The organism is Nostoc sp. C057 (genome assembly GCF_013393925.1).
Lineage (GTDB): Bacteria > Cyanobacteriota > Cyanobacteriia > Cyanobacteriales > Nostocaceae > Nostoc > Nostoc muscorum_A.
In genome coordinates, this window is sequence record NZ_CP040281.1 from 2,900,764 (window position 1) to 2,958,434 (window position 57,671).

Annotated in this window: 50 protein-coding genes and 2 pseudogenes (2 of these 52 only partly in view); 26 read left to right on the top strand and 26 right to left on the bottom strand. The window is 41.2% G+C overall.

Annotated elements, in window-relative coordinates:
- From FD724_RS12675 to FD724_RS12695, 5 genes are all read left to right on the top strand, one after another.
- Positions 1–720, top strand: the 3' portion of a protein-coding gene (locus FD724_RS12675) for a hypothetical protein (RefSeq protein WP_179072874.1). The gene continues 459 nt to the left of window position 1, outside the view; the window shows 720 of its 1,179 coding nt (coding positions 460–1,179); its start codon lies off the left edge, out of view; the stop codon is at positions 718–720.
- Positions 721–1,349: 629 nt separating this feature from the next.
- On the top strand, positions 1,350–3,296 hold the full coding sequence (locus tag FD724_RS12680; protein WP_179072875.1) for a glycosyltransferase family 39 protein: 1,947 nt from the start codon (positions 1,350–1,352) through the stop codon (positions 3,294–3,296).
- A 48-nt stretch (positions 3,297–3,344) separates the two neighbouring features.
- Positions 3,345–4,487: a 7,8-didemethyl-8-hydroxy-5-deazariboflavin synthase subunit CofH gene (gene cofH, locus FD724_RS12685; protein ID WP_179072876.1), complete on the top strand. Its 1,143-nt coding sequence runs from the start codon at positions 3,345–3,347 to the stop codon at positions 4,485–4,487.
- 528 nt (positions 4,488–5,015) lie between these two features.
- Positions 5,016–5,690 (top strand): response regulator transcription factor, encoded by a 675-nt coding sequence (locus FD724_RS12690; protein ID WP_179072877.1) that lies wholly within the window; start codon positions 5,016–5,018, stop codon positions 5,688–5,690.
- Between the two features lie 63 nt (positions 5,691–5,753).
- Positions 5,754–6,986: a HAMP domain-containing histidine kinase gene (locus FD724_RS12695; protein WP_179072878.1), complete on the top strand. Its 1,233-nt coding sequence runs from the start codon at positions 5,754–5,756 to the stop codon at positions 6,984–6,986.
- Positions 6,987–7,003: 17 nt separating this feature from the next.
- On the opposite strand, the gene FD724_RS12700 is transcribed toward FD724_RS12695, so the two are convergent.
- The gene (locus tag FD724_RS12700) at positions 7,004–7,489 is read right to left on the bottom strand and encodes a PepSY domain-containing protein (RefSeq protein ID WP_179072879.1); all 486 of its coding nucleotides are present in this window, start codon (positions 7,487–7,489) and stop codon (positions 7,004–7,006) included.
- A gap of 303 nt (positions 7,490–7,792) precedes the next feature.
- Between FD724_RS12700 and FD724_RS12705 the strand changes: the two genes are divergently transcribed.
- The 4 genes from FD724_RS12705 to psb27 all read left to right on the top strand — a co-directional run bounded on the left by FD724_RS12705 (position 7,793) and on the right by psb27 (position 11,329).
- Entirely contained in the window at positions 7,793–8,560 is a 768-nt protein-coding gene (locus FD724_RS12705) for a hypothetical protein (protein ID WP_179072880.1), read from the top strand.
- 132 nt (positions 8,561–8,692) lie between these two features.
- Positions 8,693–9,436, top strand: coding sequence for a hypothetical protein (locus tag FD724_RS12710; RefSeq protein WP_179072881.1), 744 nt, complete (start codon positions 8,693–8,695; stop codon positions 9,434–9,436).
- Between the two features lie 31 nt (positions 9,437–9,467).
- On the top strand, positions 9,468–10,166 hold the full coding sequence (locus FD724_RS12715) for a phosphatase PAP2 family protein (RefSeq protein WP_179072882.1): 699 nt from the start codon (positions 9,468–9,470) through the stop codon (positions 10,164–10,166).
- A gap of 758 nt (positions 10,167–10,924) precedes the next feature.
- On the top strand, positions 10,925–11,329 hold the full coding sequence (psb27, locus tag FD724_RS12720; protein WP_175586534.1) for a photosystem II protein Psb27: 405 nt from the start codon (positions 10,925–10,927) through the stop codon (positions 11,327–11,329).
- A gap of 217 nt (positions 11,330–11,546) precedes the next feature.
- Here the strand turns inward: psb27 and polA are convergent, their stop codons facing one another.
- Positions 11,547–14,483, bottom strand: a complete 2,937-nt coding sequence (polA, locus tag FD724_RS12725) for a DNA polymerase I (RefSeq protein WP_179072883.1) — start codon at positions 14,481–14,483, stop codon at positions 11,547–11,549.
- A gap of 551 nt (positions 14,484–15,034) precedes the next feature.
- Here polA and FD724_RS12730 point away from each other — a divergent pair.
- Positions 15,035–15,733, top strand: a complete 699-nt coding sequence (locus FD724_RS12730; RefSeq protein ID WP_179072884.1) for a choice-of-anchor E domain-containing protein — start codon at positions 15,035–15,037, stop codon at positions 15,731–15,733.
- Between the two features lie 287 nt (positions 15,734–16,020).
- Entirely contained in the window at positions 16,021–16,890 is an 870-nt protein-coding gene (locus tag FD724_RS12735; protein WP_179072885.1) for a Cof-type HAD-IIB family hydrolase, read from the top strand.
- Between the two features lie 180 nt (positions 16,891–17,070).
- On the opposite strand, the gene FD724_RS12740 is transcribed toward FD724_RS12735, so the two are convergent.
- The gene (locus FD724_RS12740) at positions 17,071–17,820 is read right to left on the bottom strand and encodes a DALR anticodon-binding domain-containing protein (RefSeq protein WP_306297089.1); all 750 of its coding nucleotides are present in this window, start codon (positions 17,818–17,820) and stop codon (positions 17,071–17,073) included.
- Positions 17,821–18,344: 524 nt separating this feature from the next.
- Here FD724_RS12740 and FD724_RS12745 point away from each other — a divergent pair.
- Positions 18,345–19,064 (top strand): Crp/Fnr family transcriptional regulator, encoded by a 720-nt coding sequence (locus tag FD724_RS12745; protein ID WP_012412419.1) that lies wholly within the window; start codon positions 18,345–18,347, stop codon positions 19,062–19,064.
- Positions 19,065–19,117: 53 nt separating this feature from the next.
- Here FD724_RS12745 and FD724_RS12750 read toward each other — a convergent pair whose 3' ends face one another.
- The 5 genes from FD724_RS12750 to FD724_RS12770 all read right to left on the bottom strand — a co-directional run bounded on the left by FD724_RS12750 (position 19,118) and on the right by FD724_RS12770 (position 25,649).
- Positions 19,118–20,164, bottom strand: a complete 1,047-nt coding sequence (locus tag FD724_RS12750; protein ID WP_179072887.1) for a PstS family phosphate ABC transporter substrate-binding protein — start codon at positions 20,162–20,164, stop codon at positions 19,118–19,120.
- Between the two features lie 288 nt (positions 20,165–20,452).
- A complete protein-coding gene (locus FD724_RS12755) occupies positions 20,453–21,853 on the bottom strand; it encodes an ABC transporter substrate-binding protein (RefSeq protein WP_179072888.1) in 1,401 nt (466 codons plus the stop codon).
- Between the two features lie 57 nt (positions 21,854–21,910).
- Entirely contained in the window at positions 21,911–22,957 is a 1,047-nt protein-coding gene (locus FD724_RS12760; RefSeq protein WP_179072889.1) for a PstS family phosphate ABC transporter substrate-binding protein, read from the bottom strand.
- A 27-nt stretch (positions 22,958–22,984) separates the two neighbouring features.
- Complete coding sequence (locus FD724_RS12765) at positions 22,985–24,382, bottom strand: serine/threonine-protein kinase (RefSeq protein ID WP_179072890.1); 1,398 nt, start codon at positions 24,380–24,382, stop codon at positions 22,985–22,987.
- 253 nt (positions 24,383–24,635) lie between these two features.
- Positions 24,636–25,649, bottom strand: coding sequence for a LysR family transcriptional regulator (locus tag FD724_RS12770; protein ID WP_114084359.1), 1,014 nt, complete (start codon positions 25,647–25,649; stop codon positions 24,636–24,638).
- Between the two features lie 212 nt (positions 25,650–25,861).
- Here FD724_RS12770 and FD724_RS12775 point away from each other — a divergent pair, with 212 nt between their 5' ends.
- The 5 genes from FD724_RS12775 (at position 25,862) to FD724_RS12795 (ending at position 30,154) form a co-directional block, all read left to right on the top strand.
- The gene (locus FD724_RS12775) at positions 25,862–26,584 is read left to right on the top strand and encodes an NnrU family protein (protein ID WP_174708816.1); all 723 of its coding nucleotides are present in this window, start codon (positions 25,862–25,864) and stop codon (positions 26,582–26,584) included.
- A 414-nt stretch (positions 26,585–26,998) separates the two neighbouring features.
- Positions 26,999–27,385 (top strand): co-chaperone YbbN, encoded by a 387-nt coding sequence (locus tag FD724_RS12780; RefSeq protein ID WP_179072891.1) that lies wholly within the window; start codon positions 26,999–27,001, stop codon positions 27,383–27,385.
- Positions 27,386–27,605: 220 nt separating this feature from the next.
- On the top strand, positions 27,606–29,708 hold the full coding sequence (locus tag FD724_RS12785) for an NAD(P)H-quinone oxidoreductase subunit 5 (RefSeq protein WP_179072892.1): 2,103 nt from the start codon (positions 27,606–27,608) through the stop codon (positions 29,706–29,708).
- 117 nt (positions 29,709–29,825) lie between these two features.
- The gene (locus FD724_RS12790; protein ID WP_114084362.1) at positions 29,826–30,017 is read left to right on the top strand and encodes a type II toxin-antitoxin system HicB family antitoxin; all 192 of its coding nucleotides are present in this window, start codon (positions 29,826–29,828) and stop codon (positions 30,015–30,017) included.
- A gap of 32 nt (positions 30,018–30,049) precedes the next feature.
- Entirely contained in the window at positions 30,050–30,154 is a 105-nt protein-coding gene (locus FD724_RS12795; RefSeq protein ID WP_256874593.1) for a type II toxin-antitoxin system HicA family toxin, read from the top strand.
- A 177-nt stretch (positions 30,155–30,331) separates the two neighbouring features.
- Here FD724_RS12795 and FD724_RS12800 read toward each other — a convergent pair whose 3' ends face one another.
- The 3 genes from FD724_RS12800 to FD724_RS12810 all read right to left on the bottom strand — a co-directional run bounded on the left by FD724_RS12800 (position 30,332) and on the right by FD724_RS12810 (position 31,177).
- Positions 30,332–30,517, bottom strand: a complete 186-nt coding sequence (locus tag FD724_RS12800; RefSeq protein ID WP_179072894.1) for a hypothetical protein — start codon at positions 30,515–30,517, stop codon at positions 30,332–30,334.
- 71 nt (positions 30,518–30,588) lie between these two features.
- The gene (locus FD724_RS12805) at positions 30,589–30,915 is read right to left on the bottom strand and encodes a type II toxin-antitoxin system RelE/ParE family toxin (RefSeq protein ID WP_179072895.1); all 327 of its coding nucleotides are present in this window, start codon (positions 30,913–30,915) and stop codon (positions 30,589–30,591) included.
- A 4-nt stretch (positions 30,916–30,919) separates the two neighbouring features.
- Entirely contained in the window at positions 30,920–31,177 is a 258-nt protein-coding gene (locus FD724_RS12810; RefSeq protein ID WP_114084366.1) for a hypothetical protein, read from the bottom strand.
- Between the two features lie 349 nt (positions 31,178–31,526).
- Here FD724_RS12810 and FD724_RS12815 point away from each other — a divergent pair, with 349 nt between their 5' ends.
- Positions 31,527–33,104, top strand: a complete 1,578-nt coding sequence (locus tag FD724_RS12815) for an NAD(P)H-quinone oxidoreductase subunit 4 (RefSeq protein WP_179072896.1) — start codon at positions 31,527–31,529, stop codon at positions 33,102–33,104.
- A gap of 282 nt (positions 33,105–33,386) precedes the next feature.
- Here the strand turns inward: FD724_RS12815 and FD724_RS12820 are convergent, their stop codons facing one another.
- Positions 33,387–34,340 (bottom strand): DUF4351 domain-containing protein, encoded by a 954-nt coding sequence (locus FD724_RS12820; protein ID WP_179072897.1) that lies wholly within the window; start codon positions 34,338–34,340, stop codon positions 33,387–33,389.
- Positions 34,341–34,360: 20 nt separating this feature from the next.
- A complete protein-coding gene (locus FD724_RS12825; protein ID WP_179072898.1) occupies positions 34,361–36,961 on the bottom strand; it encodes an ATP-binding protein in 2,601 nt (866 codons plus the stop codon).
- A gap of 421 nt (positions 36,962–37,382) precedes the next feature.
- Here FD724_RS12825 and FD724_RS12830 point away from each other — a divergent pair, with 421 nt between their 5' ends.
- The 3 genes and pseudogenes from FD724_RS12830 to FD724_RS42050 form a co-directional block, all read left to right on the top strand.
- Positions 37,383–38,105 carry a Uma2 family endonuclease gene (locus FD724_RS12830; protein WP_179072899.1) on the top strand — a complete coding sequence of 241 codons (723 nt, stop codon included), beginning with the start codon at positions 37,383–37,385 and terminating at the stop codon, positions 38,103–38,105.
- A gap of 148 nt (positions 38,106–38,253) precedes the next feature.
- Positions 38,254–38,640 (top strand): annotated as a pseudogene (locus FD724_RS12835) (hypothetical protein); the annotation flags it as partial.
- 138 nt (positions 38,641–38,778) lie between these two features.
- Positions 38,779–39,102: pseudogene (locus FD724_RS42050) on the top strand (hypothetical protein); the annotation flags it as partial.
- Between the two features lie 37 nt (positions 39,103–39,139).
- Here FD724_RS42050 and FD724_RS12845 read toward each other — a convergent pair.
- The 3 genes from FD724_RS12845 to FD724_RS12855 all read right to left on the bottom strand — a co-directional run bounded on the left by FD724_RS12845 (position 39,140) and on the right by FD724_RS12855 (position 40,354).
- Positions 39,140–39,349, bottom strand: a complete 210-nt coding sequence (locus FD724_RS12845; RefSeq protein ID WP_114084372.1) for a type II toxin-antitoxin system HicA family toxin — start codon at positions 39,347–39,349, stop codon at positions 39,140–39,142.
- Complete coding sequence (locus FD724_RS12850) at positions 39,346–39,546, bottom strand: type II toxin-antitoxin system HicB family antitoxin (protein ID WP_114084373.1); 201 nt, start codon at positions 39,544–39,546, stop codon at positions 39,346–39,348. The genes FD724_RS12845 and FD724_RS12850 overlap by 4 nt, the downstream gene beginning before the upstream one ends.
- Before the next feature lie 169 nt (positions 39,547–39,715).
- Positions 39,716–40,354, bottom strand: a complete 639-nt coding sequence (locus tag FD724_RS12855; RefSeq protein WP_114084374.1) for a hypothetical protein — start codon at positions 40,352–40,354, stop codon at positions 39,716–39,718.
- 170 nt (positions 40,355–40,524) lie between these two features.
- Between FD724_RS12855 and FD724_RS12860 the strand changes: the two genes are divergently transcribed.
- Entirely contained in the window at positions 40,525–40,767 is a 243-nt protein-coding gene (locus FD724_RS12860; protein WP_179072900.1) for a CopG family ribbon-helix-helix protein, read from the top strand.
- Between the two features lie 46 nt (positions 40,768–40,813).
- Here FD724_RS12860 and FD724_RS12865 read toward each other — a convergent pair whose 3' ends face one another.
- The 5 genes from FD724_RS12865 to FD724_RS12885 form a co-directional block, all read right to left on the bottom strand.
- Positions 40,814–41,257, bottom strand: a complete 444-nt coding sequence (locus tag FD724_RS12865) for a DUF29 domain-containing protein (protein ID WP_179072901.1) — start codon at positions 41,255–41,257, stop codon at positions 40,814–40,816.
- A gap of 34 nt (positions 41,258–41,291) precedes the next feature.
- Positions 41,292–41,549: a BrnA antitoxin family protein gene (locus tag FD724_RS12870; RefSeq protein ID WP_100901828.1), complete on the bottom strand. Its 258-nt coding sequence runs from the start codon at positions 41,547–41,549 to the stop codon at positions 41,292–41,294.
- A 3-nt stretch (positions 41,550–41,552) separates the two neighbouring features.
- Complete coding sequence (locus tag FD724_RS12875; protein WP_179072902.1) at positions 41,553–41,819, bottom strand: BrnT family toxin; 267 nt, start codon at positions 41,817–41,819, stop codon at positions 41,553–41,555.
- Between the two features lie 83 nt (positions 41,820–41,902).
- Positions 41,903–42,178 carry a LapA family protein gene (locus tag FD724_RS12880; protein ID WP_114084375.1) on the bottom strand — a complete coding sequence of 92 codons (276 nt, stop codon included), beginning with the start codon at positions 42,176–42,178 and terminating at the stop codon, positions 41,903–41,905.
- Positions 42,179–42,264: 86 nt separating this feature from the next.
- Complete coding sequence (locus FD724_RS12885; RefSeq protein WP_179072903.1) at positions 42,265–43,680, bottom strand: phosphoglucomutase/phosphomannomutase family protein; 1,416 nt, start codon at positions 43,678–43,680, stop codon at positions 42,265–42,267.
- Positions 43,681–43,826: 146 nt separating this feature from the next.
- On the opposite strand from FD724_RS12885, the gene FD724_RS12890 reads away from it, so the two are divergent.
- Positions 43,827–44,687, top strand: coding sequence for a PD-(D/E)XK nuclease family protein (locus tag FD724_RS12890; protein ID WP_179072904.1), 861 nt, complete (start codon positions 43,827–43,829; stop codon positions 44,685–44,687).
- On the opposite strand, the gene FD724_RS12895 is transcribed toward FD724_RS12890, so the two are convergent.
- Positions 44,677–46,065, bottom strand: a complete 1,389-nt coding sequence (locus FD724_RS12895; RefSeq protein WP_114084378.1) for an ATP-binding protein — start codon at positions 46,063–46,065, stop codon at positions 44,677–44,679. The genes FD724_RS12890 and FD724_RS12895 overlap by 11 nt on opposite strands.
- 190 nt (positions 46,066–46,255) lie before the next feature.
- Positions 46,256–47,926, bottom strand: coding sequence for a transglutaminase family protein (locus FD724_RS12900; protein ID WP_179072905.1), 1,671 nt, complete (start codon positions 47,924–47,926; stop codon positions 46,256–46,258).
- Positions 47,927–48,563: 637 nt separating this feature from the next.
- Here FD724_RS12900 and FD724_RS12905 point away from each other — a divergent pair.
- Positions 48,564–51,422 (top strand): cation-translocating P-type ATPase, encoded by a 2,859-nt coding sequence (locus FD724_RS12905; protein ID WP_179072906.1) that lies wholly within the window; start codon positions 48,564–48,566, stop codon positions 51,420–51,422.
- Positions 51,423–51,568: 146 nt separating this feature from the next.
- Complete coding sequence (gene recF, locus FD724_RS12910) at positions 51,569–52,693, top strand: DNA replication/repair protein RecF (protein WP_179075496.1); 1,125 nt, start codon at positions 51,569–51,571, stop codon at positions 52,691–52,693.
- Between the two features lie 97 nt (positions 52,694–52,790).
- Here the strand turns inward: recF and FD724_RS12915 are convergent, their stop codons facing one another.
- On the bottom strand, positions 52,791–53,249 hold the full coding sequence (locus FD724_RS12915; RefSeq protein WP_179072907.1) for an MgtC/SapB family protein: 459 nt from the start codon (positions 53,247–53,249) through the stop codon (positions 52,791–52,793).
- Positions 53,250–54,167: 918 nt separating this feature from the next.
- Between FD724_RS12915 and FD724_RS12920 the strand changes: the two genes are divergently transcribed.
- On the top strand, positions 54,168–56,516 hold the full coding sequence (locus FD724_RS12920) for a putative PEP-binding protein (protein ID WP_179072908.1): 2,349 nt from the start codon (positions 54,168–54,170) through the stop codon (positions 56,514–56,516).
- Between the two features lie 33 nt (positions 56,517–56,549).
- Here the strand turns inward: FD724_RS12920 and FD724_RS12925 are convergent, their stop codons facing one another.
- Both FD724_RS12925 and FD724_RS12930 read right to left on the bottom strand, forming a co-directional pair.
- The gene (locus tag FD724_RS12925; RefSeq protein WP_256874547.1) at positions 56,550–56,861 is read right to left on the bottom strand and encodes a hypothetical protein; all 312 of its coding nucleotides are present in this window, start codon (positions 56,859–56,861) and stop codon (positions 56,550–56,552) included.
- Positions 56,862–56,919: 58 nt separating this feature from the next.
- Positions 56,920–57,671, bottom strand: partial view of a hypothetical protein gene (locus FD724_RS12930; protein WP_179072909.1) — the 3' portion only. Its footprint extends 421 nt past the window's final position; only the last 752 of its 1,173 coding nucleotides appear in the window; the start codon falls outside the window, past its right edge; it ends in the stop codon at positions 56,920–56,922.

Sequence of the window (57,671 nt, forward strand, 5' to 3'; positions counted from 1 at the left end):
GAAAATCCAATCAAATATAAATATTTTGTGGTTATCGCAGCTATTTTACTATCACTTGGATTGTTAGGTGGTTGGGTTATCGGCGGACAAGGAGAACTACAACAAGGAGAAATTGCGCCACAGTCAGTACGCCTTTTATTAAGTGCATTGACAGTGGTGGCTATAGTAACCCTATTAGTTATCAATATTAGTGCAGAAGTTGCAGAAGCTCATGGCAGCGAACACCATCCAAGTAGTACCGAAGTAATCGCACCATCATCTCAGAAATCTCAAGGATTGGAAATTAGCCTTGACGGAGATAAAAACGCAACTGTCGGAAAACTTGCGAATTTAGCACTACAACTGAAAGATACAGCAACCGGACAACCGATCACTGATGTAGCGTTGCAGGTAAAAGCGATCGCTACAGAACATAATTTAACAGTTTTTGACTACAAAGGTATTCCCGACGAGCAAGGTAAGTTAACATGGCAAGAACAGTTTTTTGATGGTTCACCCCACAAAATCGAGGTGGAAGCAACTCCTCTACCAGGATCTAACCGTCAATTTGCACCAGTGAAAGTAGCGCAAGAAGTTGAAGTTGAAGCGATCGCACCACCAATTTATATCCGGTTAATTGGTTTATTCTACTTTACAGCCTTCGTCGGCATTGGTATGGCGATTGGATTGCTAATACAGCACCGACGAACACCACGAGAAATTAGTAATACTAATGCTTAAGTCGTAGGGGCGCAAGACCTTGCGCCCCTACAAATCTATAAATAATTTGGGATAATTTATTTTTTGCAAGTCCCTAACAGGTTGTTTGAAAAGTGTTTGGCTGTGATTTTAGGTACTAACTGATCCCCCCTAGCCCCCCTTAAAAAGCAGGGCCGTTTCATTCCCTAAAAGGCTCTGATTTACAAGCGTTTCAGGAAAAAAAGTCAGGTGACTAAAAAATCTGATTGGGCAAGAAAATCGCGATCACACTGAAATTTAGTCGTTGAGGTGGTAGCTTTTCGATTAGCAAATCAAGCAAATTTCTGACTCCTACTCTTGACAAAATCTCTAAGAGATCGAATGAAACAGCCCTGCCTTAAAAAGGGGGGAACCGGAATCAAAGTCCCCCTTTTTAAGGGGGATTTAGGGGGATCTAGAACTTTTGTTAACGAGAAGAAAACTTTTCAAACATCCTCTAAGAGAACGATGTGTATTAAAAATTAAAATAGTTGTGGTAAAACCACACTATTTTTTTTGTTAATGGGTTATGCAAACCATAAAAAGATAGTGTACTAAGAAAACCTAAGCTATTACATATATTTCTCAAGCATTGATTAATTACGAATACTAATATTAGTCTAGTTTTTATTATGTTTATATTTTTACCTCTACTTTCTTGGATTGCTATTTTTTGGTTAATTAATAAAAATCGTACCGATTGGCGTGAATCGCTGATATTAACATCTACTTACTGGGGAATTTTGATCGCTGTAATCACAGAATTTTTGAGTATTTTTAAATTAATTACTTTTGGCTGGATATTAGCAACTTGGGTATTAATATGTATCATCTTAATTTATATATGCTTTCGGTTAAATTCCCAAAACCCTAAGATTTTAGAGACAAATAATTATTCCCAAGCAAATAAAAATATTCAAATCCCATCCTTCGTAAATTTATTGTTATGCGGTGTAGGTTTCGTTGTAGCAATAGTAGGATTAATTGCCATCATCGCACCACCAAATAACTGGGATTCTATGGATTATCACATGAGTCGTGTTGCTCATTGGATACAAAATCATAGCATTGCTCATTATCCAACAAATTATACTCCACAGCTATATCAAAATCCTTGGTCAGAGTTCGTAATTTTGCACTTTCAAATTCTGAGTGATGGTGACTACTTCGCTAACTTAGTTCAATGGTTTAGCATGATTGGCTGTATTATTGCAGTCTCATTAATTGCTAAAAAACTTGAAGCAGATTTACGAGGTCAGGTTTTTTCTGCTGTTATAACTGCAACAATTCCTATGGGAATTTTGCAAGCTTCAAGCACTCAAAATGATTATGTACTTGCATTTTGGGTAGTTTGTCTTGCCTACTACTTACTATCAGCTATCGAAGCAGGAAGAAGAGATATTTGGACGAACTCATTTAATATTGGTAGTAGCATAGGACTAGCTATTTTGAGTAAAGGAACTGCTTATTTTTATGTATTTCCCTTCTTGATTTGGTTTGGATTTTACCAGATTAAAAGTTTACGCTGGAAAACATGGAAGCCGGCGTTAATAGTAGGAAGTATATCTTTATTACTGAATATTAGTCACTATTTACGTAATTATAATTTATTTGGTTCGCCATTAGGAGAACCAGGTGGCTATCGTAATGAGATACTCGGTATTAATATACTAATTTCTAATATTTTGAGGAATATTGCTTTGCATATAGGTACACCGATAGGTTTATGGAATGGAATAACAAATAGATTAATTCAACTTATCCATATATTTCTCGGTGTCGATGTTAACGATCCTCGGATAACTTTCTCAAAATCATTTTTTGTCCCAGGAGGTTGGTCAACAATTGGGATATCTGGTAACGAGAATAGTGCCGGAAACTTAGTACATCTTGCATTGATAATAATAGGTATTACAATTTTCATAACTAGAAAATATATTCGAAAAGAAAGTAATGTTTTAGTTTATTTAATTACTACCGTGGCTACATTTTTTCTATTTTGCTACTTTGTAAAATGGCAAGCCTGGAATAGTCGTCTTCATTTGCCTTTTTTTATCTTAATGTCTCCATTCTTAGGTGTTATTTTATCTAAGCTTAAAAAGCAAAAAATAGCAATTATTATAGTAACGTTTTTACTAATATCATCATTACCTTGGATATTTTGTAATAGGTATAAACCTATTTTTGATAGCAACAATATATTCCAAACTCAGAGAATTGAGCAGTATTTCAGTAATCGACCTTACCTAAAAAATACTTATATAGGAGCAGTGGAGTTTTTAAATTCAAAGAAATGCTCTACTATTGGGCTATCAATGGGAAATGACCCTTGGGAATATCCTTTTTGGGTACTTTGGCAGCAAAAGAATCAAGAAATGGTTAAAATTCAACATATTAATGTAACCAATATTTCGGCAGTTTTAGAAAAAGAAGATTCTTATCAAGATTTTGAACCTTGTGGGATTATTTCGATGGAAACTAAAAAAAGTAAAAACAATAAATATCAAGAGATTAATTTTAAAGGTAAAACTTATCTTCGAGCATGGGACTCTCCAGACCTTGGTATATTTATTAAGTAGAATTTTATTTATTACTGGATCTTAAATTTAAGATTTACTGAGAAAATAATGCTAACGAAAATTTCTGTGGAAAAAATTCTTGAGCGTGCTTTGATGGGGTACGACTTATCTCCCCAGGAGGGAGTGATATTGTTACAACAAACAGAACCAGAAGCGATCGCAGCAATTCGTGCTACATCCGACACACTCCGCCACATCCAAGCAGGCGATACGGTTACATACATAATTAACCGTAATATCAACTTTACTAATATTTGTGAGCAGCACTGTAGTTTTTGTGCATTCCGTCGAGATGATGGTGATGTCGGCGCATACTGGTTAGATTCGGCGCAAATTTTGGAAAAGGCAACAGATGCAGTGCGACGGGGTGCTACAGAAATCTGTATGCAGGGTGGGTTAAATCCACAAGCGCTGATAAATGGTAAATCTTTGCCCTACTACCTCAAGGTAGTGGAAACCATCAAACATGAATTTCCACAGATTCATCTCCACGCTTTTTCCCCGCAAGAAGTGGAATTTATCGCCAGACTTGATGGACTGGAATATGCCGATGTAATTATTGCTTTGCGCGATGCTGGTGTTGGCTCAATGCCGGGAACAGCAGCAGAAGTATTAGACGATGAAGTAAGGCGGATATTGTGTCCAGAGAAGATTAATACAGCCACTTGGCTAGAAATTGTCAGCACCGCTCATAAATTAGGCTTATATACCACTAGCACCATGTTATCTGGGCATATTGAAACCCACGAGCAGCAAATTGGGCATTTAGAAAAATTGCGATCGCTCCAACAAACCGCCATCAATCAGGGATATCCCGCAAAGATCACAGAGTTTATTTTATTACCATTTGTTGGTCAAGAAGCGCCCAAACCGTTACGTCGCCGTGTTGGACGCGATCAACCAGTTTTAAGCGATGCGCTGCTGCTAGGCGCTGTGGCGCGGATTTACTTGGGTAATTGGATTCCCAATCATCAGCAGAGTTGGGTAAAACTTGGGCTTGCAGGTGCAACCGAAGCCTTACTTTGGGGTTGCAACGATATCGGTGGAACCTTGATGGAGGAGCATATCACCACAATGGCAGGTGCTTTGGGTGGTACGTGTATGGAAGTAGAAAACTTGCAAACTGCGATCGCTTCTTTAGGACGACCTTACCAACAACGTGAGACTCTTTATCAAAAAGTTAGGATTTAAGAGTTAGGAGTAGCCCTTTCAAGATTGATAAAAAATTCCTCTTCCATCTTTTTACTCTGAGTTTTCTGCGCCTCTGTGGTTCAATAAATTACTTTTTAACCGCAGAGGTACAGGAAAAAATCGGATCATCGGCTTCCAGTGAGATAAGCTGTTAAGCATTTAATTTGCACATTGAGATCGCAGGAGGGCAGGGGGCAGGGAGCAAGGGAGAGGGTTTGCAGCTTTTATTACCATAAAAATGATGCAATTTAAATGACGATTAGCTTATTAACACAGCCTTAGAAATGCAGGAGCGTCAAATTTCATATTACAGCACTTCCGGCGGCTATGAGGTACAGCCTCAAAGCTGAAAGCTATGATAGGAGAGAGGTAAGAAGAAAATTGTATTGCATAATAGCCGGAAGCGCTGTAATCAAATCAGATTAAGTTCAAATTAATAATATATGATTCAAAATTTAAGATTAACCTTGTAGGTAAGAGAACCTTTACTAGTGTTAACAAGCTCTAATAATTTAGAGGTTGAGTATTATGAGGATTTTGATAGTTGAAGATGACGAGCGCATTACCAAGCCATTAGCCGAGTTTTTAAGACGGCAACACCATATTGTAGATATAACAACCGATGGGTTGGCAGCTTGGCAATGCTCACAATCAGCATTATATGAGCTAATTTTATTAGATTTAATGCTTCCTAAATTAGATGGAATCACTCTATGTAAGCGTTTACGCGCTGCTTCATCTAATGTTCTTATTTTAATGCTGACGGCACGAGATACAACAGGCGATAAAATTATAGGACTCGATGCTGGTGCTGATGATTACTTGGTTAAGCCATTTGAATTAAAAGAGTTAGCAGCACGCATCAGAGCTTTAGCTCGAAGAACTCCAGAAATTCGTCCCCAGATTTTAATCCACGGTGATTTGCAACTAGACCCAGCAACTCAACAGGTTACTTATGCAGGAAACATCATATTATTAACTCCTAAAGAATATATGATATTAGAATACTTTTTGAGAAACCCAAATCAAGTTATCACTCGTTCTGCAATTCTTGACAAACTATGGGATTTTGATAAATCTTCTGGAGAAGGAAGTATTAAAACTCATATTACAAATTTGCGGAATAAACTGAGAGCATCTGGAAGTTCGGAAGACTTGATTGAAAATATCTATGGCATTGGTTATCGTCTAGGAAGCAAGTAAAATGATTTAAGATAAAATCGTCATTTATTAAATAAAAATTAACAATTTTATAGCAAAAATAATGTGTTTCAAAGAATTAGATATCGTTTGTTGTTGTCTTACTTAGTTGTGTTCGCATCACTGCTGGGAATATTTGCGATCGCAGTCCGATTTGCTTTCACACGTAGTCTGACTGAACAAATCACAGATAAACTCACAGCCATAGGGAAAGGTGCATCTGCAAATGTAGAGTTTGAAAAAGGTCGCTTAACTATTGAAAGTGACTTTCGTCCAGAAGACTTAATTGCTTCTCATCAAGCATTACAGTGGTTTGATAGTCAAGGAAACTTGATTACGCAACAAGGAAAAACTGTTTTAACTTTACCTTTTTTACCAAACAAAATAGTACAAGTTCAGACTGGTAAAATTCCTATTCAAGCAGTAAATGTACCAATTATTGCTAGCGATAATGGTGAGCTTGTTGGGTATGTGAGAGTTAGTCAATCTTTAGATGAATTTGATGAAACCCTGCAAAAGCTGGACTGGGGATTAGGTGGTGGGATTATTATAACTTTGGTTCTGAGTGGTATTGGCGGAATTTTACTAACTCGTCAAGCAATGCAACCCATTGAAGAGAGTTTTGCAAGGCTTAAACAATTTACTGCTGATGCTTCCCATGAACTGCGTAGTCCGTTAATGGCTATCAAAATTAATGCTGAGTTACCGCTAGAATATCCAGAAGAAATAGGCCCAAAAGATGCAGAAAAGTTTCGGGTGATCGCCAACGCTACTAACCAGATGACTCGCCTTACAGAAGACTTATTGATGTTAGCACGCACTGATAGAGTTTCCAATCAGGATAGAGATACTCTCGATTTAACTTCAATATTAGAGAACCTAATCCAACTGTATAAACCTCAAGCTGAAGCCAAACAACTTAATTTGAAAATTCAATTAATTGCTAATCTTCAGCTAATAGGTGATTCCGTTCAATTAATGCGACTGTTTACTAATTTAATTGAAAATGCACTCTACTACACACCATCAGGAGGCGTAGTTGAAATTAAAACTAGTCGTGTTGGTTCCCAGCTTTATGTCAACCTACAAGATACAGGTGTCGGAATTGCACCAGAGTATATGGACAAGGTTTTTGAGCGTTTTTGGCGAGCAGATCAATCTCGTTCTTATTGGTCAGGTGGTTCTGGTTTAGGGCTAGCGATCGCTCAAACTATTGCTCAAAATCACGGTGGATTAATTAGTGTTAAGAGTCAATTAGGAATTGGTAGTTGTTTTACTGTCCGTTTACCAACTTCTTGACAGTGTGACTTTCCTGCTTATTTGCCATCATCATTGGTTTCGCGATCGCCATCACTAGTTTCTTTAACTTGAATACTACTCTTGGGACGAGTGACTTCATTCTTCTCATCTTGTTGATTGGCATTCTCAGCGTAGAGAACTTTGCCATTACCAGCATCTACTGTAACTTCTTGCTGACCAATTTCTACAGAATAAATTAAGTTGCCATCTTCATTTTCGAGTTTGACACTTTTCGCTTTACCTCCCACAGATGCTTCAGCTGCTTGCTGTGCTTGTTGTGCTGTAATTTTAGCTAGTGGTTGCAGTTTTGCCGCTTCTTGTGCATCGTCGTTGGTTTCACCGTCACCATCACTAGCTTCAGCAACTTGGATAGCACTATGATGCTGATGCACAATTGCTACAAAAGATTGTGGTTGTTTTGCAGACACAACTCTCGACAATCCAGCAAGTCCTAAAGTACCAACAAAAGCTACTGCCAAAATGATTTTTGTGGAAGTCTTCATACTTGTAAAATTCCTTTAATTCTGGGTTTGTATTTTCACAGTAGGTAATAAAAGTCAAGAAGTAGTCAAGATTGGTTTGAGTTCAATAAATTCAATATTAAATGGTGAAAATAATTTTTAATGAGATATTTCAGCTATTTATAGTGCCTATATTAGGATAAAATCCCGTTTTCAATCAAATCTTGACTATTTCTTGACTTTTGCTGTGTAAAGTACAATCACTCAGTAATTTATGACAACACAGCTAACTTTAAGATGTGATGTAATCTCACTTCTACAGAAAAATCAAGAAAGAGAAATATTATGAATAAGATTTTAAATAGGGTTCCAGAGGTGACAATTTACTTCTGGATTATTAAGGTTATGGCAACCACAGTAGGTGAAACCGCAGCAGATTTTCTGTCAGCAACCCTGAACCTTAGTTTAAGCATTACATCTTATATTATGAGCGGTGTGTTATTAATTGTGCTGTTGAATCAATTTAAGCTTAAACGTTATGTTCCAGCAAGCTTTTGGTTTGTAGTCGTTTTGATAAGTATCGTTGGCACACTGATCACTGATAGATTAGTAGACGAGCTTGGAGTTAGCTTGATGACAACTACTGTAATTTTTAGTGTTTCCTTGGTAGTAGTGTTTGCACTCTGGTATTCAAACGAGAAGACATTAGCTATGCACTCCATCAATACAGCTAAAAGAGAGCTTTTTTATTGGGTAGCTGTTTTGTTTACGTTTGCCTTGGGTACTGCAACAGGAGACCTTTTAGCAGAGTCTTTGGGACTAGGTTATGCACAATCAGCACTGATATTTGGTGCTTCAATTGCAATCATAGCGATCACTTATTATTACTTGTGGATGAATGCAGTTTTGGCATTCTGGTTAGCTTATATCTTAACTCGCCCACTTGGAGCATCTATAGGTGATTTACTATCCCAATCTGCTACAAATGGTGGCTTTGGTTTTGGTACTGTCGGAACCAGTATGCTTTTTCTTTCTATAATCATAAGCCTGGTTATTTACTTAAGCCTTAAGCAGAAGAAACCAGTTTTACTGCCGATTGACCGACAAGATTGAGAAGGCAATTGATCGGCTTCTGAACTTGGGTGTCTTTCTGTTTGTGACCTAGCAATTTGGTAGTAATTTGCGATCGCAGCAACAGTCAGTATTTCTCCAAGATGACTTACTATTTTTTATTGTGAAAAAGAAATGAACAAAGTTGCAAAAGTCACAATTTTCTTTTGGATCATGAAGATCATCGCCACGACCCTCGGCGAAACGGCAGGTGACTTTATATCAATGTCTCTTGGACTGGGCTATTACGTAGCCTTTGCCATAACGTTCGCCATTCTGGCTATTCTCCTGTTTTTTCAAATTCAATCCGATAGATATCGTCCAGTCTTTTATTGGACGGCCATCATCGCCACAACCACAGCCGGAACCGAAGTTTCAGACCTGATGGATCGATCTCTTGGGCTTGGCTATGCACTGGGATCGCTTATCCTGGTGGCCTGTCTTCTGAGCGTTCTTAGCATCTGGTATTACCGCGATCAGGATCTGAGTGTTTATCCGATCGTGAAGAAAGATGCAGAGACCACCTACTGGCTGGCTGTCGTATTCTCCAACAGTTTAGGAACAGCCTTTGGTGACTTTCTGACAAGCAACTTGGGACTAAGTTATATCCAGGGAGCATTTGTGACAGCCAGCGTCATTGGTGTTGTCATCGCCCTTCACTACGTAACAAAGTTGAGCGATATCCTCTTATTCTGGCTTGCGTTCATCTTCACACGTCCCTTCGGAGCTACCTTCGGTGATTTTCTGACAAAACCAGTAAAAAATGGCGGTCTATCACTGTCAAGGGGATATGCTTCGGCGATCGCCTTTATCCTGCTGGCAGTTGTGCTATTCTTTTCCGTGCGAAAGGAGAAAAAAGTGCGTCACCCAATTGAGTGATGCGTTTAAGCATAATGAATAAAATTAAAGTATGATCCGACAAATTTCTAATTTCTGGTTACGTCATATACACCCTCGTTTAGCTCCCTTAATTGCGACAATTGGTATTGTTGGACTTACTAGTTGTCTTCTCATCCTTTTTGTTTTAGCACAACTGGCTGAAGAGGTTTTAGAGCGAGATGCTTTTAGATTTGATACTACTTTTCTGTTATGGCTACATCAGTTTGCCAATCCAAATTTAGATAATTTAATGCTGTTGATTACAAATCTTGGTAATCCTACTACAGTAGTTATCGTTGTCGGCGTTAATCTATTATTACTTTGGTGGCGACGTTATCGAGAAGAAGCAAGATTTTTTCTACTTGCTTGCCTGGGAGGATTCATTTTAAATACAGGGCTAAAGTTATTTTTTTCTAAACCTCGCCCGGAACTCTGGCATCAATTAATTTCTGAAAAATCTTTTAGTTTTCCTAGCGGTCATGCACTTGGCTCTATGGTGCTTTATGGTTTTATTGCTCACGAATTGGCAACTCATTATCCTCGTTTTGCCAAGTTTATTTACAGTTTGATAGTTATTTTAATTGCTGCTATTGGTATTAGCCGTTTATATTTAGGAGTTCATTGGCCCACAGACATAATTGCAGGTTATGGAGTCGGCTTTTTGTGGCTAATGATATGTATTACGATGCTGAAATTGCAGAGATTGAGGCAAGGAAAGTCAGTTGATTAAATAAACCTCATCGATGTTGAAACCAAGAGTTTTTTAAAAGATATATTTATGTATGTATGTTGGGTGGAGTGAAACGCAACCCAACATTACCACCTTATTGATGTTGGTTACGCGATCGCTGCACCCAACCTTGTATCTTATAAAGAGTAGTAAACCGTCCCAACCTCTCATTCTATAAATCTAACTCACAAGCTACTATTTTCCATAGACTGAAAACTGTTGCTCTCACTCTAGGTAGTAAACCCATAACGAGAGCATTATCCCTTCTGAGGATTTTGTCGAATCGGCGATTGAAATCCCTACTCACCAACTGCCGCAGGAATTTTGTCAAGAGTATAAGGGACTTCCAAATAAAACAATATCCCAAAACTAACGCAAATAATTCTCTCTATCTCTTCTCCCTCTGTGTTCTCTGTGGTTCGTTTATTTGGATAATTGATTTCTTGGAAGTCCCTAAGCGAGAAATCTGCACCCAGTTGGTAATCGAAAAACTACCGCCTCAAAAAGTAAATTTAAGTGTATTACTGTACTCATACGGCGAAGCAAACTATGCGCGTAGCGTCTGGTAGAGAAACCATAACTATGACAATTGTCCAATCAGATTTTTTAATCATCTAATTTTTTGCCCCAGATGCTTGTAAATGAACGCCTTTTAGATAATGAAATAGCCCTTACCAACTTCCTACTCCCCATTCAATTGATCCCCAAGTTACCAATCCAAGATAGGATGGACGTTGATTTACGTATTCTTTTAATTAATGCATATGAAGCGCTATTGGTCGCGTTTGCTTGCGCTGGTTTTGGTTGTGTCTATCGGCTTAATGGGCTGTTCTGGCAGTCCAGATAGTTTGACTGGGGATTATCGCCAAGATACCTTAGCTGTCGTCAATGTGATGAGACAGGCTCTGAATCTATCACAAGATTCATCAGACAAAACAGCAGTTCAAGCAGAAGCGCGTCAGAAAATTAATGACTTTTCGGCTCGCTATCAGCGAGTTAACTCTGTTTCTGGTCTTGGTTCCTTTACAACCATGCGGACAGCCCTTAATTCCCTGGCTGGACACTACAGTTCTTACCCAAATCGTCCCGTACCCGAAAAACTCAAAAATCGTTTAGAGAAGGAATTACAGCAGGTTGAGGCAGCGTTAAAGCGTGGTGGTTAACTTTTAGACTAAGCGAAAAAACATCTAATTTGCATAACCAAATTAAATATAATTCTTGTGGGATAGGCCGACAAAGCCGCCCAACTTATGCAATTTAAATGTGAAACAGCTTATTATCTATTCAATCATCAAGAATCAAGAGTCAAAACTTTTGACTCTTGATTACCTTTTGAATTTTTCACTAAAAATTGTCTAAATCCGCAGTCCAAAATTCAACTTACTTTGTATCCATCCAATTTTCACCGACACGTGCTTCTACCAGCAACGGCACGCTCAACTGAACTGCGTTTTCCATCACCGACTTAATTTGCGGTTGTAATTCTTCCCACTCATCAGGGGGAATTTCAAACACTAATTCATCGTGTACTTGCAACAACAAACGCGCCTGATAGTTCTTCAAAACCTCATGCAGTCTTACCATTGCAATTTTGATAATATCAGCGTTAGAACCTTGAATTGGTGCATTAGCCGCCGAGCGCAATAAACCCGCATCATAAGGGCCCAAATTCTTCAATTTACTCAGATCAATATCTTCTGGATTGCTGCCTTTTAATTTGCGTAAACTGTTATTAGTAAAATCAAAGTAACGACGGCGACCAAGAATAGTTTCTACATAACCAAGAGCGATCGCTTCTTTTTTTACTTGCTCCAAATATGCAAAAACTTTAGGATATCGTTCATTAAACCGCTTAATGAACTCGTTGGCAATGTTCTTATCTATCCCTGTTGAGCGCGAAAATCTTAAAGAACCCATTCCATAAATCACACCAAAATTGATAGTTTTTGCTATTCCTCGTTCTTCTGAGGTTATATTTTCTTTTTCAAATACTAACCGCGCGGTAACAGTGTGAACATCTTCATTTTGCTGATATGCTTGCACTAATATTGGCTCTTGACTCAAATGAGCCAAAATCCGCAATTCAATTTGTGAGTAATCAGCAGCCACCATTAACCAACCAGCTTCAGGTAAAAAGGCCTTCCGAATTTGGCGACTAAAAGCTGTACGAATCGGGATATTTTGCAAATTCGGATTAGAAGAAGATAACCTACCAGTTGATGTTGCTGCTTGATTAAAATCAGTATGCACTCTCTGGGTATCTGGACGAACCAATGCAGGTAGGGCATCAACATAAGTAGACTTTAATTTAGATAGGGTGCGATACTCAATAATCGCCTCAACAAAACCACTTTTATCATCTTCTTGGAGTTTTTCTAGTGTGGCTGCATCTGTAGAGAAACCCGTTTGAATTTTACGAGAATGTTTGGTACTTAATCCCAACTTTTCAAACAATATTTGGCTCAACTGCTTAGGAGAACCCAAGTTAAAATTTTCCCCAGCTATTTCAGTTGCTTCTTCTTTTAACCTGGCTAACTCCGTTTCTAAATGCTGCGAAAGTTCTTTTAAATAAGCTGAATTAATACGGACACCCGTATATTCCATTTGGGCTAAAACTGCTTCTAGTGGCTGTTCAACTTCCACTAATAGCTTAGACAAAGTTGGAATTTGCTCCAGTTCCTCACGCAATTTCGGTACTAAGCCAAAGGTAGAATAAGCATCCATACCGCAGTAATCTGCAACGGCGGGAATATCTATATCAGCGATGGTTTTGCCTTTAGGAACTAAATCTAAGTAACTTTTTGCTATCAATCCCAAATATCGCTGCCCTAAATCCATCAAATTATGACTTGAGTCTGGATTTAGAATGTAACTTGCCAACATGGGATCAAACACTACTCCCGCCAAATTAATCCCTTGACACTTTAAAACTAGGCGATCAAATTTAGCATTCTGTAAAGCTTTCGGATAATCAGCGCTTTCAAGAATTGGGCGTAATGCTTCTAGCACCAAATCTTTATGCAAATTTTCTCCAGTTTTATGCCCCACAGGAATATAAGCTACCTCATCTGGTTGCATTCCCCAACAGCAACCAATTCCTACTAACTCAGCATCTCTTGGTTCTAAAGCGGTAGTTTCAGTATCCCAAGCAACGGGAATATCTGGGGTGGTAAATGTTTGTAAAAGTTTCACTAACTCAGTTAGTTTGGCTTCAGTGTTGATGATGCGTGGTGTAATAGGAGAAGTAGATTTTTGTGGAACTGCTGCTGTATCGCTAGCACTGAAAAACCACAAATCATTATCTTCATCATCTCTCAATTCTGAGTTAGCATCAGTTATGTCTGTTTTGGCTTCTTGCTTTTCTTCAAGTTTGCCACCAAAACGTTGTTGAAGGTCGTTGATTTTTCCTAAAAAAGACTTGAATTCTAACTTTTCTAAAATGGGGGATAAGACGCTTGTATCAAATCCTTTTAATTTGCAATCTTCTAAATTAATTTCTATAGGAACATCTAAAACTATGGTTGCCAAATAACGAGACTTATCGGCATCTTCTCTACCACTTGCCAGTTTTTTCTGAGTTGCGCCTTTAATTTCATCTAATGCAGCATAAATATTGTCAAGGGAACCATAGGTACTTAGCAGCTGTACTGCTGTCTTTTCTCCAATTCCTTTAACTCCAGGAATATTATCTGATTTATCTCCACAAAGAGCTTTGAAATCGATAATTTGTGAGGGTAAAACGCCCATCTTTTCTTTGACTTGTTCTGCTTCAAATTCCGTAATGCTATTTGTAGAGCGTTTTATGGCATCTGGACTAAAATTCAGAACAGTGATTTCTTTGTCAGAGTCGATCAGTTGAAATAAATCGCGATCGCCAGTTAGAATCTTCACCCTATACCCAGCAGCAGTTACTCGCTGTGCTAAGGTTCCCAAAACATCATCTGCCTCGAAACCAGGGGCAGTAAAAATTGGTAGATTGAAGCCATTCAGTAACTCATGCAGGTTTTCTAAGTCGGGAATGAAGTCTTCTGGCGTTTCTTTGCGATCGGCTTTATAAGTCTCGTCAGCTTCATGACGAAAAGTGGCCTCACCTAAATCAAAAGCGATCGCCATTGCTTGAGGCTGTTGTGTTGCCATTACCTCTAGCAGGCACTTCACAAAACCAAAACATATACTTGTAGGAATCCCTGCTTTAGTACGCAGTCCTCCATCTCGCCCTTTGGCGAAAGCAAAGTATGAACGATAGGCCAGCGAGTGTCCATCTACAAGGATGAACGTGGGGCGTGTTGCAGTTACAGAAGTGAAAGTTTCAGACATAGCCCTATTTTAGCCAGAAGCTTTGTCACATAGTTAGCAATTTAAGATGCTTGTTCAACTTGGTTTTGGCGACAATAGCGCACTTTGTGAGTGCGAAATAATTTATGTATTATTTTAGACATGTCAATGTCTACGCATTTGCAGTTTTAGTACCGAAGCCCAGTACAACCAACTTTTGTCAGGTATACTACCCTAATTAGGTACGTGGGTATCAACATACTAACCAGATAGTAACCAAATCCCCAACTTCTCAGCAGAAATCAGGGATCTATACTCCTGAGCGCTTTATGTTTAATTCGATAGACCTAGCTTACTTCTCAGGAACCAACAAACACTAGCTTAGTATTTCGCCTTCAGACTACCACTATACAAAGCCTCTCTTCCTTAAGAAAACTTTATATGTACCAATCAAGAAGTATATTTTCCACAGGGACTAGAATATAAAAGCTTTACATAAAGTTACGTGTATTTATCAAGCCTACAAGTAAAGTTTCAGAGTTAGAAATAAATTAGTAATCCCGTAATGATTCGTTTTAGAAAAATCTTTCATCATGAAAAAAAAATTATTGAACACTCTTGCCACTGCGACAACTTTGGCAGGAATTGTTGCAACATCTAGCGCAGCTAATGCAGCTTCTCTCTCGTACATTAGTTCCATATATTATGATTTGACAGATATCACTGATGCACCTCTGAGCGTCCAACAATTTGACTCATCTCTAGGCACACTCACAGGTGTGACAATAGGATTTACTGGCGATATCCTGGGAAATGCAGGTTTTGAAAATACGGGTAAAAGCTCGGCTAATATAACAGTAAATCTTGCCAGTCAACTCACCTTAAAACTAAATAATCAGTCTCTGTTTGCGCTCAATCCACAAAATAGCTTCAGTTACGAAGTTGGTCAATTTGACAACAGCATTGATTTTGGTGGTACATCTGGAAAGACTGTTTCTGGACTAACTGCCACACAATCTGGTACTCAGTCTTTCACTAATACCCAATTCTTGCAGTCTTTCATTGGTAATAGCAACATAGACTTTTTGTTCTCAGCTACAGCCAATTCAGTAGTTTCAGGTTCGGGCAACATAGCATCTTATGTTCAAACGCTTGCCAAAGCAAATATCAAAGTAACTTATGACTACGATGATGTTAAATCGATACCTGAACCTTCTGCCACACTTGGAGTTGGTTTAATTGCTGGGCTTTGTCTGTTGTCACAACGCAAAAAAAGCTGGATCAAAGGGTAAAATTCATAGATTTTCTTGAATAAGTGGTTTTTTCCATCTTATCTATCCGTCAGGCTCTTTAATTTAAATTAAAAACCCCAATTCTTGAAAAGTTGGGGTTTTTTGTTAGGATTATTATCCAGAGTTTTGAGAAATTTTTAGCAATATTTAAAAAATACTATAGCAATCTAAAATCGTGTGATTCAGCATCCTCATGTTATAAAAATTAGGTTGACTAGAGAACCCAATTTTTGCTAATGTTCCCCACTCCTGTTAACCTCTTACTGGAACTTAAAATCTAGGAAATTATGCAGAAAGCATCTGCCATCCATTTGGCATCTACCGATCATCAGGCTGCTGCAAAAGACATTAAACTACTAGTTTTGGATATAGATGGCACGATCGCAGGACACTCTAACACCATCAGCACAGGTGTAAAGCAAGCTATTGTTGCAGCGCAAGCAAAAGGAATTCAAGTAGCGATCGCTACAGGTAGAATGTATCGTTCAGCCTTGCGCTTTCATCAAGATATCGGCTCTACCTTACCATTAATGGCTTATCAGGGAGCCTGGATTCAAGACCCGAACACCCAACAAATTCATCGCCATTGGGCTGTTTCCAGGGAAATGGCCCACCAGCTACTCGACTATTTTGAACAGCCTGAGTTGCGATCGCTCCTATCTGTCCACTTTTACATCAACGATCAGCTATATGTCCGTGAAATAACCAGAGAAACCCAAATTTATGCAGAACGTTCTGGTATTACTCCGATTCCCGTTGGTGATTTGCGCCAAACTTTAACAAATGAACCGACAAAAATTCTCGCTTTGTCTGATGACATAGATTTAATCGATCGGTTATTGGGGAATTTGCGCCGCCAATATACACCGACTGAACTTTATCTCACAACATCTGTTGCTACCTTTTTTGAAGCAACTAACGCCTCTGTGAATAAGGGAACTGCTGTGCGTTACCTAGCCGAAGAATTACTTGGATTAGAGATAGCCAACGTTATGGCGATTGGTGATAACTTCAATGATGTAGAAATGCTAGAGTCTGTTGGACTTGGTGTAGCTATGGGCAATGCACCCGAAGGAGTTCAAGCGATCGCGCAGTGGGTAGCTCCTAGTGTAGAGGAAGACGGAGCAGCAGTAGCAATTGAAAAGTTTTTGCTGTAATGAGGACACTTTTTCAAGCCTAAACCCTATAAATCAGAAAGGACACCGACGACTGGCCGTGTTTCGTCTCGGTGCCCTAGCTGGTTCGCTCCTCACACACCTGCTAATGTAGCCGAGGTGATGCATTGAGTCAATAGCTATTATAAAAGTTTTTATTTGTGCCTAAGCGACATTACCGATTTATAACTCCAAGGGCGCAAAAACACCCAACTTTTCCTCTAGTACATATCTTAATACTGACTGAGTAGCCATAAGTAATCCGAGTCTGGCTTGTGCTAACTCTGGTAATGTAACTTTCACCTCACCCCAAATCCGGCAATTAGACCAGAAGTGTTCAAAAGCTTGACTCAAATTCAGCGCTAATTTTTCCCATTTCACAGAACCCTTAATATCAGGGGACTCTATGTTGTCTACTACTTGTATTAACTCGGCAATTAAACGACGCTCACGTGGATGATTTAGTCGTAATGTTTCATCACAGTTGAGCCAAGGTAGAGGGTTAGGAGAAATAACATCCCAAAAACCTTGACTAGTATTTGTAACAGGTTGTTTAAGTTTAATCAATCCCTCTCGGTGAGCCAGCAATACCAGCGAACAGCAACGTGCATGGGTGTGCTGAACAGCAAACAAATTGGGGATTGGGCATTGGGCATTGGGCACAAAAGGCAGAGAGGCAAGGGGCAGGGGGCAAGGGGGAGAATTAAAAATTACCTCTTTCCCCCCTGCTCCCTGCTCCCTGCTCCCCTGCCCTCTTCCCACTTCCATCTCCCCCTCTTCCCCCGAACTCCCGACTGCAAGACTTTGTAACCAAGTCGCTAAGGTCGAGTGAGTCAATTCAAAATGTATCCAGCCAGGGGGAACAATTTGGATGGTAAAAACGTCACCACAAGTCCTTGATAAATTAGATGCGATCGCACTAGCAAGCTCCATAGCTTTTCGATTCTGAGATTTTGACAGTTGCAGAGACACACTTGAGGTATATAAAACTCTATTTACATCTCTATCTTTATGTAGAGGAATTTTTTTATCTTTTATGCATCCATTTTCTACGTTATAAGTATCAATGCTTAGGGATTTTATTAAATAACTGTACAATAACCGCTTGATTGACTTATATTTGCTAACTGGTAATTTATAATGCACGTAATATTATTTAAACAGCCATGTAAGATATATTTGTTACTTTTCTGTCATCTATCTTGCGGTATAAATTTAATTTAGATGAAGAAAAATGAGAAGAGGATAAAATTTGATGAATAATCGATGAATAGTAAGTAAACTTTACTACCATCATTGTACAGTAGGAAGTATAACAAAAGAGTAGAGAGTAATTTGCTTTCTATTCTTTGGATTGGCTGGCGCTGTTAGGCGTTAAGCCTGCCTCGTCAACACAAAGACACTCCTTGCACCTTTTGATCACGTCTTTGTCTTCAGCCGAACGCTCTTTGTTACCTATGCAATCTCCATCCTCCTTTTCTGAGGCATCACGGCCTTTTTTAACTTGGCAACGAATTCTTGACTGGGCTCAAGAACACTATCGATGCCGTACCTTTAGCAAAGATGAGCGCATTCCAGCCCGGCCTGGATTGCTATATTTGGTGCAAAGGGGTGCGATCCGCATGGTAGGAACTGCCCAAGTTAGTGCAACAGCTAGTCAGCTAACGTCTCGACGAATCAACAGAACCCCAGAAGAAGCGTTCTTGGGTTTTGTGGGAGCGGGACAGCCATTTGAAATTGTTGCTCAGTCGCCATTTACACTCCAGGCTTACGCCCATGTTGACCAAACTGCGGTGCTGTGGATGTACTGGCATGACCTAGACAACTGGCCTCACTTCCGTCGTGAAGTTATGGATGCCTTTAGGTATCAGCACCAGCGTAAGCTGCTGTGGCTGAGTGCCTTGGGACAACGCCGTACAATTGATCGACTCTTAGGATTTCTCACATTGTTAATTGAGGAATATGGAGAGCCAGCAATGAGCGACACCGATCCTGATGTGATTCGCGGCTATTGTCTGCCTTTCCCCCTCACCCATGCCCAAATTGGTAGCGCGATTGGTTCGACCCGTGTCACCGTCACCCGCTTGATGGGTAAGCTGCGTCAACGCGGCTTAATCCTCACCCAAGGGGATAATTTAATTTGTTTGCCAGCAGAATCGATTAATAGAGCTGGTTAAGCAGAGTTCAGAGCGGCGATTTCCGCCACTCTGCCTGAGTGTAATCCCAGGTGTCAGCGAATTTTGACAAATCCAGCTTGGGTAATCAGTTCCTGTCCCTGCTCAGTCAGCAGTAAGTTGGCGTAAGCGACACCTGCTTGCTGCTCAGTCTGACCATTCTGTTTGACCACCACAAACAGATTGCGGGTAATCGGGTATTTTCCTGATTGGAAAGCCTCAATATTCAATTTGTTCCGTTTACCAGGACATTCAGACGGGAGGACAAATGTTTCTTGGTAAGGAGCAATATATTGCCCTTGTGTTCGCCCCAACGGTAAGGGTTTGATTGAACATTGAGGAATCACCTCTGGGGCAGAAGCGTAGTAGATACCACCAGAACTACCAGCCAATTTTTGCAAGGCTTGGGTGGTTGTGGAGATAAATTCCACATTGGGGCTAAAAGCTTGACCACCCAAGATGTCTTGGACAAAAAGTTCTACAGTACCGCCATCAGCAATGCGGCGAGAATAGGGCTTAATCGGAATATTGGGGCCACCCACCTGGCTCCAATTATTGATTTTGCCTGTGTAAATTGACTTTAATTGATCTACAGTCAGTCCTGAGATTTTGAGGTTGGGATTAACTGCGACTGCTAAACCATCGATAGCTACAGGAATTTGTTTCAAACTGAATCCACGCTGCTGGGCGCGGCTTAATTCCTGATCGAGAACTGGTCGGGAAGACTGGGCAAAGGCTAGTTGACCGTCTATCAGTGACTGGATGCCAGTACCAGTACCAGGAGATGCATTACTGGGTTCTACATAACGCAGCCGAAATTCTGGTCGCGCCGCTTGAATTGGTGAATCAACTACCAAGCGAATCGGTGCCCAAGATGTACTGCCTCCATAATTGAATAATCCTGTAGGAACATCTTGTATTGAGGCAAAAGTCTTGCCACTAGGTTGTTCTGATACAGCTTGTGGTGTTTTGGTGCTACCAGAATTAATTGCATTTAGGTCAACACCAGACTTTCTACTAAACCACCAAAAACCGCCAGCTATTAACCCGGCTGTGATTAGGATGGATAAAACAAGAATAGTTGTTTCATTTTTTTGAGACATAGTAAATTACCCGCACGTCCATTCAATATAAGTGCTTAACTTAATAGGTGCTTGCTACTTGAGATTGTATTTGGAGGACGGGTATTTTGTTAGTGAATTCTGACAAATCCTAACTTCCGAATTACTTACGATTTTAGATATAGTAAATTTCCTTTGAATTATTTGTTACTTTTGCACAAGGTATAAATTGTTAGTTAGCACTAATATTTTTCCCTATAAAGCTCAATTTCTCATCTTGAGAGCTTTTTTAGGTTAACTATTGGTTAATTTTTAATTTTTTATTGCTGATTAACGCACTGGCTCAAAGTCATAACCAGTGCGAGAGCGGGAACCAGGAACGATTTTTACAAGTTGGACTGGCGCATTGCGATCGCCTGATGCTAAAAACCGAATTGTACCAGAAGCGCCGGTGGCAGAGAAGTCAGAGGAAAAGAGTGCTTGTTGGACTCCAGAACGTGTGGGATTGCGTTTTAATGCCGTAATCAAAGCCACAGTAGCATCATAGCTGAGAGCGCTTCGCCAACTCACATCACCACCCCATAGCTGCCGAGATTTCTGGGGGAAATCTGACTTGCGATCGCCATCAATATGCCAGGGAACTGCTACTACCATCCCCACAGCTTGTTCTCTACCAATCTCTAAAGTTTTGGCGGTATAAACATCATCTCCTGCCAGCAGAGTTAACCGTTTCTGATTAATCTGAATTACTTGCAGCGCTTTATCGAGAGTTGCTGTATTAGCAGCTAACATCAGCACTTCTGCACCTTGTTTAGTTGCTTCTTCTATACTTTTAGCCGCACTAAAATCTGCCTTGGATAAGTCAAATTCGCTGGATACTTGTCCACCTTCTAAAGAAACAGATGAAACAAATTCAGACTTTAAAGACTGGCTATAGTTACTCTGAGAATTAAAGAAAACCACTGCATTTTTTTTCTGCAAAGTTCTCACCATATAGTTGGCTAAACTTCTCGCAGCCATAAAATCACTGGGAACTGTGCGAAAAACGTAGCGGCTAAAGTTAGAAATTTTGACAGATGTACTGGTAGGGGAAATAGCTACAAGTTGTCCAGAAGTATAAATAGTACCTGCGGCTAAAGTAGAATCGCTAGTGATGGGCCCAACTACACCTAATACTTCTGAATTGCTGACTAGGCTAGAAGCGATTTGCTTTGCTATTTCTGGATTGTCGTCGTCGTTAGCTATACCTACCCTCAACAGTACTCCTTTAGCTCCCCCAGAGGTATTAATTTCATTTTGGGCTTGAGCGATGCCACGTAAAATTTCTAAAGACGCATTGGGGTCAGTGCCTATTGCTACGGAAGCCACAATGGTGTAACTCTTGGAAGAGCCAATGCGGGCGTTATTAAGAAAGATCAGTGCTTCTGGATCGTTACGGTTGAGTTTTAGGGAATCTGTGAAATTAGCGATCGCTTTATCATAACTTTTAGCAGCGATCGCCTGGATTCCTTCTTTTTTTGCAGCAGAAACCGCACCTGGAGTCAAAGTTTTGTCTCCAAAACTAATCCGATCTTGTAGGGATGGATTTTTGCCTGCTTCTGAACCTGGAATGATGGTATTACTTATTTTGGCTCCAGAGCCATTAGTAAACCACCACACACCTCCGCCAACTATTCCAACTGTCAGCAACAGAGCCAAGGCTAAAACTGCGGTTTCATTCTTTTGTGACATGAACAAATTTTAATAAAATAAAAATGTTTATTATTTGGCTAAATCTAACTCATTTGATCATTTAATTCTGACAAATCCAGCCTTTTCGATCAGGTCTTGACTCTGAGGTGTCAACAGCCAGTTTGCATAAGCTTCGCCAGCTTGCTGATCTGCTTGGCCATTCTGTTTAATAATTACAAATAAATTGCGAGTAATTGCATAGTCTCCGCTACGAAATGCCTGACTATTCAATTGATTACGTTTACTGGGACATTGAGATGGAGGTACAAACGGTTGTTGGTAAGGAGGCACTAATTGACTGCTTGTGCGTCCCAGTGGTATGGATTTAATAATACACTGAGGTACAACCTCTGGGGCAGAAGCATAGTAAATTCCCCCAGGATTTGCAGCTACTTTTCGTACTGCCTCAGTGGTCGTGTCAACGTAATTAACATTGGCACCAAACTTTTCTTTATTTAGAACATTTTCGACAAAGAATTCTACTGTACCCCCAGTTTCTTCATTACGAGAGTAAACTTTAATGGGTAAATTTGGCCCACCTACCTGTTGCCAATTAGTAATTTTGCCCGTGTAGATGTCTTTGAGTTGAGCCACAGTTAAACCAGGGATGTTGAGATCGTGGTTGACAGCGATCGCAATTCCATCAATCGCCACTGGAATTTCTTTCAAACTAAATCCTTTTTGTTGAGCTTCGGCATTTTCTTCAGCCTTTACTGAACGAGAAGATTGAGAAAAAGCTAGTTGATTGTCTATCAACATCCGAATACCAGTTCCAGATCCTGCATTACCTGATGGAGGTTGAGTGTAACGTAAAATAAACCGAGGGCACTGGCTTTCTAGTACGGAGTCTACGTCTTTACGAATGGGTGCCCAAGTTGTGCTACCACCATAGTTGAATGTCCCTTCTAAGAGGTTGGGCACGTTACATTTACTACTGATAAACTGGTTTATCGGATTATCTGTGTTGTTAGTCCCCGAAGATTTAGCAGCAGTTCCATTTAGCTGTGCCCACCGTTCCATAAAAAACCATAAGCCACTAAAGATTAAGCCAATGGTGATAACAGCAGCTAAGAAAAGACTAAGTGTTTCGTTTTTCTGAGACATTATGTGACTATTAGCACCAAAAGCTTTTTAAAGGATGAGAGATAATAATTTGTAAATAAGCCGAAATATGGCTGTCAGTGAAATGGCTACCAATGCTGCTGCAACTGATAAAATGACCACTGCCTGAATGCCAATACCCCCTTGTAAAAAGGGAATAAAAAAAATAATCGCAAAAGTAATTGTCGGAATAATTAATAAATCGAACTTTTCAATCCAGCGTCTGGTTTGGGCAAATACCAGTATCCCCAAAATTACACATGCAACGCTTAAAGTAACTATTGGTGATTGTACTAGACTGAAGAGGGCGATCGCTATCAATGCCCCCTCAAATCCACTAAATGCCGCTCCACCCAACAATTCCACTGTAGAAAACGCTGGTTGAGTTGGTAAAGCCTGGGAGACGACGGGATTAGAACTTTTAGGTGATTGTGGTGGAAGTGTTACAGAAGGTGAATTAAGCTGTGTAGCGGCTAGAGGCTGCGAGTAAAGTGTATTTAGAACTTCCTGCGCCGATTGAAAGCGCTGATTAGCAGCAGGTAACAGCATCTTATCTAAAATGTCAGCAAGGCGAGGATTGACATTTACTTGCTCCCGCCATTTCCACTGGTTGCTATAGGCATCAAATAGTTGAATTGCTTCTTGATTTGTTAATAAGGTAATAATAGTTACAGCTAAAGCGTATAAGTCTGTACATGGGAATACTTGCCCCCCAGACATCTGTTCAGGTGGTGCAAATCCCATAGAATAAATTCCTGTGGAAGAAGCAGCTCCTAGTGCAACATTTGTTACTTGCTTAACTGCGCCAAAATCTAAGAGGAAAAGTTTCCCATCACAACGGCGCATGATGTTAGAAGGTTTAATATCTCTGTGGATAATGCCTCGCTCGTGGACAAACTTTAGCACCTTCAGAATTTCTTGCAGCACCTCTAAGACTTGGTGTTCAGAAAATTTGCCCTGTTGAACTAATTCTTCTTCTAAATTTTGCCCATCAATATATTCTTGTACTAAGTAAAAAAATTGATCTTCCTGTCCTGATTGCGAACTATTAACTATCACTGGGAAGAAGGCAAACAGGTCAGGAATTTGTTCGTGATCGTTACCAAGTTGTGCTAGAACGTCTGCCTCTCTCTCAAACATTATCTGTGCTTGTTGCAGTTGAGTTGAGGTTAAATTACCCACTGGTTGAAACTGCTTAACCACGCATTGACGCATTCCTGGGATGCGGCGATCGCGTGCCAAAAATGCTGCTCCAAATCCACCCCTTCCCAGCAACTTCGTGGGTACATATCGACCATCTAACAGCAGTGGCATACCACACGTAGTACAGTATTTTTGCTGCGTTGTTTTTAGGGTTGTAATATCATCTAAATCAGCAAAATAGTTTTGTGGGCGTGGACAACGTGGACGAGTACAGTAAACTTCCATTTTCGTGATTAGTCATTAGTCATTGGTCATTTACAAAAAACAAAGGACTAATAACCTTAACTAATTTTAGATTTTAGATTTTAGATTTTGGAGTTAAGGAAAAATTTCCCATCCAAAATCTAAAATATTGGCTTTATACCCTTGAATTAATTCGTGGAGATGAATCAAATAATTTCATGATCTCAAGCTCCACTTTTACTATGGGATCAATCCAAAATCTTAAATTTAAAATCCAAAATTGTGTTACCAGATTTTAGTCTTCGCCAGAGGAGGCGGGTATTGCTATATCCAATGTAGTTACCACGATGTTTTTTTGTGTAAATTTTAACACATCTTGACTCCATCCAGGGTTAGCAAACTGGGGCAAAATTTCTTGACTAAAGGCTTCTGCGGCCTTGGATCTATAGCGATTAGGATTAAAAATCAACCATAGCGTCCGTTTGACGACTACCCCTTCAATAGGGGTACGGTGCAGAACACCCATTTGTAACTCTTTAGCGATCGCACTTGTTGAAACAAAAGCAGCCCCTAAACCAGATTGCACGGCATTCTTAATTGCTTCAATGGAATTTAGTTCCATTTCAACCTTAAAACGTCTGGTATCAATTTCACAGCGTCCTAGCACTTGGTCAATCACTTTGCGGATGGTCGATTGAGAATCTAGGGCAATGAATTGTAATTTATATAGGTCTTCTTTTTGGATTGTTTCAAGTTTAGCAAAGGGGTGAAAGACAGGTAAAATCAGCGCTAGTTCATCTTCTGCGTAAGAAAGAACTTCCAAAGATTCTGATAGTTCACCAGGAATTTCACCGCCGATGATTGCCAGATCAACTTGTCCATTAGCGACACTCCAAGCAGTCCGCCGGGTAGAGTGGACGTGTAATTGCACTGCCACATCTGGATATTTTTGTCGGAACATTCCGATCATTCTAGGCAAAAGATAAGTGCCGGTGGTTTGAGAAGCACCGACAATTAACGTACCGCCTTGGAGATTTTGTAAATCCTCAATGGCGCGGCAGGTTTCTTGACACAGACTGAGGATTTTTTCACCGTAATTTAGGAGTAGATGTCCTGCTTCAGTTAATTGGGCACGTCGTCCTCCACGGTCGAATAAAGGGACATCTAGCTGCCGTTCAAGATTTTGGACTTGTAAGCTGACGGCAGGCTGGGAGACATAAAGACTATCGGCGGCACGCTTGAAGCTTCCTTCTTGTGCGATCGCTTTTAAAATCCGTAACTGATCTAAAGTGAAAGGAAGGTCAGACATAAGGCTCAACCCACAAACATTGAAAGGAGCGGATGCACACAACAAATAAACTTTGGCAGCAATCAGCCGCGTATGATTTGTTGCATATTAAACTTGAAGACTTGACTCGAAAAGGACAGTAGCACAACATCTTGACTAAAGTCTCCTTTGGAATACTTTGTGGTATTGGTTGTACTGAATTCAATTTTCTTTAAATTACTTCACCCGTCTATATGCTGCTGATTTCTTGGTTGACACCCAGTCATTTTGTCATACTGGGGTTACAAATAGTTTTTGCGATCGCTCACAGTGGAGGCGCTGCTTTGCGTCCTTGGGCAGAAAAGTATATTGGCCCAAGGCTTTATCGCATTTTGTTTGCATTAGTCAGCCTCCCGTTGGCTGTGATATTAATTATTTACTTTTTTGGGCACCGCTATGATGGTTTGCAACTTTGGCAGGTACAAGGAGTGCCAGGAGTACGAGAATTTGTTTGGCTGCTGTCAGCAATCTCGTTTTTGTTTTTATATCCTGCTACCTTCAATCTACTAGAAATTGCTGCCATTCAAAAGCCCCAAGTTCATCTCTACGAAACAGGAATTATTCGAATTACCCGTCATCCCCAGATGGTGGGACAAATAATCTGGTGTGTTGCCCATACTCTCTGGCTGGGTACTACCTTTACCCTGGTAACTTCCATTGGATTGGTGTTGCATCACTTGTTTGGGGTTTGGCACGGGGATCGCCGTTTGAGCGATCGCTATGGGGAAGCCTTTGAAATTGCCAAACAACGGACTTCAATTATTCCCTTTAAGGCAATTATTGACGGCCGTCAATCTATCTTATGGCAGGAATTTCTCCGCCCTTCCTATTTGGGAGTTGCTATTTTTATCGCTTTGCTTTGGTGGTCGCACCCTCTGTTGATGGAAGCAACTGGTAGAATAAAATGGGAAATTTAAGCGATCCCCAGTGTCAGCAGAAAATCCCAAATAGATTAGAATTTCCGCTTATCAATTACCCCGAATCAATGTAGGATAAATTCAAACATCTATCAGTGGGGGTGCGTTTAGTCAGCTTAAGATTTTATATTGGTAGTTGAAGACCCGTTGTCTTTCCTTGGGAGTCAGTAGCAGATTCAGTCAAATCCCAGGCGGACAAAGCAATCAGGAGTCTAACATCCGAAAAAGCCACAGTGAGAGTCGCAGTGGCTTTTTACGTCAGAGACACATCAACACACTGAATTTTTGCCCAATTATTCTGTGTCCTGAGATTTGGTTCCTGAAAGCATCTATCGGCAGTTACTGACTTACCAATCCTTCACTTCAGTATTGATAGGTAGTTTGATATAAAAACCTTATAATCCAAGAGGCGTCATGGTGTTGTCGGTTAGTGAACGGACATTTACTCAAGAAGTTTTAGAATCACCTATTCCTGTTTTAGTTAACTTTGAAGCACCTTGGTGTGGCTTGTGTCGGATTATACACCCACTGTTGTTGCAATTTCAAGCCCAATGTGGGGACGAAATTAAATTAGTTGGGGTTAACGCCGATCAAAATTTTAAATTGTCTACTACTTATAAGCTAAAGTCACTGCCAACTTTACTACTGATTCAAAATGGCACTGTTCGCCATCGCTTGGAAGGCTTTCGCGGCAGAGAAGATTTACGTCTAGCTTTAGAAGACATTAAAGCCAGCTACAGCAATTACGCGAAAATCTACAAGAGTCCAAAAACAGTGGACTTAGAGTGTCGGTCAGCTTGATGAATATTGGGAATAGGGCATGGGGCATAGGGCATGGGGCATTGGACAAATGACTAATGACCAATGACTAATGACTAATGACTAATGACCAAATCTAAAACCATGCTTAACACCCCACCCAATCAGTCTTGGGTGGGTTATTTTATCCTAAAGGGTGTGTGTCACAATTATTAACAGTTTCGACACGCTAAATCAAGAATTCTAAAAGTAGGCGTCAGTGATGGAAGTAATCTATCAGTATGCCTGGCTGATTCCGGTGTTCCCTCTTTTTGGGGCAATGCTGGTCGGTCTAGGGTTAATCTCGTTGAATCAGGTGACAAACCGCCTACGGCAGCTTAACGCTGTGGTGATTATCTCCATGATGGCAGCAGCTATGGGGCTGTCGTTTGCCTTGTTATGGAGTCAAATTCAAGGACATGCGCCTTATCTCCGCACCTTTGAGTGGGCGGCAGCAGGTAATTTTCACCTGAGCATGGGCTACACTATTGACCACCTGACAGCCCTAATGCTGGTGATTGTCACAACAGTAGCCTGTTTAGTCATGGTTTACACCGATGGCTACATGGCTCACGATCCCGGCTACGTGAGGTTTTACGCCTATCTCAGTTTGTTTGGCTCCTCAATGTTAGGTCTGGTGATCAGCCCCAACCTAGTACAGATTTATATATTCTGGGAACTTGTGGGGATGTGTTCCTACTTGCTGGTCGGCTTTTGGTACGATCGCAAGTCAGCAGCAGATGCCGCTCAAAAAGCGTTTGTTACCAACCGTGTCGGCGACTTCGGTCTCTTACTCGGCATTCTGGGGCTGTTCTGGGCAACAGGAAGCTTTGATTTTAATATCATGGGCGATCGCCTCGCTCAACTCGTAGAATCAGGTTCGATCAGCAACTTCCTCGCTGTCCTGTTGGCGATTTTAGTTTTCTTAGGACCAGTAGCGAAATCAGCCCAATTCCCCCTCCATGTCTGGTTGCCAGATGCAATGGAAGGTCCCACCCCCATTTCTGCCTTGATTCACGCGGCAACAATGGTGGCGGCTGGTGTTTTCCTCATTGCCCGGATGTACCCAGTATTTGAACACGTTCCAGCCGCAATGAACGTCATTGCCTATACTGGGGCGTTTACGGCGTTTTTGGGGGCAACCATTGCCATTACCCAAAACGACATCAAAAAGGGCTTGGCTTATTCCACCATTTCCCAACTTGGTTACATGGTGATGGCAATGGGAATAGGTTCCTACAGTGCTGGATTATTCCACCTAATGACCCACGCCTATTTCAAGGCGATGCTGTTCTTGGGTTCAGGTTCAGTAATTCACGGTATGGAAGGTGTTGTCGGTCACGACCCGGCCTTAGCGCAAGATATGCGGCTGATGGGTGGACTGCGGAAATATATGCCCATCACCTCAATTACCTTTTTGATTGGTTGCTTGGCAATTTCTGGTATTCCGCCTTTTGCTGGTTTCTGGTCAAAAGATGAAATTCTAGGGAAAGCTTTTGAGGCTAATCCATTCCTCTGGTTGATTGGCTGGCTAACTGCCGGAATTACTGCTTTCTATATGTTTAGAATGTATTTCATGACATTTGAAGGCAAATTCCGGGGTACTGACGAGAAAATCAAGGAAAAACTCAAGAAAGCTGCGGCCACAATTGTCCTGGAATTAGAGTCAGAAGAACTAGCCCCGAATTTTGGGCCTGGGGCGATGAAGAAAGGAGAATTGGCGGCAACCAGTCAGCAGCATGATTCCCATGACTCCCACGGGCATCACAGCAACTCCCCCCACGAATCGCCGTGGACGATGACCCTGCCGTTGGCACTGTTGGCTGTGCCTTCTATTTTGATTGGTTTGGTGGGAACTCCCTACGCCAATTATTTTGAAGAGTTTATCTTTCCTCCTAGCGAAACCCTCTCCGAAGTTATAGAAAAGGCTTCCGAGTTCAATCCGACGGAATTCTACATCATGGCAGGTGCCTCAGTCGGAATTTCTTTGATTGCGATTACCCTGGCTTCGCTGATGTATTTGCGCCGTAAAATTGACCCGGCTGCGATCGCTGCTCAAATCAAACCACTTTATGAGTTATCCCTCAACAAGTGGTACTTTGATGACATTTACCATCGGGTTTTTGTCCTCGGCTTGCGTCGCCTAGCTAGACAAGTTATGGAAGTTGACTTCCGCGTTGTCGATGGTGCTGTTAACCTCACAGGCTTTTTCACCCTTGTTAGCGGTGAAGGTCTGAAGTACCTAGAAAACGGTCGCGCTCAATTCTATGCCTTGATTGTATTTGGGGCAGTTTTGGGCTTAGTGATTGTCTTTGGTGTCACCTGATTTTCATAGGGGTGGGCGACTGTCCGCCCCTAAGTTTTTTAAGAGTCTAAATTAGACTCTTTTTTTGGCGGATAGTTCAGTAATTCGATAGTTTAGAAAAAGGCAGCGAATAGGCACATGACAAAGAAGAAATACATTTATTGGCAAGATGATGATATGTGGTTAGGTTATCTGGAAGAATATCCTGACTATTGGACTCAAGGTGAAACCGAAGAGAAGCTAAAAGAAAATCTACTCGATATTTACAGTGAATTAACAAATGGAAATATCCAAAATATTCGTAGAGTTGCAGAACTTGAAGTTTCATGAAACGAAGAGATTTAATCAGTAAGCTTGAAGAAATGGGTTGTATCTTCGTTCGTCATGGTGGCAAACATTATTGGTATCAAAATCCAATCACAAAAATTTCTCAAGCTGTTCCCAGACATAGAGAAATCAAAGAGTAACCTGCAAAACATATTATTAAGATGCTTAGTGATGAAGCTTGCTAACACTAAGTTAGAGCCGATCTTTGAAAGCGTCCGACGGGCGGTGCGTAACTCCTATGAATGGAAGAAACAAGTAAAATCCTCTTCCATCCTGACTTGAAAATCAAACTTTGGCTGATAATCAGCAATTAAATATTAAAGTTTTCTTTTGATATCATCTGGTGGTTCAAAAAAAAGATCAAAACCTCCGTTGGGAATAGTTTGACGCAAAAATCTTAAATGGTCGTCTGCATCTTGGCGGTTAGCAAAACGGGCGATGGTGTGAGATTGGGTAATAACTACAGTCAGTTGGTAAAGATTAGTGAAATTGGAGAAAGGCATGAAGTTATTGCTATGGGAGACAGACTACACAGTAGATAAATGATATGCGATCGCGCTTTATCTATGTATGGCTATGTCTTTTTAATTGCATCTTCAATCTCTTCTAAGCTCACATCCGCCTGATCAGATTTTGCATAGATGAGTAGAAGTAAGACGCATTCAGGTGAGATAACCTGATAAATCACCCTATATCCACCACTTTTGCCCGTCGGGATATCACTGTTTTTTGCTCTAACTTTAAAAACAGTCAAGTCTATCCCAGAGATTTGATCGCCGATAAAATTCCCAGCCTCTAGCTGATCGATAATGGGTTGAATGTCAATTTGAATTTGGCGATAACGTTTAGTCAGAGTTTTGAGACGGCGCTTAAAGGGAGGTGTAAAGCGAACTTCTGGCATAAATCTAGGCTTCGATATCGTCCCAAAGCTCTGAAACTGGCAAAGTTTGTCCTACTGCTGCTTGTCGCACAGACTCTTGCAAATCGGCTAATATTTGTGCTTTTGGCTCTTGTTCATCAATCCAAGCTAAACCACTGACGTTATCAGAATTTATGGAACTTATAAGCTGTTGCCAAAGTTCTACAGGGACGAGTACATCTGTTGTTTCTCCATTTACGTTGGTCACATAACGAATCTGACTTTCAATTTGTGCGATTATCATAGTGTTATTTCTCCTGTGATGCTTTTTTGTACCGAATCAACACTAAACAGCATCTTGTATTTTTAGAGATGTGGTAGGCTACGCGTAGACGCAAAGCGGCTTGTCGTAGACATCACACCGCTTAAATTCTAGTTTACCAACTTTTTTAGGGTAAATTTTTGACTTGACTGGGAGTATCACAACCTACATTCCGCACGCCCAAAGGTCAAAAGAGACTCCCAACAGAAGAAACGGGGGATTGCCAATTTAATTAAATCAACCTAACGAGGAAGACGAAATCCCCAAAAAGCTGTTACTTAATAACTAGTGACTTTTTGCCAAACATGATTTTGATAGCAGACGAATTGTGATGAATATAGCTAATTTTCCGTGGCTGACGACGATTATTCTGTTTCCGATAGCCGCGTCGCTACTTCTTCCCGTCATTCCTGATAAAGAAGGCAAAACAGTGCGCTGGTACTCCCTTATCGTGGGGCTGATAGATTTTGCACTAATTGTTTATGCTTTTTATACTGGGTATGATTTCTCCAATCCAGATTTGCAGTTGGTGGAAAGTTACCCCTGGGTACCACAAATGGGTTTGAATTGGTCAGTAGGGGCAGATGGTTTATCTATGCCCCTAATTATTTTGACTGGATTCATTACCACGCTGGCGATTTTAGCAGCTTGGCCTGTCACCTTCAAGCCCAAGCTATTTTACTTCTTGATTTTGGCGATGTATGGCGGTCAGATTGCCGTGTTCGCCGTCCAGGATATGCTGTTATTTTTCCTGGTGTGGGAACTGGAACTAGTACCGATATACTTCCTGCTATCGATTTGGGGAGGTAAAAGGCGGCAATATGCAGCGACCAAATTCATTTTATACACTGCTGGCGGTTCGCTGTTTATTTTGCTGTCTGCCCTGACAATGGGATTTTACGGCGATACGGTGACGTTCGACATGAGAGCGATCGCCTTAAAAGATTTCGCCCTGAATTTCCAACTAGCCCTCTATGCTGGCTTCCTAATTGCCTACGCCGTCAAGTTGCCGATTATTCCTTTGCACACGTGGCTACCTGATGCCCACGGTGAAGCAACAGCCCCTGTACACATGTTATTAGCAGGTATTCTCCTGAAAATGGGCGGTTACGCCTTAGTTCGGATGAATGCTCAAATGCTCCCCGATGCCCACGCTTATTTTGCACCAGTGTTGGTGGTTTTGGGGGTAGTTAATATCATCTACGCTGCCTTGACATCCTTTGCCCAGCGCAACCTAAAGCGAAAAATTGCCTACTCCTCAATTTCTCACATGGGCTTTGTGATGATTGGTATTGCCTCCTTCACCGATTTGGGATTGAGTGGCGCAGTATTGCAAATGGTTTCCCACGGGTTAATTGGGGCGAGTTTGTTCTTCCTGGTTGGCGCAACTTACGATCGCACCCACACTCTAATGTTGGATGAAATGGGCGGTGTAGCGAAGAGAATGCCGAAGATTTTCGCTATGTTCACCACCTGTTCGATGGCTTCTTTGGCATTGCCAGGGATGAGCGGTTTCGTAGCAGAATTGATGGTATTTGTTGGCTTTGCTACTAGCGATGCTTATAGCTCTACCTTCAAAGTCATTGTGGTGTTCTTGATGGCAGTTGGAGTGATTTTAACTCCGATTTATCTGTTGTCGATGTTGCGAGAAATTTTCTATGGAGAAGAGAACAAGGAATTAGTTTCTCACCAAGCTTTGATAGATGCCGAACCCCGTGAAGTATTTATCATTGCCTGTTTGTTAATTCCAATTATTGGTATTGGTTTCTATCCAAAATTGCTGACTCAAATGTATGACGCGACAACTGTACAATTGACAGCAAGATTGCGTGATTCCGTGCCGACATTAGCACAGCAAAAAGAAGAAACGCTAAAAGTTTCTTTGAGTGCGCCGGAAATTGGTAATTAAGTTGCGATCGCTAGTTTAGTTTTAATATTGATTGCTTTGAGGGCAGGTTTTATACTTGCCCTTTTTGTTACTCATTCGTAACTTTTTATGGGCAAGGTAAAAACTAAATCATTGAACTGATTTAAAAAATCCTGTATAGGGCAATACAGTTCAGTTAAGCCTCGAAATCATTTGTAGAGACGTTGCATTGCAACGTCTCTACAGACCTAAAATCAGTACCAAAAATCCTTAACTGAACCGTATTGCTGTATAGGGTTAAGTGAATTTTTATAAAAATAGATTTTAAGCTGATTGATTTGTTTGCAACCACTTAAGCAAATCTTCCATACCAGTAAAATCTAACAAAGCTTCGCCAAGGGTTTCTAATTGATTTAAAGAAAGAGATTGGATGCGTTCTTGCAATTCTGGTGATAATTCTCCCACTCGTCTTTGTAGTAACCTTAAAATAAGTCGTTGTTCACCTTCTTGTTCCCCACGCTCGTAGCCAATGCGCTCACCTGTAGTTACATATCTCATAGTTCGCTCCTGCTCAAATTGTTTAAACTCTTCCCAAAACTGATTTTCTAATGCCTTTGGTAATATCATAACCCAATCGATAAATCTATACAGGTTGCGAATATCCTGCTCTTCTAAACCTAAATCATAGAGCCTACGAATCAAGCTAAATTTCCATATTTTGCGTTGTTCTGGTGATGAGCGTGTCTGTTGTGTTTTCAAATGCGCCATGACAACGGTTGCAAATGGATTATCGCTATTTTCTAACTCGTGAAAGCGATTTTCGTAATCCAAAAGTTTAATACTGCCAAACTCAAAGTTTAAGCGAGTATTGGGGTAATTGTAACTGTAATTACTTGGTCGCCATTCGCGGTTTGGATCGCAGAGAATTGCAAGGCTTATTGCTGGGCGATCAAAGCGGTCAAATATACGAAAGTTGTAGGTAAACATCCGCTTACTAAAGTTATCTTCTTTTTGTGCTTGAATTTCAATATGGACTAATAACCAAAGTTCTTCCCCTTGGATTTGCCAAACTTTGACTAATTGATCGGCATATCTTTTACCTTGTTCGGCTTCACGAGCTATTTGTTGGAATTCTTTATCTAGAAATTCGTAGGGACGTTCCCAATCAATTAATGCAGAAGTTTCTGGAAAAAAGAAATGCATTGCTTGGGGAAAATAAGCTTCTATAATTTCTTTCCAAGGGCTATCAAAATCAGCGCGGTCGTTAACATTAGTCATGTCATTTGCCTAGAGTGGCATCAAATTCTGGATAGAGTAGCAGTACTTGTAGTAGCTAGTGTAATACTTTGAGAAATCGGAATCTCAACCCAAAATTCTGCTCCCTGTCCTGGTTCCGAAATACACCAGATAGCTCCATTGTGTTTTTCTGCGACAATCTGAGCGCTAATTGCCAATCCTAATCCTGTGCCTTTACCTGCGGGTTTTGTGGTAAAGAAAGGGTCAAATAATCGTTGCTTAACTGGTGGGGTTATGCCAGCACCATTATCTGCAATTTGTATAGTTATACGATCTGGGTTGCGTAACTGAGTACGAATTACAATTTGGCTGGGGTTCGCTTCTATGTCTTCAAGAGTTCGCTGACTGTTATAACTATCTAGGGCATCAATGGCATTACTGATGAGATTCATAAATACCTGATTGAGTTGTCCAGCATAGCAATCTACTAAAGGGATATCACCATATTCTTTTACTATTTCAATTCCGGTATTTCCAGACGTTTGTTTGAGGCGATTTTGTAAAATCAGTAGGGTGCTATCAATACCTTCGTGAATGTTGACAGGCTTCATATCCGCTTCATCAAGTCGAGAAAAATTCCGCAAGGATAGAACTATTTCACGAATGCGATTAGCTCCCATTTTCATTGAAGTTAGGATTTTAGGTAGATCCTCAGCTATAAAGTCAAGGTCGATCGCTTCTATATAAGCTTGTACTTCATCTGTTGGATTAGCATAGGACTTTTGATAGAGTTCTACCAGTTCCAATAAGCCCAGCGTATATTCATTTACATGGGTCAGATTACCGTAGATAAAGTTAACTGGGTTATTGATTTCGTGAGCTACCCCAGCTACTAATTGACCTAAACTCGACATTTTTTCAGTTTGAATTAGTTGAGCTTGGGTCTGTTTGAGATTGTGCAGTACGTGGTTGAGTTGTTCTGCTTGAGTAGTTGCAGCAGCAGTCGCAGCGCGGCTTTGATTATACAATTGGGCTTGGTCAATGGCGATCGCTAACTGGTCAGCTACGCCTCGAATTAGTTCCACCTCTTCATCACTCCAAGAACGCAGCGCCCTACTATGTTCGCAGACAATCACACCCAAGCGACCCGACTGAGTTTGAACCGAAACTGTTAGGAGAGACTTAAAACCCAATGTCACCAGTAAATTCCGATTTTTGAAATCAAGCCAGGGATCTGTCGCAATGTCATCAAAGCAAAGCAAATTCCCTTGCAGAATAGCCTCACTCAGTGCTTCCACATTCTGGATAGGAGAACAGCCTAAAGGTTCTGGCAAGTCGGAAGCCCAAGCTTGTTGACTGAGTTCAAAACTAGTAGATTCATCTTCTTGATGACACCAAAAAAACTGGCATCGATCAATCTGTAGCAGTTCCCGAACTTCAACAACTACTGTACTCAAAATCGTATTTAGATCCAGCGAGTTGCGAATCTGACTAGATAAACGAGTTTTAAGAATTTTTTCCCGTTCAACTAGCTTTCGTAACTGAGCTTCCGACTGCTTTAACTCTAGCTGGGCCATCTGACGATTGACACTAGCTTTTGCTAGTAGCCAAGAACCAATACCAATGAGTCCTACTAACCCAGCATATAGAAGTAGCAATTGGCTCAAAAATCGGTTTGATTTGGCCATCAACATCTCTGGCGATACCCATGAGACAATCTTCCAATAATAGGATTTGGTATCAATTTGATTTTGGCTCGGTGCAAAAGCCTGTCCTGCTCCTGTACTAGATTTTTGTCCTTCAAGAAGTGGATAAACTGTAGTAAAAGTGAACATTCCCTCAGCAGTTTGGAATTGTCCCGATTCTTTTTGAGAAATTTGCTGCCATGCTTGGGGAAAAGTTTTGCCAAAAGTGTGGTTTTTGCGCTCGGGAAACATAAATCCCCATTCGTCCTCAGATTTAGCCCCTTTTAACCAATAACCATCAGCATTCAGCAGCATTCCCTGACTAGGTACGTTAGCGAAAGCTTGATTAAAATTATCCAGCAGTTTAGCACCGAAATAATTTAACACTACAATGCCTCGTTTTTGTCCACGACGATCAAAAACGGGAGTGCCAAAGCGGATCATTGGCTTCAAGGGTTGTTCAACCTGACCTCGTTCAATGTTGAGGTCAAGGGGAGAGACAAATACTTCTCCTTGGTTCAGTCGCAAAGTGTCATTAAACCAGTAGCGCTTGGCTTGCACTTGCAGTTTTTCTTCGGGGACAATCTCTGGTTCACCCTGTTTGAAGTTGACTCTGACAACTTCTTTACCTGATTGATCCAAAAAGCGAATTTGGTCGTAAAGTTTTTTATATTGAGAAAATGATAAGAATTCTCTGGATAGTGCCTGTTTATCTTGATCTACTCCTTCTAAAATTTTCTGTAGCTCGTTTTGTTTAGAAATGACAATCAAATCTGAAACAACGGAGTGAAAGTCTGCGCTAATTACTTTTGTTTGTAAATCTACCTTGTCAAGTTCATTAGTTTTTAATACAATTTTCTCAGTCTGTACCTGTTGGTAATAAATAGTCCCTACAACACTTCCAACGAAAGCCGATAATGGTAAAAAAACGGCTAAAAAGTGTTTGATTAAAATTCGTGAATGGATCTGTGGTGACATATCTGATACTTAAGTACGATTCAGAAAAAAATCGGGCTAAAAATCAGCTAAGTTCCAGCTACGCCATATTTTCGGAGTCAAGGTTGAGAAAAGCCTTTTTCTCTTGGTAGGTATAGCTAATCAGCCCAGCTACCAAATTCACCATGAAATTGAATACTCTGCGACTTCTGGAATGTTCTAGTTGAACAATATTCCACCCTTTTTTGCTATTGTGGGTTAGACACTCTCATAGTCAGTACCGAAAAATTACCTAATTAGAAAATTACACTTGCAATTGCTTTTCAATACTGAAAATAAAGAGAAGCTATGGCTACGACAGGCTATTCGGCATCGCTAAAAATGGTTCTTTATTCTGTCGCTGCGATCGCACATCAATAGATTACGTACAATCTATCTAGAATCAGATTTGGCAAAACCGCTCATGTTAAACTACAATCCTCTACATTGTTTGCCATCTTCCGAAGAGCTACCCGACTCAAATGATACCGCTGTGGATAATGAAGTCCAAAATTTAATTCCCGGCTTGCTGAAAACGACACTGGCTTTAGTTTGGTGCGATCGTTGGGATTGGTTTTTTGGCGTTGATATGGGTATTTATTATCACCCAGACAAACCAGCCATTGTTCCTGATGGGTTTCTTAGCTTAGGAGTTAAACGTGTAATTGATGAGGACTTACGCCTAAGTTATGTGCTATGGGAAGAAAAAAAGCTGCCAATTCTAGCACTAGAAGTTGTTTCTCAAATATATCGGGAAGAACATAGCAGCAAGAAAGAACTCTATGCCAAAGAATTAGGAATTTTGTACTATGTTGTGTATAGTCCCCTTCGCCGGAAAAAGACACCTTTGGAGGTGTATCACCTAGTTGATGGGGAATATATCTTAATGTCAGGAAATCCCGTTTGGCTACCAGAAATTGGTTTAGGAATTGGACGAGAACGGGGAATTTATCAAGGTATAGTCCGGGAATGGCTGTACTGGTATGACGAAGAAGGGCAAAAATTGCTCACACCCGAAGAACGCATTAGAGAAGCGGAAGAACGCGCAGCTTTTGAAGAAGAGCGACGTGTGGAAGCAGAACAAAAAGTGAAAATGTTAATTGAAAGGTTGAATGCGCTTGGTGTTGATCCAGAAACTTTGTTATAGATTCACCAAATTTCGTAGTTTTCGCTGCTTTAATGTTAATTAGCTTCCTGGGTAGGGAATTATATCTATAAGCAACTAATAGCTTAACGGTACAAATCGTAATGACTTGTTGCTAAATAAATATATTTATCAAAACCTTCGTCAAAATATGGAAGTTAAATTAGGATTTGGAGCAGTCCCAAAACCTCAATATGTCTTTGTCAGTAAAGAGCCGGATCACTGCTGGTATATGCTATCCGACGATACAAGACAAATCCCAATTTATGAGAGAGCCTTGACTGGGGTAATAACAGGGATAGAAGTTAATAAAAAAGTGGAAACTTCACATGGAGAAGCAGAAAAAACTGATTTGCATATTCTGGCAGATAAACCTTATGTTATCCGCTCAGGAAGTGAATCTTACTTTTCTAAAAGTTTGTTGCTTTCACTTGATGCCTTGACTTCTGAACAATTGCATCATCCATTGACGATTGCAGTCAGTCCTGGAGAAAGAACAATTGTATTTTGTGCAATTTATAATCCAGTTACTTATCGTTCTATAGGCAGGGCGAACGCACGGGATTTCTGAAACCCTTGCTGGGCAAGGATCTTGATGAAAAAATAGGCTAAATTAAAAAACGCCAAAACCCTTGCTATTAAAGGATTCTTATACTTTAGATGCGTTTGCCCTGGTTCTATAGGTGTTAGTTGGAATGGGCACAGGGAAATTGACTGGCAAGCTTTAGGACAAAAAGTAAGTTTAAAAATTAATTGTATTCAAAATTTATATCAAAATGAAATCCAAATATCCGCTAATACAACGGCATCAGAAATTCATACAGTTTTGATAGCTCAAAGTGACACATATTTAGCCCAATTAAATTGGACTCCAGAGCAGGGAAGGGAGTATTTGCAGCAGAGATATGGCAAGCGATCGCGTCTACAACTCACTGATACAGAAATTCTGGATTTCATTGATTATCTGAAACTACAACTAACCCAAAACTGTTCAACTTAGCTGCTGTTATGTGAGCTTTGGATAATTGCGATCGCTTTTAGTCCAAATCTTCTTCGGTAAGTTCAGCATCTTTCATAATGCTTTTCAAAGTTCCAATCGGTAAATCTCGATTACTATGAACCGGAACGGAGAGGATAACATCAACACCTTCTTTTACGTAAATATGATGACTGCCAGTAATCCGTTTCAATTCCCAACCCTGCCGTTCCAAAATTTTACAAAGTCCTTTACCTGAAACCGCTTTCATAGCGATATTTCAACCAACTGTTTCTCCGGGTCAAGTTCTTCTCTTTCGCTAGCAACTTCCAACCAACCTTGAATTGCATCTTGCAACATCTCTAACAAATGTTCATAGCTGTCTCCCCAAGTGTGGCATCCGGGTAGGGCAGGTACAGAAGCACACCACACACCGTCTTCTTGCCAGATAACTGCTTTAATTTTCATTACCAATCATCTCCACAAGATTGCGACTAATATTCTAGCGTCAAGCCGAGTGCGATCGCTTGTCCATTACATTGAGATGTTAGCCTCCCACAGGGTGTGATCGCACAAAGTGTAGTTGCTAAAGATACATAAATTGCTGGGTTTTATTGCTTCAAATCAATTTACTAATCTACACGCAAGCAATTGCCCTTACTTTATCAAAGAGTTGTTCAATAGGACTATCTAACGTCAGAAAATCGTCTGTTGGCCATTTTTCATTCAGTAAACAAAATAGCTGTTCCCCAACTCTTGAATCATTACCAAAACCACCCCAATTACAACTAGTCATAACTACAAGAAATATCTTTGCCTCTTCGGAGACTTCTTTTAATTTCTGTTCCCGATATTGAAAATGCTCATCCCAATTTTGTCGATGCCAACCAAGTTGTGTTTTGCATTCAATAATGGCAAGTAATTCATCGCCACGCCAGACACTAATATCAGGACGTATAGTGTTACGTTTTCTTTGGAGTGGACGTTCTGAAGCGATTTCCAAGCCAAGATTTTCTAAATCATTAAACAACTTGAGAAAGAAGAGTACTGTTTCTACAAAAAAGTCTGAACCGGCTTGAGCTACCTCCTTCTTAAGAAACTCCTTAATTTCTAATTGAGAACAATAAAAAGCACGCAAACGCTTTGCGATTGCCTGTGAATAATCAAACTCACTAGAGAATGTACTGATCTGTTTTATTTGCTCGTATGAACGTTTCAATGCTGACGCTAAATTATCCAATGTATAAGCATATTCATCTTCAAACTTCAAAGACATAATTTAAATATGTAAACTATTTGACTGGTATCACCATAATGAACTACCTCAATGCATAGGCGGATGGGGAATTTCACTGATTCTGTGAAAAATTTTAACTATCATGTCTTTGTTTACAATGAAAAATATTGCAATAGAATAATGTATTGCAATACAACTTTCATAAGATAATGAGCCAAGAAAATATTATGTTTTGGGTAGATAGCGATCGCAAAGCTGCACTTGATGCGATCGCAGCTGGAATGAATCGCGATCACAGCTACATACTTAATGAGGCGGTAGCCGCCTATATAGAGATGTATCAGTGGCAAACCGAGGAAATTCAAAAGTCGATTGCTGAAGCGAATACTGGAGACTTTGCCGATGATGAAGAAGTAAAAGCGACTTTTGCAAGACTCACCAATGTATATTAAGTGGCTGCGTAAAGCGCTTCATACCACACAGTAACAATTACACTTATCAAATATCGCTTGCTTCCGGTAGCCAGTCTTCATCCAACACTAACTCTAAAGAATATGGGCACTCTTCTGGAAAAACGGATAAAAGTATCCCTGTTTGCTTGGTTGCTTGGCGACGTGCCCTTTGATAACTTTCCTCAAGTTGCTCTGTAGGATAGTTCTTAAGACTAGGACTATCTTCTATCGCTAACTCAATTTGGGTGCGAGAATCAGTGATAGAATCCAGCCAACTATCTGAGCGACGCTGGGGTTGATATTGCCACTTCAGCAGATGCAAGAGTAAGCGAGTTAGTTGACTGGCAATAGCCCGCCTTTCACTTTTGCCCAAGCCTTCAACCTCTTCAATCAGATGTTCTACATCAACTTCATGCCAGCGATGCGATCGCAATAGTTTGGCTGTCTGCTCAATCCACAAATTAAAATCTGTTTTATAAGTTACGTTCATAACCATTATCGATCTTAGGCAAGCCAATATATCCTCATTTTCCAATACGCTCAAGTTCCTCTCGCAATACTCGCCGTAATGTCTCTTCTAACGGTTCACGGCGCTGCTGAATGTACTCACGCAAGGCATCGTTAATCAAAGTTTGGTAATTTCCCCCACCTGCTGCGTGAACTTGGTCACGAAACCATGCTAGTACTTCGTCATCTAGGCGAATTGTAATTCTAGTTTTGCCTGTTGGTGTTGATTCAATCGCTCCCCGCTTGCCCTGGCTAAAATCATACTCAGCTTCCATCACTTATCCCTCCTCATACTGCTTTTGTTCATAGCGCGTAGCTTGGCGGGCATAAATCAATCGAATCTCATCATTGCGCCATGTATAAACAACTACTAGAACTCGATTGAAAGCATCTATCCCAATAGTGATAAATCTCTCTTCATCAAAACGTTCATCTGTGATGGTAATTGCTAAATCGTCAGAAAACACGGTTACTGCATCAGCAAAGTCAACGCCATGTTTGCGAAGATTGGCTGCTGCCTTATCCCTATCCCACTGATACGCCATCTAAATCTATTGTATGCACATTTGTGCATATTACCAGATGAAGATTACTTAACTGGTGTAATTCTATGTGTTTTTTTCAAACCTCAAAAATCTTCATCGTCAACAAAAAATTCCGCATCGTCTTCTAATCGAGAATTACGCTGCCCAATACCAGCAAGTCCCCACAGAGGTTGCAGCAGTGCCATGCCAATTAACCCTAAACAAGCACTAAAAGCTAACACTAAACCCAGTGGTATCTGAATCGATTGGAATGTTAAGAATTTTAACGATACGGGTGTGGCATTTTGAACTGAAATAACTGCGATCGCGATTACCCAAACCGCTACAACTAGAGATGTCAAAAAAGGAGCGATTTTCATACTTTGAGCAAAGTTAGGAGTGAGATAACTGTTAATAGGAGTTAAGAATTATTAATTTACAAATCTTAATTTTTCACTGCTAATTCTTATCCCTCTAATTTAGCAATAACACTCTCTAACTCTTGGGCAATTTGGGTGAGTTTTTCGGGAGTGTTGGTTTCTAGGTAGACGCGCACCAGTGGTTCTGTACCGGAAGGACGCAGTAAAACCCAGCTACCTTCTTCTAAATACAGCTTAATACCGTCTTTACGCCCGACTTCCTTGACTTTAATTCCTGCTACCTCTGGAGGTGGATTTTTAGTAAAGGAGTTGATGACGGCGATTTTGTGCGCCTCTGTGAGGTGCAAGTCTAGGCGGTTATTGTAAAGTGGCCCATCGGCTTCAGCGATCGCTTCCTTAACCATCTGACTTAAAGGTTTACCTTCATAAGCGATCGCTTCTGCCACCAGCATATCGGCTAATACCCCGTCTTTTTCGGGAATATGCCCAATAATACTCAAACCGCCTGATTCTTCTCCACCAATTAATACGGCAGTTTCCCGCATTTTTTCGCCGATGTATTTAAAACCAACTGCTGTTTCGTAAATTTTCAGCCCATTTTTAGCAGCGAAATTATCCAGCAGGTGGGTTGTAGCCACAGTGCGGACTATCGCGCCAGTTTTACCTTTGTTTTTAATTAAATGACGTGCTAGAACTAACAACACAGTATTCGGAGTGAGGACAGTTCCTTGTTCATCAACAATACCAAAGCGATCGCTATCTCCATCCGTCGCCAAGCCCAAATCAGCTTGATCGCGGACTACAGCTTCCACTAACTCAACTAATTGTTCTCCTTTGGGTTCTGGCATTCCACCGCCAAATAAAACATCCCTCCAATCGTGGAAACTTTCTAACTGAACACCACTATGCTGCAAAACTTCATCTAAATAGCCACGGGAGGTAGAATACAAAGCATCGTACTTTACCTTTAAATTAGCCCTTTTGATCTTTTCTATATCAAGTAGAGTGTAGATAAATTGCAGGTAATCAGGTTTCGGATCGAAAATTGAAATTGAACCTGATGGGTTACTTCCAGGTAACTCATCCGATGCACTTTCTATATTTGCCACAATAGTATCAGTAATCTCTGGAGTGGCAGGCCCAGCATAATCGGGTATATATTTAATTCCACAGTAAGGTGCTGGATTATGACTAGCAGTAAACATTAACGCCCCTGCGGAATTTAGATGACGGGCGTTGTAGGCAATTACTGGTGTGGGGCAATCCCGAACGGTAATTTTCACAGTCCAACCCAAGTCTGCCAGTACTTGGGCCGCAGTTTTGGCAAACTGGTCAGCTAAAAAGCGAGTATCGTAGGCAATAAGTACAGGTCTATTTTTTGTGTAGGCTGTTTCCAAGTAAGTGGCGATCGCCCTTGTTACTTTTCGCACGTTGGGGAAAGTAAAGTCATCGGCAATAATCCCTCGCCATCCATCGGTGCCAAATTTTATATTGCTGGACATTTTTGCCGCTTGCTCCCGTACATTATCAGTACTATAAAAGCTTCCCGCAAAGCTTGTGTAGCAGCAACTATCCTCCGAAGTTCTTTTCTAAGTAAGCCTTAGTTTAAACTTCGCCCCACCGTATTTTCTCTCACTGTTTCTGAGCAATGTCAACCCCCGATCGACCTTTTGCCAGTTATCACCTTTGGTCTCTAGTTGCCCCAGCGACCGGGCAAGAACGCTGGCATTGCCAGATGAGACGGGGGTTTATCAAAGCACGGCAACACGAACCACAAGTCAAAGCACTGCTAGCGCAAGCCACTGCACCCCAGCGCATTGGCATACTCGCCCAAAAAGGTGTTTATGAGTTTCATCATCATAGGCATTTGCTGAAGCAATCAGATGGTGTAGAAAGAGTTGCACAGCTACTTAAGTTAGGCAATTCAAGCGTTCAAGTCCAGCAACGCGTCCTGCAAATTTTGCAAAAATATCATGATGCGCCGTTGCTTTTGGATAAAGATATTATCCAATTAACTCCGGGTGATGAAGGCTTTCCTAAGCCAATAGTAGTTGAGCAAGAGGATTATTGCTTTCGGTTATATGCGGCTATGGACTGCGTTTTCATTGAATCTGATAGGACTTTACATATTTTAGATTTCAAAACAGGTAAGTCAGCTTTTGACAAACGACAGGCATTAGTTTATTTGCTCGCTGCTCGTTATCTTTACCCTGAACACGAAGCTGTCGCATCATTTTATAATTTAGAAATATGTAAAAAGTCTGAGTTAATTAGCATCAATAATAGTGAATTAGAATCTTTAAAATTTGAGTTAGCTAATATTGCCCATAAGCACCAGCACGATTTGCAAAAATATCAGGAAAAAACTACTAATTTTAGTAAAATTTTTCCTCCTAATCCTGGTTCTCACTGCCGCTTTTGTCCATTTAACTCAATCTGCGAATTTGCCGATTTTAAGCAACATCAGTCGTATCCACTGCCCAGTTTAAGAGTTAATATCAGAGGTTAGAAATTTGACGTTGTTGAATGAGGGGAATGCGAATGATAAACTCAGTACCAACTCCTGGTTGCGAAATGCATTCTAAAGAGCCGCCATGTCTTTCTGTGATAATTTGGTGACTAATAGCCAGCCCCATACCCGTACCTTGTCCAACGGGCTTGGTCGTAAAAAAGGGATTAAATAGTTGCTTTTTAGCATCTTCTGGTATTCCGAGTCCGTTGTCGGCAATGCCAATTGTGACTTGATTTGGTGTTAGTAATTTGGTGCGAATATAAATTCGAGGATTATCCGTTTTTAGTCGTTTTTTTGTTGTCCACCGAGATATAACCAATGAATCTTCTAAAGCATCGATCGCATTCACTAAAATATTCATAAATACTTGGTTTAACTGCCCAGCATAACATTCAACCAAGGGGAGATTGCCATATTCTTTGATCACCTCAATTTTCGGGCGCTGGTCAGTAGCCTTGAGGCGGCTTTGGATAATCATCATCGTACTATCAATTCCCTCATGGATATCAACCCGTTTCATTTCAGCTTCATCTAAGCGCGAGAAAGTCCGCAGGGAAAGCACAATCTCTCGAATCCGCTCTGCTCCCATCATCATCGATTGGAATAATTTGGGTAAGTCTGACCTTAAGAAGTCTAGTTCAATTAAATCTGCAAACTCCTGAATTGCCTTGACTGATTGGGGATAATGTCTTTGGTAGAGGTCTAACAGTGAAAATAAATTTTTGGTGTATTCATCAGCTGGGCTAATATTGCCGTAAATAAAGCTAACTGGGTTGTTGATTTCATGTGCCACACCTGCAACTAGTTGACCCAAACTGGACATTTTTTCGCTTTGGATTAACTGAGTTTGGGTATTTTGTAGTTTGGATAATGCTGTTTCTAGTTCTTGTGTTTGCTGTCGTAGGTCTGCTTCCGCTTGTTTAAGCACAGCATTACTATGGCGCAGGGCGGCTTCTACCTGCTTTTGCTCTGTTAAATCACGAATAATCCCAACTAAGAAACGATTACCTAAATCATCCTTAAACAAATATTTTTTGGTCAGGATACAGTGTGTTGCGCCATTGGAATCTGTAAATAATTCCTCGTTTTCATGAGTTATCCCTGTAGTGAAAACCAGTTCATCTTTTTCCCAAAACACATTAGCTTCCGCTTTGGAAAAAACATCATAGTCAGACTTACCAATTAATTCTTCTCGGCTATACCCGATGAAATTACAAAAGGCATCGTTAAGTAGTATCCACTGATGTTGGTCGTTTTTAAGAAAAATGGGGTCAGATATACCATTGATCATCCGCAGCAGAAAAGCCAGCGAGAAGTTTTGCTGCTGCGTATATTGTTTGTCAGAGAAGTCATTCAGAGATTTCCAATCATTCATGCCCTTAGTCTGAATCTAAAATGTTGTTTTCATGGTTGATGAATAGGAAAAACCACTAAATCAACATAGCCTAAAAAGCAGATAAAAACCTCAGCGATCATATCGCTGAGGCTCTAAAAGACTGGCTCAATAATCCTGAAAAACAGGAGCTAATTAAAAAGCATAATTCGGGTAAATAAATCGAAGAAATTCAAAAGGGTGGTAATTCTTTAAGAATTGTGAACCGAATATGATTAATCGCTAAATCACCGATGGGGATATCTTCTTTGGTTAGCCGCGCACCTTGACTTGTCACGGTTTCAAAAGTGATACCTTTGCCAATTTCAATGTGATACCAGCATAAGCCCATAAAAAAGCGCGTCGGATAAGGCCCACCTTCACCTATATCGTCAGGATTTGATTCCATTGGCAACCAACCAAAATTCGGGACGTAGAACTCCAGCCAAACATGATTAAAGTCTGGTTGTAGTGGTACTCCTAGTAAGTCACTATGGGGAGGACATTTGTACCTACCTACGGTGCGGCAGGGGATGCCATTTAAACGGGCTAGGGCAAGCAATACGCCGACATATTCCCCACAGGAACCAACGCCCCGTTCTAAAACTATATCTGGCGTGTCGATGTAAGGTTTAATACCGTAAGATAACTGGTCGTATACGTAGTTGCGGATGCTGTGCATTTTTCGCAGTACATTTGTTTCAGAACCAATTGCTTCTCTGGCGGCACGGCGAACAATGGTAGTATCCATTGCTAAATCGTCGTCATCTACTAGGTAGCGTGTTTGTAATTCTGGAGATAGTTCAGGTATATCTTCAACATCTCTAGGCGTGATGCGATACTTAATTCCTCGAACTTCCACAAGTGCTTTCCAGCCAAATATATGCCGTTCACCTGGGGCAAGAGAATCAAATTTAAAGACTGCTACACGTTGCCCTTCTATTACTTCTTCTGTAAAGGGTATACCAATTGCTTCAACGTGTTTCACCTTTTGACGCTCAGTTTCCGATGGTAGGGCAATGCGCCATTCGACATCAGGTAAATACACCTCGTCTAAGGGTGCAATTTCCTCAGCATAAGACATTTCAATGAGATAGCCATTAGAGAGGGCGTAGCGCTTATCTGGCTGGTAATGATAATGCAGGGGATGAATAAAAGTTCGATCGCGGAATGTTAATTCATGACTGGGATCGGCATTGGGGTTATCCCGGATATAAGGCTCCTCTGAGGCGTAGGCAACGTAAATACTTTCTTTACCTGTTTCGCCATTTTTATGTATCGCTATGCCTGTAGGACATTCAAACGGTGTCAGGACACTAAATTGCAGTTCTCCTGTTGCCCTGTCCATTGCGTACACTGATTGTTCGGTGCGATCGCAAATCCATAGCATTTCTTGGTTAACGGCTAAATTCTCTATTCCAACTCCAGGGGCATAAAATCTCGTAATCTCTTTTCGTGTTTCGCGGTCATAAACCAAAATGTAGCCCAGCCGTTGGCAGCTGACATAAACTGTTGTTTCCCAAACAGCAACGCCATCAGCCGGATAAGGCAATGTCACGAAATGTTCCAGACCCAAAGCATTGAGCTTGCACAAGTAAACACTATTTTCGCGGCTCACCCACAGGGAATCTTCCCACACCGCTATACCAGTGACATCGGTAAATTCTTTAACTTGATGGGGATTGAGAATTTTGCTGTTGTCAGAGGTGGGATCAATCTCCAGTAGATGCCCTTTAATACTGTCAATGGCAATGAGTCTATCTTTAATGAAAGTAATGCCACACAGGGTAGCAGCAGTAAGCGGTCGAATTGTTTTTTGCCCAAACATCTGGCTAACGGTCAAAGTGGGGAGTGCAAAACTCATATTAAGCATATTTATTGAATGGTTTAGCACGCCTGGGTAATTCAAAATTCAAAATTCAGCTGGAAAAGTTTGCTAGATTGGGAAACCCTAATGGCACTCCAGTTTACTTGAGCGGCGAAATACGCAAGGGACTGGCTCAACTTTCCGCAAAATTAAAAATGAAGAAATGCAATCGTGCCATACATCCTGGCTATTGACTACGGGATGAAATGAAAGGAATGGCAGCCTAAAATTAATTGTGACATATCCTCTGTAACAAAGCTTCAAAGCTCTATTACTCATAATTATCGGTAAAATGTGTTCCGATCAACTCTTTCGTGAGAAATAATACTATGTCAAAATGGGGGGATTTACAAATGTTAAGAATTACATATACATTTATCAAGCAAGACAGGAGGAAAAATATCCTCACTCTTGAACTGCTGTCACCAGAGCAAGCTTGGGTTTAAAACCCCATTAACGATAGTTCAATGACTTCAATGACTTAAATTCATCCGGGGTCAAATCCCCAACTGAAAAGTTCCTTCCGTCTCCTTCACATATCTAGGCGATCGCCTTAATGTAACTTTAGAAGATGGAATTCCTGCCATCACTAAATTATGATCGAATTTTGTAACCATTTGCTGTGACCTACACGATGTCTGCTAATTCTCTGCCTGAAGGTGCCGCCGTTTGGCATAGTTTAGAAGTTGATAAAGCGCTAGAACTGCTCGATAGTAATGCAGACAGTGGCTTAACACCTCAAGAAATTCAACAGAGGTTGCAAAAATACGGCCCCAACGAACTTGAAGAAACTGCTGGCCGTAGTGCTTGGGAAATTCTGCTAGATCAGTTCAAGAACATTATGTTGTTGATGCTGATTGGCGTAGCTCTGATTTCTGGGTTTTTAGACCTGATGGCTTTGCGGGCGGGCGATTTGAAGCCCGGTGAAGTGCCATTTAAAGATACGATCGCTATTTTAGCAATTGTGATTCTCAATGGCATACTCGGCTATGTCCAAGAAAGCCGTGCCGAAAAAGCCTTGGCAGCCCTGAAAAAAATGACTTCTCCCTTAGTACGGGTCATCCGCGACACCAGACTGGTGGAGATAGCAGCCAAGGAACTAGTTCCAGGGGATGTAATGCTGCTGGAAGCTGGAATGCAGATAGCTGCGGATGGACGTTTAATAGAACAGTCTAATTTACAAGTGCGTGAGTCGGCATTGACTGGTGAAGCCGAAGCGGTGAATAAACAGGCATCACTAAAATTGCCAGAGGAAACATCATTAGGCGATCGCCTTAATGTCGTGTATCAAGGAACCGAGGTAGTCCAAGGACGCGGTAAGGTTCTGGTGACTAACACCGGCATGACTACAGAATTAGGCAAAATTGCTGCGATGTTGCAGGCGGTGGAAAGTGAACCTACACCCTTACAGCAACGCATGACTCAACTGGGTAATGTCCTGGTTACGGGTTCTTTAATTCTCGTGGCGATCGTCGTCGTTGGTGGTGTCATCAAGGACGGAGGTTTTAAAAACATCCAAGAACTTTTGGAAGTTTCCTTGAGTATGGCGGTTGCTGTAGTACCAGAAGGTTTACCAGCTGTAATTACCGTTACATTGGCACTGGGAACCCAGCGAATGGTGCGCCAAAATGCCTTGATTCGCAAACTGCCAGCAGTAGAAACATTAGGTTCTGTAACCACCATCTGTTCTGATAAAACCGGCACCCTGACTCAAAATAAAATGGTGGTGCAATCGGTTTATACCAATGACAAAACTTTTCGTGTCACCGGCGAAGGTTATGCTCCTACAGGGGACTTTCAGTTAGATGGTCAAAAAGTTTCCTTAGAGGAGTCTCCAGAAATTTCCGCGTTATCAGTCGCCTGTGCTGTTTGCAATGATTCAGTGTTGCAAAAAGAACAAGGTGAATGGGCAATTTTGGGAGATCCGACAGAGGGAGCATTAGTTACCCTGGCGGGAAAAGCCGGAATCGAAAAAGACCAGTGGAACAGTAAGTTACCTCGCGTCGCTGAGTTCCCCTTTTCCTCAGAACGGAAGCGGATGAGCGTGATTTCTCAAGTGGAGGGAGTCGCCACAGGTGAAGCGTCTTCGAGAGGCGTTGACCCAGCGATCGCCGGTTTTCTCCAATCTGAACCTTACTTAATGTTTACCAAAGGTTCTCCAGAGTTAACCTTGGCACGTTCCACTCAGATTCATTTGGGCAATCACTCAGCCCCCTTAACCGAAGAACAACGCCAGAAAATTTTGGCAGAAAATGACCTGATGGCAAGTAAAGGTTTGCGGGTACTAGGTTTTGCCTACAAATCTCTCGCGGAAATTCCACCGGACGGTTCAAGCGAGGCATCTGAGCAAGAATTAGTGTGGCTGGGATTGGTAGGAATGCTGGATGCGCCACGCCCAGAGGTGAGGGCAGCAGTCCAAGAATGTCGAGATGCAGGTATTCGCCCAGTGATGATTACTGGCGACCACCAATTAACAGCACGAGCGATCGCTACCGATTTAGGAATTGCCCAAGAAGGCGATCGCGTTCTCACCGGTCAAGAATTGCAACGGATGAGTGATGAGGAATTAGAGCAAAACGTTGACCTAGTAAGCATTTATGCTAGGGTTTCCCCAGAACACAAACTGCGAATTGTCCAAGCGTTGCAACGTCGGGGACGGTTTGTAGCGATGACGGGCGATGGTGTTAACGATGCCCCAGCCCTCAAACAAGCCGATATTGGTATTGCAATGGGCATTACTGGCACTGATGTCAGTAAGGAAGCCAGCGATATGGTGTTACTTGATGACAACTTCGCCACCATTGTTAGCGCCACCAAGGAAGGTAGAGTTGTTTACACCAATATTCGCCGCTTTATTAAATACATCTTGGGCAGTAACATTGGCGAAGTTCTGACCATTGCAGCCGCACCCTTAATTGGTTTGGGAGGCGTTCCCCTTACCCCCTTACAAATTCTCTGGATGAACTTGGTGACAGACGGTTTACCAGCCTTGGCATTAGCTGTGGAACCTCCAGAACCGGATGTGATGCAACGTCCGCCTTTTAGTCCCCGCGAAAGTATTTTCGCTAGGGGATTGGGTTCTTACATGATTCGCATTGGGATTATTTTTGCCATTATCACCATTGCCTTGATGTGGTGGGCTTATCAACATACCCATGCTGCTGGGTATCAAGGCGATCCCGAAACTTGGAAAACAATGGTATTTACGACCTTGTGTATTGCCCAAATGGGTCATGCGATCGCTATTCGCTCCAATAACCGACTGACTATCGAGATGAATCCCTTCTCCAATATTTTTGTACTAGCGGCTGTTGTCGTCACCACGATTTTGCAGTTGATGCTAATTTACGTCCCACCCCTGCGAGATTTCTTTGGTACTCACTACCTCAATATGCAGGAATTGGGCGTTTGTATTGGCTTCAGTGCCTTAATGTTTGTCTGGATTGAAGCGGAGAAAATATTTCTGCGGATTATGGGCAAGAAGGCTGTGTAAATTGGGCATGGGGAATTGGGAATGGGAAATGGGGAATGGGGCATTGGTTATTCTCTTCTACCCCTCTAATCTTTTACTTCTTATTTTTCTCCATCCTTCCTAATGCTCAATTCCCAATTCCCAATTCCCAATTCCCAATCCCTGCTATGTACCTGAAAACTCTAAACCTCCGACAATTTCGCAATTATCAAGACCAAAAGGTTGAATTTAATGCTGCCAAAACAATTTTGGTAGGTAATAACGCTCAGGGAAAATCGAATTTGTTGGAGGCGGTGGAGTTGCTGGCGACATTGCGATCGCACCGCATGACCCGCGATCGCGATTTGGTTCAAGAAGGGGAAGCTATAGCCCAAATTAATGCCACTCTTGAGCGACAAACAGGCGTTAGTGACCTGACTTTAACCCTCCGGCGCAATGGTCGTCGGAGCGTTGCTCTCAATGGTGAGTCTATCCGCCGTCAAATGGATTTTCTTGGCGTTCTCAACGCAGTGCAGTTTTCCAGCCTGGATTTAGACCTAGTACGCGGCGGCCCGGAGGTTCGCCGCAACTGGTTGGATACACTCTTAATTCAACTCGAACCAGTTTATGCTCACATTTTGCAGCAGTATAATCATGTATTACGCCAGCGCAATGCCTTTTTAAAACGCCATGTAGAGACTTTGGATGCAACGTCTCTGCACTCAGAACTAGCTGTGTGGGATGCACAGTTAGCTACCACAGGAACCAGGGTAATTAGAAGACGCGATCGCGCCATCCAAAGATTGGCTCCTATTGCTAGTGCAAGGCATACCAGTATTAGCGGCAGTACAGAAATTCTGCAAATCAATTACGTGCCTAATATTCCTTCAGAGGATAACCATCCAGAAGAAGTACAGCAAGCTTTTTTAGCAAAAATCCAGCAGCGAGCCGTTGCTGAAATGCACCAAGGTACTACTCTTGTCGGCCCCCATCGAGACGAAATAGAATTAACTATTAACCAGACACCCGCTCGTCAATACGGTTCTCAAGGTCAACAACGAACGCTGGTTCTAGCTTTAAAATTAGCCGAATTACAATTAATTGAGGAAGTCGTCAAAGAGCCACCATTGCTATTACTTGATGATGTTCTTGCCGAACTAGATTTATCCCGTCAAAATCAATTGCTTGATGCTATTCAAGACCGCTTTCAAACCTTAATTACTACCACTCACTTGGGTTCTTTTGATTCCCAGTGGTTAAAGTCATCCCAAATTCTTTTTGTGAAAGCAGGAGAAATAATCCCAAATTTTTGACATCCTCACCGCCGTGAACGCACGGTGATTCTGGAGTAAGGAGTAATAAGTAATAAGTAATGAGTAAATACCCATTTTTCATTCACTCACTACTCATTTATTGATGTTTTTCTAACCTTTTAAAAACGTTGAGAATCAGAAAAGTCAGCAGAGTACCAATCAATCCTAACTGCCACAAACCACAACCGGCTGCAATTCCCAATGCAGACGAAACCCAAATAGCTGCTGCTGATGTGAGTCCGTGAATTTCAAGTCGCTGTGATTCTTGAGAAGATTGGCGCACAATTTCTCCAGCACCGAGAAATCCTACACCGGCTGCAATTCCTTGAATGACGCGGCTAAGTGCATCAGGACTATTTTGCAGCCCTTCTGTTTGCATAATTATCAAGGTAAACACAGCTGAACCTAGACTCACCAGCGTGTGAGTTCTTAAACCGGCTGGTTTGCGGCTAATTTGGCGTTCTAAGCCGATAATCGCTCCTATAAATAATGCAAAGCATAATCTGAAGCTGATATTTAGCCAATCATTAGTTGCAATGTAGTAAGTGTTTGGCAATGTTTAGTCTGGTGTAAATAATTTTATATAAGCTAAGTGGGCGTAAATAATTGTCGTTGGGATCAGGCAATAGGCAATCTTGCTACAGTCAATAGGTATAAGGGTTTTAGCCTAGTTCATTTTTCTTTACATAGTTTGATTCTATTGCGCCAACTTATTTACATAGTACAGCAAGGGGAAATCCAGTTACCATCTCAATTAACAAGACTTGGGAAAAAATACCTTTGTTAAAGGTTGGCAAATTTCCGCCGTGTTGTACTAGGTTAATTATTAATATTTTTACCAAATAGTGCAAAAATATTTTACTCTTTATATTGGTGGAGTCTAATTCAACGGGTGTAATTGAAAGTTTATATCATCTAGTCATCTGCTTTGTTTTTTGAACTTAATCTTGGCTTAAGAGGATGTTTGAAAAGTCCTCTTCTCGGTAGTGAAAAGTTCTAGATCCCCCTAAATCCCCCTTAGAAAGGGGGACTTTGATTCCGGTTCCCCCCTTTTTAAGGGGGGTTAGGGGGGATCAATAGGTACCTAAAATCACAGCCAACCACTTTTCAAACATCCTCTAATAGGCAATAAGGGTTTTTTAAAAAATCAAATACAAGTACTAAGTTTAGATTATTTCAATTCAGTGATACTTTTTTAGATGTAAATTAACATCTTCCATTCTTAAGATTATTTTCCAATTAAGATATTTTGTTATCAAAACCAAACAAAGTTTCCGTTATTAAATTATGACAGCGATCGCAATCTGGGTAAACGACATGAATTTTAGCTTGATTAAATAGTTATCTCAACTATTTTAAATGAATGAACTATAAAAGTTTACCTTAAATTGCTAGATTTAACCCATACACTAAATAATTAAATGTGATACTGACATCTACAACTCTGGCTACAAATAGACAACTAACAAATTGAGTGGACAAACTCTACTGGCTAGACCAAATTAAATTACAAGACCGCGCCAAAGTAGGTGACAAAGCATTTTACTTGAGCAGAATCATGCAGCGTGGCTATCCGGTGGTGCCTGGTTTTGTCGTTTCGGCAGAAATTTTGCGGCAATTTCTTGAAAATCTCAATAGTTCAGAGTCATTAGTAGCTGACTTACCCCATTCTTCGTTACATCTAGATGTTGCTAATTGGCGGCAACTTCAGCAGGTAGCTGGTCGCTTGCGCCAAGAAATTCTCACTGCGACTGTGCCGCAGCAGTGGGTGAGTACAATTTTCCAAGCAGCTAAGGAATGGCAAACTAGCTGTCTGATTCTTCGACCTACCTTATCAATATCAAATGCTACTCCAGGTATAAAGAATATATCTGGTTTGCTGGAGTCGGTGTTTTGCCAGTGCGAACCTGAAGCGATCGCTTGGGCATTAAAGCGCACTTGGAGTCAGATATTTCGTGCCAGAAGTCTCCTATATTGGCAACGAGCAGGAATTAATCTGCAACAAATAAATCTAGCAGTTTTGGTGCAACCTGTTGAGAATGCGATCGCCAGTGGTTTGCTCAAAGCCAACTCCTCTGGCTGGGAAATTGAGGCTACTTGGGGATTAGGAGTTGCGATCGCTCTTGGTGAAGTCCAGCCAGATATCTACTACATTCAACAGGCAACTGGAGTTGTGCTTGAGCAACATTTGGGCAATAAAATGCTGGCTTATGGCGTGAATGATGCAGCGCCTGAAGCTTTTTCGCAACCCACACCTAACTCAGTACTAACACCAGATCATCTTTCTCTAAGTACCTACGTACTTCCAGAAGCCCAACAAGAACAGTACGCTTTACAAGAAGAATATTTACAACAAATAATTGCTTTAGGAACTCAACTAGTAAGTGAACTAGGTAAAACTTTTACCATTAAATGGACTATTGCTCAACAAACCACATCTAACAAGCTCTACATCACACAAGCTAGTTCTCCCCAATCTGTAATTCCCCACGGACAATTCATTAGGGGACTAGGAGCAGCAGGGGGACGTGTTGTGGCCAATGCCTTAGTAATTCTTCATTCACAACAGAAACCCGAACAACTACCCAAGGGTGTGATTTTAGTAGTACCAACAATTACTCCTGATTGGCTACCATTACTACACCAAGTTGCTGGTATTATCACAGAACAAGGTGGATTAACCAGCCATGCCGCAATTCTTGCTAGAGAATTAAGGATCACAGCAGTAGTAAACGCAACATCTGCCACAACCTTAATCCAAACGGGCGAACGACTACTGCTTGATGGCGACAGAGGAGAAGTTTATCGCATCAAAGGAGACTCAAAGGAGGAGATAGAGAAAGAGAGAGAAGAAAAACTTCTTTCCCCACATCACCCCAACCCAAAAGCGCCCTATCCTACTTTCACTTCTCATCTACCCATGATTGCTACCCAACTACTGGTTAACTTGAGTCAGTCCAGTTTAATAGAACAAGTGCAAAGCTTCCCTGTGGATGGCGTGGGATTATTGCGCTCAGAATTGATGGTATTAAATATATTGGACGGACAACATCCCAATAGTTGGATTTTAGGCGGTCGTCAGGCAGAATTATTAGAGTTATGGTCTGAGCAGATTATGCAATTTGCTCGTGCTTTTGCACCAAGACCAGTTTTTTATCGTTCCTTAGATTGGCGATCGCAGGATTTACCATCATTGAGTGATAATTTAGAATCTTCACCCCAGTCGATGTTGGGTGAACGCGGCACTTTCAGCTATTTACGAAATCCCGTAGTGTTTGAGTTAGAACTGCAAGCTTTGGCAAGGGTACAGCAGGCTGGTTACAGCAATGTCAACCTACTATTACCTTTTGTGCGGACTGTAGAAGAATTTGTCTTTTGCCGTCGCAAAGTTGAGCAAGCTCTTTTAACCGAGGTGTCGCAGTTTCAATTGTGGATGATGGCGGAAGTGCCAAGCGTACTATTTTTGCTGCCGGAATATGTGAAAGCAGGCGCAGCCGGAATTTCCATTGGTACAAACGACCTAACCCAATTATTGCTCGGAGTGGATCGAGAACAAGGACAACTAGCAAAAGTATTTAATGAACGTCATCCCGCAGTTATGGGTGCGATCGCTCAACTGATCCAAATGGCTAAAAGTGCCGGTATACCTTGTTCAATCTGCGGTCAAGCACCAGCCCTTTATCCAGAAATCATCGATAAATTAGTGGAATGGGGCATAACTTCTATTTCCGTTGAACCGGAAGCAGTGGAGCGAACATATCAGGCGATCGCTCGTGCTGAACAACGCCTAATTTTAGCAGCAGCACGACGAAAGCTTCAGTAGTTAGAAGTTATAAATTAATTGCTCACTGCTAATTTATTTGATGTAACCTGTTTCGCGCAAAAACTTACGTAAATCGGCGAAGAATTTAGTACGGTCGCTTTTTTTATAAGCTTGTTGTACCCGTTGCCAACCATCCTGTCCTTGATTCAGCAAATATTTATCCGCCAAATAAGCTGCTAAAAAGCCCTTACCATCATCACCTGGCTTCTCGTAAGATATTTCTGCCCGCACATTGCCCGATTGCCCAATTATTGTTTCTGCTGTTGCAGTCTGGGTAAATACAGCCTTTGTACTGAAAAGAGCTAAACCGATTAGAGATTGCGTGATCGAGGAGCGAATTGTCATGATCGTTGGTGTTATATATAGCACATTCACCTTTATACAACACCGTCAAAATGTTTGTTCAATATCGATAAATTGCTACAACAGGTGTGCTATATGGAATCTGTTCAAAGGGAGCAGCGTAAACCGTGCCACCATTTAATAAGGTATGAGCAGCAACAAAATCCAACAAATCTTCATCACCAGCTTCTTTTTCTGGGTGCAAATAAACCGTTTCTGAGGTTGGATCGAATAAACCCCACTGTTGTTGACCAACTGCAACTAATAATGAATCCACTCGTTGGTAATAAGCTGCTGAGACAATTTCTTTCAGGTTGTTAGATGCTTTACCAGTATCACCACCAAACAATTCGTGAAATTGCTCTAAAAACTCTTCTTGAGACTTCTGGAAATCAGCCTCGACAATCGGCCAAGCTTCATTATGCAACTCTTGGGCACTGAGAATTTCTGGATTACCAGTAATAGCTTCATCCATCAAATGCTGGTAAGTATTTGCCTGTCTATATAAAGGCAAGAGATACTCTACCCCAGCCAGTACCAAAGGCGCTTTTTGCAATTTCAGTTTTTCGTGTAATGCGCGATCGATAATCTGAAAGAATTGTAGTATGTATTCTTGTTGTTTATCTCTGTCAGGACTTCCCTGACCGTGAAATGTGCCTGACTGTGAAAAAGGATTAGTGGTTCCTCCTTTTGATGGTGCGAGGTGGAACTCACCTTCTTGGGCAGTCTCGTCTATTTGCAGAGCTTCATCTCGACTTTTAGGGAGATTTTCTACTTCCACCTCTTTGACGCTGTAGCGTGTTCCTTCAAAGA

Bases quoted from the DNA above. Each gene is read 5' to 3' on its own strand.
- FD724_RS12680 (WP_179072875.1), top strand. From the start codon at position 1,350: ATGTTTATATTTTTACCTCTACTTTCTTGGATTGCTATTTTTTGGTTA.
- cofH (WP_179072876.1), top strand. From the start codon at position 3,345: ATGCTAACGAAAATTTCTGTGGAAAAAATTCTTGAGCGTGCTTTGATG.
- FD724_RS12690 (WP_179072877.1), top strand. From the start codon at position 5,016: ATGAGGATTTTGATAGTTGAAGATGACGAGCGCATTACCAAGCCATTA.
- FD724_RS12700 (WP_179072879.1), bottom strand. From the start codon at position 7,489: ATGAAGACTTCCACAAAAATCATTTTGGCAGTAGCTTTTGTTGGTACT.
- FD724_RS12705 (WP_179072880.1), top strand. From the start codon at position 7,793: ATGAATAAGATTTTAAATAGGGTTCCAGAGGTGACAATTTACTTCTGG.
- FD724_RS12710 (WP_179072881.1), top strand. From the start codon at position 8,693: ATGAACAAAGTTGCAAAAGTCACAATTTTCTTTTGGATCATGAAGATC.
- FD724_RS12715 (WP_179072882.1), top strand. From the start codon at position 9,468: ATGATCCGACAAATTTCTAATTTCTGGTTACGTCATATACACCCTCGT.
- psb27 (WP_175586534.1), top strand. From the start codon at position 10,925: ATGCATATGAAGCGCTATTGGTCGCGTTTGCTTGCGCTGGTTTTGGTT.
- polA (WP_179072883.1), bottom strand. From the start codon at position 14,483: ATGTCTGAAACTTTCACTTCTGTAACTGCAACACGCCCCACGTTCATC.
- FD724_RS12730 (WP_179072884.1), top strand. From the start codon at position 15,035: ATGAAAAAAAAATTATTGAACACTCTTGCCACTGCGACAACTTTGGCA.
- FD724_RS12735 (WP_179072885.1), top strand. From the start codon at position 16,021: ATGCAGAAAGCATCTGCCATCCATTTGGCATCTACCGATCATCAGGCT.
- FD724_RS12740 (WP_306297089.1), bottom strand. From the start codon at position 17,820: ATGGAGCTTGCTAGTGCGATCGCATCTAATTTATCAAGGACTTGTGGT.
- FD724_RS12745 (WP_012412419.1), top strand. From the start codon at position 18,345: ATGCAATCTCCATCCTCCTTTTCTGAGGCATCACGGCCTTTTTTAACT.
- FD724_RS12750 (WP_179072887.1), bottom strand. From the start codon at position 20,164: ATGTCTCAAAAAAATGAAACAACTATTCTTGTTTTATCCATCCTAATC.
- FD724_RS12755 (WP_179072888.1), bottom strand. From the start codon at position 21,853: ATGTCACAAAAGAATGAAACCGCAGTTTTAGCCTTGGCTCTGTTGCTG.
- FD724_RS12760 (WP_179072889.1), bottom strand. From the start codon at position 22,957: ATGTCTCAGAAAAACGAAACACTTAGTCTTTTCTTAGCTGCTGTTATC.
- FD724_RS12765 (WP_179072890.1), bottom strand. From the start codon at position 24,382: ATGGAAGTTTACTGTACTCGTCCACGTTGTCCACGCCCACAAAACTAT.
- FD724_RS12770 (WP_114084359.1), bottom strand. From the start codon at position 25,649: ATGTCTGACCTTCCTTTCACTTTAGATCAGTTACGGATTTTAAAAGCG.
- FD724_RS12775 (WP_174708816.1), top strand. From the start codon at position 25,862: ATGCTGCTGATTTCTTGGTTGACACCCAGTCATTTTGTCATACTGGGG.
- FD724_RS12780 (WP_179072891.1), top strand. From the start codon at position 26,999: ATGGTGTTGTCGGTTAGTGAACGGACATTTACTCAAGAAGTTTTAGAA.
- FD724_RS12785 (WP_179072892.1), top strand. From the start codon at position 27,606: ATGGAAGTAATCTATCAGTATGCCTGGCTGATTCCGGTGTTCCCTCTT.
- FD724_RS12790 (WP_114084362.1), top strand. From the start codon at position 29,826: ATGACAAAGAAGAAATACATTTATTGGCAAGATGATGATATGTGGTTA.
- FD724_RS12795 (WP_256874593.1), top strand. From the start codon at position 30,050: ATGGGTTGTATCTTCGTTCGTCATGGTGGCAAACATTATTGGTATCAA.
- FD724_RS12800 (WP_179072894.1), bottom strand. From the start codon at position 30,517: ATGCCTTTCTCCAATTTCACTAATCTTTACCAACTGACTGTAGTTATT.
- FD724_RS12805 (WP_179072895.1), bottom strand. From the start codon at position 30,915: ATGCCAGAAGTTCGCTTTACACCTCCCTTTAAGCGCCGTCTCAAAACT.
- FD724_RS12810 (WP_114084366.1), bottom strand. From the start codon at position 31,177: ATGATAATCGCACAAATTGAAAGTCAGATTCGTTATGTGACCAACGTA.
- FD724_RS12815 (WP_179072896.1), top strand. From the start codon at position 31,527: ATGAATATAGCTAATTTTCCGTGGCTGACGACGATTATTCTGTTTCCG.
- FD724_RS12820 (WP_179072897.1), bottom strand. From the start codon at position 34,340: ATGACTAATGTTAACGACCGCGCTGATTTTGATAGCCCTTGGAAAGAA.
- FD724_RS12825 (WP_179072898.1), bottom strand. From the start codon at position 36,961: ATGTCACCACAGATCCATTCACGAATTTTAATCAAACACTTTTTAGCC.
- FD724_RS12830 (WP_179072899.1), top strand. From the start codon at position 37,383: ATGTTAAACTACAATCCTCTACATTGTTTGCCATCTTCCGAAGAGCTA.
- FD724_RS12845 (WP_114084372.1), bottom strand. From the start codon at position 39,349: ATGAAAGCGGTTTCAGGTAAAGGACTTTGTAAAATTTTGGAACGGCAG.
- FD724_RS12850 (WP_114084373.1), bottom strand. From the start codon at position 39,546: ATGAAAATTAAAGCAGTTATCTGGCAAGAAGACGGTGTGTGGTGTGCT.
- FD724_RS12855 (WP_114084374.1), bottom strand. From the start codon at position 40,354: ATGTCTTTGAAGTTTGAAGATGAATATGCTTATACATTGGATAATTTA.
- FD724_RS12860 (WP_179072900.1), top strand. From the start codon at position 40,525: ATGAGCCAAGAAAATATTATGTTTTGGGTAGATAGCGATCGCAAAGCT.
- FD724_RS12865 (WP_179072901.1), bottom strand. From the start codon at position 41,257: ATGAACGTAACTTATAAAACAGATTTTAATTTGTGGATTGAGCAGACA.
- FD724_RS12870 (WP_100901828.1), bottom strand. From the start codon at position 41,549: ATGGAAGCTGAGTATGATTTTAGCCAGGGCAAGCGGGGAGCGATTGAA.
- FD724_RS12875 (WP_179072902.1), bottom strand. From the start codon at position 41,819: ATGGCGTATCAGTGGGATAGGGATAAGGCAGCAGCCAATCTTCGCAAA.
- FD724_RS12880 (WP_114084375.1), bottom strand. From the start codon at position 42,178: ATGAAAATCGCTCCTTTTTTGACATCTCTAGTTGTAGCGGTTTGGGTA.
- FD724_RS12885 (WP_179072903.1), bottom strand. From the start codon at position 43,680: ATGTCCAGCAATATAAAATTTGGCACCGATGGATGGCGAGGGATTATT.
- FD724_RS12890 (WP_179072904.1), top strand. From the start codon at position 43,827: ATGTCAACCCCCGATCGACCTTTTGCCAGTTATCACCTTTGGTCTCTA.
- FD724_RS12895 (WP_114084378.1), bottom strand. From the start codon at position 46,065: ATGAATGATTGGAAATCTCTGAATGACTTCTCTGACAAACAATATACG.
- FD724_RS12900 (WP_179072905.1), bottom strand. From the start codon at position 47,926: ATGAGTTTTGCACTCCCCACTTTGACCGTTAGCCAGATGTTTGGGCAA.
- FD724_RS12905 (WP_179072906.1), top strand. From the start codon at position 48,564: ATGTCTGCTAATTCTCTGCCTGAAGGTGCCGCCGTTTGGCATAGTTTA.
- recF (WP_179075496.1), top strand. From the start codon at position 51,569: ATGTACCTGAAAACTCTAAACCTCCGACAATTTCGCAATTATCAAGAC.
- FD724_RS12925 (WP_256874547.1), bottom strand. From the start codon at position 56,861: ATGACAATTCGCTCCTCGATCACGCAATCTCTAATCGGTTTAGCTCTT.